A 57,671-nucleotide genomic window follows, 5' to 3' on the forward strand; every position below is an offset into this window, starting at 1 on the left:
CTTTTTCTTTTCCTGCTGATATTGTGAAAGATGAACTTGAATACCTGGTTAACAGCGGCAGAAAGTTTTGACAGAAGAGATCTGTCGTAAAAGAAGAACTTTCTGCATTCTTGAGGGACAGTAAAAAGGACATGTCGGTGCTCAATATTGAGAATATGTTTTTGAATATTTTCAGTCCATGTCCTAGAGTACTTGTAACCACAAGAAGGACAGAGCTTAGACTTACAAGTAATAGGGAACAGGTGTGTAACAGGACAGTGAGGACATTTGAACTTGACAAAACCTTTTGAAATATCCCTGCAGGCAAGAAATTTATCAAAGGAAAGTTTAATATGTTCAAGGTGACTGTCGCCAATATTATTTTTCTTGCAAAATTTTAAGGAATCTAGTAAAATATTGTTGTTACTGAAAATATATTTCAGTTTATTTTGTGTAATGTTTATCATAAATATATTATACAAAAAAATCAGCCGAATTTCTATTCGGCTTTTTTTATTTTCAGAAAAGTAAACTTATGCTTTTTAATGGGGTTTCAAATTTGAGAGTTTTATTATAGAAATCATATTATGAGCAAGAAGTTAAATAGTATGTAATTTAAAATTTGTTAAATATTTTCTATTAAGAGGACGGGAATAGTACTAGGTAGTTGCAAAATAAATTTGTTTATTTTATACATAAATTTTAGAGAGTATTTAATGGTTGTAAGGTGATAACTTTTGTTATAAAAATGGATAAATAGTATTTGTTTTCTTTATTTTGTACTTTATTTTTGATATACTGTAATAAATATATTGGAAGATGTTTGAAATTACGGGAGAAATAGTATGGATAGGATTATGGATATTTATGAAATTATGAGAAATGTTAGTAGGATATCTTTTAAAGCAAAGAGTTTGGAAGGGTCTTCGACAGGTTGGAATTATGTTGGCAAAGGGAATGTTGTGATTAGAGAAGAAGGAGATAGGTTGTATTTTATTGAAGAAATTATTCTGGATAATGATATTCGGTATAATGATAGAAAATTATGGAAGTTTAAGAAAGATTATATTGGATTTTATAGGTTTAGAAATGGGGATTATGAGAAGATATTTGAGTTTTTATTTTGTGATGGGGAATTTATGATGAAGAAAGAATATTTGTGCAGTCCTGATTTATATTATGGAGAAATGAAGATTTTGGATAATAAAATGTGTTTGATGATAAAAGTAAAGGGGGAAAAGAAGAATGAAGTTTTGGAATACACGTACTTAACATAAAAATTTAATATGAATTCAGGATTTTTGGAAAGTATTGAAACAGAGTGTATTTAGTATACTTGATACTAACCTTGATTTAAATAATTAATTTATTAAAAATATTTTTAACAAGAAATTAAAATGTAATTTTTGTTTGTTAAACTAATTATAGGATTAAAATTTAGAATTTAAATTAGGACATGTCTAAAAACTCTTAAAATAATGAATTTTTAACAAATTTTTCTAAAATTAGAAATAATAAATACTGATTTTATGGTGCTTTGTACAATTTCTAAAATCAAAAAAATATTAAAAATAATATAGATTTTAAGTTTTCAGACACAGCCTATTTTTAAATATTGAAATAAAGTAACTTATTTATACTAAACCCTATTTAAAAAATAGTAATAAAATTTTATAATAATTAGTTTGATAGCCTTGTAAAAAAAATCAAATCTAATTTTTAAGTATTCGTATAAGGGATTTTTATTCAAATTTTGAAAAACTGCTTATTATTAATAAATGTTTTTCATAATTTTATGTTTTTTCTTTTTATATGATATAAGCAAGGGAAATGAGTCGCTATTTCCCTTTATTTCACAATAATAATTATTTTAACATATTTAACTAGTAGCATATTAAAAAGGATGGCGAAAGTGCTATGTACTAATCCTGAAAAATAACCGCTGTCTTTTACAACAACGGTTATCTAAAAATTCTAACTGTCTTCTTTTGGGTTATATGTTTTTATATAATCTTTCATCATTTTTAATGCTATTGGTTTCTGACACCTTTTAACAAATTCTAAAGCTGTTAATCCCCATTTATCTTTTGTTAATAATTGTAATCCTGGTTGAGAAAAGATTAATTTATATAGTGGAATCATCTCGTTTTCATCAGTAAAATAATTAAAAATATTTTTAAAAACTACAATTTTGTACGGTTTGTATAATGCTGTTATGTCTGCTCCTTTTTCTAAAAAAATTTTGCATAATTCTGTTGTTCCAGTTATATCGTCTCCTCCACGTTGAAATAAGGGAAAAAACAAAGTGGTCCCTTCCTTTGTTATACTTTTAATATTAGCTCCTTTATTTATTAAAAATTTTGCTATTTTATAACGTGCTTCGTTATTATTATTTCTTAAGGCATCATATAAAACATTACTTTTCAAGACACTTTCTTTATCTTCATATCCTTTTTCAAATAATTCTAAAAAATCTTCGTATGTTCCTAATATTGCTGCAGCAGATACTGTTCTATATTCTGACATTTTCATCTCCTTTTTTAATTTTAATACTTCATTTTTACTTTTAAAAATATTTAAAATTTAAAGTTGTTTTTATTTTTATTCTAATATTCTTAATAATTACCTTTTAGCACTTCTACTAGCACACATCTATTTTCTATATTCTTTTCAGGATACTTGTCTATATTTTTTAATATATTTTTCTTTTCTTTTTCTGGTACTGAAATATATTTTGTTTTTGCTTCCTTATCAATTCCAAATGCTATCCCAAATAATTTTCTTTTTGTATAAAACCATTTTTTTCCAACTATTTCATAAGCATAATCTGTAGCTTCTCTTAATGAAGTAAAAAATTCATCTTGATTAGCAATTTCTCGCATTTTTTCGTTTTTGTCATCTATATAAAATTTTATTTGCCTTTCTTTAAAAATCTTATAATTTTTTTCATAATATTCTTTTCTATTTGCCATATAGCGATTATTTGGACAATCCGACACATTTATTCTTACTTTTTTTAAATGATTTTTATAAAATAGACCAATAGCAATTATAAAAGCAGATAACAATAATAATTTAAAAAACTTATTCATAGTTGCTCTCCTTTCTTTATTTTATTTGTATTTTCAAATTATATTTTGTATATTATTTATACAATTGGGTTTAGATTTTAATATAGCAAAATTTTTAGTAGAATTACTTTTTTTTAGAAGTTCTGTTTATAAAAGAGTTTAGATAGCTGTTATTTTTTCTTATATTATAAATCATTGTTCGAGAATAATTTCTTTTTTTCTTTACGTAAGAAAATCTGTCTATTTTATTTAATATTATGTAGCGTTTAATTAATTTTAGAATATTAAATAATTCTGTGAGTATTGGGAGCAGGAGTATTATAAAAATCAGCAAGTAGGATTTTGAAAAATAGGATACGAGGACGTTTATTATGTCGTAGCCTTTTTTTAGATTTTTGTCAAAAAATAGACTGAAGATAAAATCTCTTATTAGTAGCGTTTGAATCAAGGCTATTGGGAACATTAGCAGTTTTATTGTTCTGAGGATTGAAAAAACGGATTTTTTTATTGTTAGAGTATTTTTTTCATTTAGCATTAATTTGGATACTATTTTTTCTTTTTCTTCAAATGGAAAATTGTAGTATTCGTATTCTATCAAAATAAAAATTATTAAAAATGTGAACAAAAAATTATTTATAATTTTTTTGATATTTAAACTAGTTCCCATCACACCAAAATCACTAATTTTTTTACTTTCATCCCGTAATTCAAAATTATTGTTTAATATTAAAGTTTCACCAGTTTCCAGCTTAATTATTTTTCCATATACTTCTCCTTCAATAATTTTTTTATTTTTTAGTTTTATTTTTACGGTATCCCAGTTGAAATAAATTATCTTTCCTTTTAGCCATATTGTTTCATTTTTTTCATTTATAAAAGATAAATTTACATTGTTATTGTCGTCAATTACTGTGTCTGTGATATTTATATTTCCCTTTTGAGAATTTTCGTAAGTAAGAATTTTTAAATTTTTATCTACTTTCCATTTTGTTTTTCCATCTTTGTTTACAATTTCGAGAGTGCTGTTTTTTAACTCGTCTATTGAATTTATTTCTGCGTTTTTTATTAGAATGGATTTTTTATTTAATATTTCAAGTTCGTTTTTGTAAGAATTAAGGAAGTAGCCTACTCCAAAGAAAATTACAGCTATTAGAAGAATTTTTTTAATATTATAGTCGTAAAGATAGGCAGTAAAAATTTTCTTTTTTATAATAAATGTTATAAGCATTGACAAAAACGACAGTATTATTATAATAACAGCTGAAGCGTATATAAAGTAGTTGTAGCCTTTTAGATTTAAGGCAAGATTTAAAAATGAAATATAAAATAGGACTATGAGCAGAAACCTTAAAACATATCTGTTTACATTTATAATTTGTATTTTGCCATTTTTTATATTTTGAATTTTTTCTAATTGCTTATTTATTTTAGTTTTATTTGTATTTTTTAATTTTAGCTGATTGTTTAACAAGGTTGATTTTTTATTTAGTTCATTTAATAATTTTGGTTCATTTTCCAGTTCTTTTTTTCTTTTTTGTATAAAAAATTTTTTGAAAAATTCGATAATTTCGATCTTGCTTTTAAATAGTTCTTTCATAAAGTATGTTGCCTCCCTTGTTGATAAATTTTGTTTTGTTATTATAGCATTATTGTATTATTTTTTCTATATATTAATTATAGAATAGGGAAATGATGGAATTTTGACTGATTTTCTTGAAAAAAATTAGATTTATTGGGGAATTTGTGGTATTATAAATAAATAATAGGTTAAAAAATAAAATTTTTTAAAAGAGGAAATTTATAGATGACTGAGAGAGAGAAGGAAGTAAAAGAGAAGAGAATACAGGAATTGCTTGTAAAAAGGGAAGAATATGTGAATAATGGGGAAATTGAGAAGGAAATTAGGGTGTTGCGGGAACTAAAGGTGCTGTTTAGAAGGCTGTATGGAGGGGAAAGTGACGAGAGCGTAAAAGTGCTGACTGAATTGGGGAATGCCTTGAAATATGTTGGGAAATTTGAGGAGTCGATAAGGCTTTTAACCAAAGCGGAAAAAATTGTGTTAAAAAATTATGGAGAAAATACGATGGCTTTTGTGGCTTGCAATGCAAATTTGGCGGAAGTTTACAGAATTATGAAAAAATATGAAAAAGTTGAGGAGAAATATTTTAAGGCGATAAAGACTTATAAAAAAAATAATTTTAGGGATGGATATATATTTGCGGGGATATGTAATAATCTAGGGCTTTTTTTTGAAGAAACGGGGAGATACAGGGATTCGGTAAAGTGGCAGAAAAAGAGTCTGGAAATATTGGAAAATTTGGAAAATAGTGAGGTACAAGGAGCAATTATCCGAAGCAATATGGTAAATTCATATTTAAAAATTGACGAAAAAAAATTGGCAGAAAATTCTGTGAATATAGCTCTTACGACGTTACAAAGTGAGGTGGGTGAAAATAGTAATTTGTATTTTAATATTTTACATAATTTGGCAAATGTCTATTTTGAAAATAAAAGTTATAAAAAAGCAGCTGTATTGCTGGAAAGATGTGAAAAACTGTGTGAAACTGTTTTTGGAATTGAAAGTGAAATTTATCAAAGTATTTTGGAAAAAATTTTAATTGCAAAACAGAGAATTGCTAAAAATAGAATGGAGCAGTATGTCTGGAAAAATCAGGTTGTAAAAAAATTGAAAAATTAAAAAAATATATAAATTTTTATTTAATATGTACTCAAATTTCTTTCAAAATTTAACTTATAAAAAACTAGGATTTGAGTAGAATAGTTATAATTTTTGAATTTTATATACAATTTGATTTGAGAGGTAAGGTTACAAGTAAAAATAAAAAGGAAGTCGGATTTATGGATAAATTGGAGGATTTTTTGAAATATTCTGTGTTATTTTCTTATTATGGTGAACTTTTTCCAAAAAAGAAAAGGCAGTATCTGGAACTTTATCTGGAAGAAAATAGTTCTCTTTCAGAAATTGCGGAACAATGTGGAGTTACAAGACAGGCAGTTTTTGACAATATAAAAAAAGGTGTTCAGAAACTGGATGAGTATGAGAGTAAACTTGGAATATTTGAAAAAGAAAAGGAATTGAAGGGGAAACTTGAATATTTGAGAAAAAATTTCACTATGGAGAATCTGGAAAAAATAATAGAGGATTTTGATTATACAGAATAGTTTTATGATTCAAAAAAGTAAAAATAAAAAATAAGTTGCTATTGACAAATAAAAAAGTTGGGGTATAATGGTTATGTAAAGAATATGTGAAGTTATAAAATTGAGTTATTACTATTTGGATTAGACAAAACTGAAATGGCGGGAAATGCTTCTAAATAAATGTTTTCCCCCTTTGGTTTTGCCTTTTTTATTTAATAAGAAGGTGAAGGATGATTATTAGTAAATTGGAGAAAAAGGAGAATTTTACGAATAATGAGAGGGAAATAGCGGATTATGTTTTGAGGCATTTGGAGGAGATTCATTTGTTGTCGGCGGAGAGTTTGGCGAAAAAGGCGTTTGTAAGCAAGGCTACGGTTGTGAGATTTTGTAAGAAACTCGGAGTTGAGGGGTATAGGGATTTTCAGAGGAGTCTGGATAAGGAAGTTGGAGAAATGATAAAAATTCAGGGGTTGCTTAGTGAGGAGCCTGTAAATAGTGAAACAAGATATGATGAAATCATTTCAATTATTCCATCACTTTATGAGAGGGTTATAGCGGCTACAAAACTTAATCTGGATACGCCTGTTATGGAAAAGATTATTGAAAAATTGAGAAATACTAAGAAAATTGAGATTTATGGGACGGGAATTTCGTATATATTGGCAAAGCTGGCTTCGTTTAAGTTTATGACGCTTGGAATTGAGAGTGCGGCTTATGACGGACTTAATGAGCATTATATTATTTCTGCGGAAAAAGGGGAGAAGGATATAGCGCTTATTATTTCGCTTTCAGGGACTAATCTTTATATGATTAGAATTGCGGAATATTTGAAAAAAAGGAATGTATTTGTTGTAGGAATTGGGAATGGCTCGTCTGAGGAAATAAAAAAAGCGTGTTCAGAATATATTGAAATACATGCTCCAAATTATATTTTGAGTTTTGAGATGGTGTCGCTATTTACTGGGATTAATTATGTGCTGGACATATTTTTCACTTCGCTTTTAGTGTCGAATTACTACAAAAATATAAATACTTCACTGGAAGTCAGTAAAAATTATGAGACAAATGAACCGAAAGTATCAAAAAAATAATTACAATAGACATAATTTTGAAACAATGGGGAAAATTGATAAATGCTCTTGTTTTTGTAAGATTTTAGTGTTATATTTTTAATGTAAAGAAAATTATTAAAAATATTAAATACGAAAATTTTTTAGGAGGAGATAGAAATGGGATTTAGAAAAGACTTTTTATGGGGCGGAGCTACTGCTGCAAATCAGCTTGAAGGAGCTTATAATGAGGATGGAAGAGGACTTGCAAATGTAGATTTGTCGCCAGTTGGGGAAGATAGGTTTGCTGTAATTACTGGGGAGCGAAAGATGTTGGAATTTGACGATGAGTATTTTTATCCTGCTAAAGGAGCGATTGATTTTTATCATAGATACAAGGAAGATATTGCATTATTTGCAGAAATGGGATTTAAGACTTATAGAATGTCGATAGCATGGACTCGTATTTTCCCAAATGGAGATGAAGAAACTCCAAATGAAAAAGGACTTGAATTTTATGAAAATGTATTTAAGGAATGTAGAAAATACGGTATTGAGCCATTAGTTACAATAACTCACTTTGATTTTCCTATTCATTTAATCAAGGAATATGGCGGATGGAGAAACAGAAAAGTTATTGATTTCTATAAAAGATTGTGTACTGTAATTTTCACTAGATATAAAGGACTTGTAAAATACTGGCTTACATTTAATGAAATTAATATTTTATTACACGCACCATTTATGGGAGCAGGAATCGTTTTTGAAGAAGGGGAAAATAAAAATCAGGTTTTGTATACTGCGGCACATAACGAATTGGTGGCAAGTGCTTGGGCTACAAAAATTGGACATGAAATTGATCCTGAAAATAAAATTGGATGTATGCTTGCGGCCGGGAAGTTTTATCCACTTACTTCAAAACCTGAAGATGTCTGGGTTGCACTTGAGAAAGATAGGGAAAATTATTTTTTCATAGATGTGCAGGCTCGTGGATATTATCCTGCCTATGCTAAGAAATTTTTTGAAAGAGAAAATATAAATATTGGAATTACAAGTGAAGATGAGAAAATTTTGAGAGAAAATCCAGTTGATTTCGTAAGTTTTTCATATTACACAACTCGTTGTATTTCTGCAGAAGCTGATAAAATTGGAGAAGGAAACTTGCTAAAAACAATGAGAAATCCGTATATTGAAGTGACAGACTGGGGTTGGGGACTAGATCCATTAGGATTTAGAACGACAATAAATGAAATTTATGACAGATACCAAAAACCGTTATTTGTTGTGGAAAATGGTCTTGGAGCGGTAGATGTTCCAGATGCAGATGGATACGTGGAAGATGATTATAGAATTGACTATTTGAGAGATCATATAAAGGCAATGAAGGAAGCGGTTGAACTGGATGGAGTGGAACTTTTGGGATATACGACTTGGGGGCCTATCGACTTAGTAAGTGCGGGAACTGGAGAAATGAAAAAACGTTACGGATTTATCTATGTAGATAGAGATAACGATGGAAATGGAACATTGAAGAGAAGCAAGAAAAAATCATTTGACTGGTATAAAAAGGTTATCGCAAGCAATGGAGAAGATTTGGATTAAAAATGGAAAATATTTAATGAAATCTCAGATGATTAAAATTAGAGAGGTTATCCTAAAAACTGGGATAACTTCTTTTTTGCAAAAAAAAATAAATGAGGAGAAAAAATGAACAGAGCAGTAAGAGCTTATATACTTTTAATATTGCTTATTGTGATGGTGGGGATGGAACTGGCAATTTTGGTAAAGATGGATACAGGAGTTGGCCCTTGGGATGCAATGGCACTATCTTTTTCGTTTTTGACGGGAATAAAAATGGGAACAGTAGGGATGATATGTAATTTTTTGTGTATATTTGGGCAAATTATTTTATTAAAAAAGGAATTTAAAAAAATAAATTTTTTACAGATACCTATTTCCATGTTGCTGGGATATACAGTTAATTTCTTTGTATATATAGTTTTTTAAAATATGGCATTTGACAATTATATTCTAAGGATAACAATTACTGTCGTAATGCTGGTATTAATTTCCTTTACAATAGGGGCGATAGTGGTTCTGGGATTGCCAATATTTGCTTTGGAAGGTTTTTGTAGTGCGGTTCATATAAAAACTGGCATTCCGTTTGCAAAATTTAGACAATGGATGGATTTTTTCTGTGTTGGGGTTATAATAGTTTTGACACTTGTGTTTCCAATAAAATGGAGTTTACGTGAAGGAACGATAATTAGCATGCTTATATTTGGCCCTTTACTTGGAATATCAATGCCAAAAATTGAAAAATTCTATGAAAAATGGGATTTAGTTGATGGAAAGAGTGAGATTGAGAAGGAAATAGAAGGATCGGAATAGGAAATATAAATTTTATAAAAAATAATGGAGGAGATTAATTATGAAAATAAATCATGTAGCAATTTATGTAAAAGATTTAGAAAAAACAAGAGAATTTTATGAAAAGTATTTTGAAGCAAAAGCAAACGATAAATATCACAATAAAAATACTGGATTACAGACTTATTTTCTAAGTTTTCCAGATAATGAGATAAGACTGGAAATAATGGCACGTCCTGAACTTTCAGAAAGAAATAACAAAGTAATGAATGAAGGATTTATTCACCTTGCTTTTAGTGTTGGAAATAAGGAAAATGTTGATAAATTGACAAAAAGACTTGTAAATGATGGATTTAGATGTTTAAGTGGGCCTAGGACGACTGGAGATGGGTATTATGAGAGTGTTGTTGAGGATTGTGAGGGGAATTTGATTGAAATAACAGAATGATAAGATATTTGTTTGCAAATTGAGAAAAAAGATTTGGGGAGTATAATTACTAAGAAGGTACATAAAAATTTTCATATATTGAGGAGTGGTAATTATGTTTAAGAAATTAGAAAAAAATGGGTTTTATTATGGATTTCCAGTATTATTGATGACTACAAAGGATAAAGAAACAGGCAAAAGCAATGTAACTCCGTTATCATCTTCATTTGTACTTGGAAAATCAATAGTTGTGGGAATAGGATTTGGAAATAAAGGCTTTAAGAATATTGAAGATGGATTGGACGTAACTTTTAATGTTCCAGATGAAAACTTGTACGAAAGTGTGAAAAAGATTGAAAAATTTACAGGCGATACAGAAATATCAGAAGTAAAGCAAAATCTTGGATATACATATTGTGAAGATAAGTTTAAGATTGCAGGATTTACTGAATTAGCTGGTGAAATGGTAAATTCTGTGAGAATAAAGGAGTGTCCAATTCACATAGAGGCAAAAGTTACAGATATTCAAAAAAAAGACTGGTTTGCCATAGTAACCTGCGAAATACAGGGGACTTTTGTTGATGAAAAAATAATGAAGGATGATTCTCACATTGATACAAAGAAATGGAAACCATTAATTTATAAATTTAGGGAATATACTTCAACAGGCGATAGATTGGGATTAAATTTTAATTTTCAAGAAATTTAGAAAGTAAAATTTAGTATTCTGTCCTTTGTTTTTCTTAATATTGTTATTTTTTTCGTTTTATGATAAACTATACTCGAACTTTTTAAAATTAAATAATCTTTGGGGTTTGATTTTAAAGTGATTTTATTAGGTTTGTATAAATTTTAAGAAACATTTTCTGGGGGAAAAATGATGGGGGATAATAGAGAAATATTGGCTTTTAAGCAAAAGTTGGCTGAAGAGCAGGAAAAAGGGCATCGGGAAAGATTAAGACAGAGATTTTTGTCTGTGGGGGTAAAAGGCTTTCTGGATTATGAACTTTTGGAGCTTTTGCTGACGTATACGGTTATTAGGAAAAATTGCAGGGGGATTGCAAAAAGTCTGTTAAAAAAATATGGGGATTTGTACACGATTCTGCGGCAGTCTGAGAAAGAGTTGCAGAAAAATAAATATATGACGGAAAGAACGGTTGTATTTTTAAAACTTCTGTTTGAAATTATAGAAAATGGGCTTTATAAAAAAATACATAATAAAAGAATTAATATATCAAGTAACGTTAAATTGTTGAATTATTTGGAATATTCCCTTTTGAAAAGGGATGTTGAAGTGTTTAAAGTGCTATTCTTGAATACGCAGAATGAACTTCTCAAGGAAGAGGAGCTGTTTTATGGAACGATTGATAAAAGTACAGTTTATATTCGTGAATTAATAAAAAAAATATTGGAATATAATGCAAAGGGTGTAATTTTGGTGCATAATCATCCAGCAGGTTCGCTACAACCGTCAGAATCTGATATTACATTGACAAAAAAAGTAAAGGAAGTATTTGAAAATATGGAAATACGTCTGGTTGATCATTTAATAATAAGTGAAAAGGGATATTTTAGTTTTTTAGAAGGTGGAATTTTATGAAAATAATAAATATTAAATTTAGAAAAACAAAAAAAGTTTATCCATTTATGATAAACGATATGGAAGATTATAAAAAGGGGGATCACGTGCTTGTAGATACAATTCGTGGTGAACAGATTGGAATAGTTCTGGGACTTGCCTTAAATAAGGAGCAAGGCGAGCAGGATGACTTGAAAATCAGGGAAGTGAAAAGAAAATTGTCAAATAAGGAAATTGAAAAGTTGAAGGAACTGGACAAAAAGGCAGACGAAGCCTATTTTAAGTGTAAAAAAATAGTAAAATATCTGTTGCCAGAAATGAACCTTGTTATCGGAGAGTACACATTTGACGAAAGCAAGCTGATATTTTATTTTACAGCGAACAACAGGCTTGATTTTAGGGAACTTGTGAAGGAAGTAAACAGAACATTCAAGAAAAGAGTGGAATTTTATCAGATTAAAACAAATGATGAAGGACGGATATTGTCAGCATTTGGGAAATATGGACGGGAAATTTACTGGTAAAATTGAAATAATAAAGTGATATTTTAAATTAAAATTATAGTTTAGGAAATTTTTTTGAAAAAAGTAGTTGAAATATTGAATAAAATGTGCTATACTTATCAAGTAATAAATGATTTCGTGGTCGCATAGCTCAGTTGGGAGAGCACCTGCCTTACAAGCAGGGGGTCATTGGTTCGAGCCCAATTGTGACCACCATTTTTATGGAGGTGTAGCTCAGCTGGTTAGAGTGCTTGCCTGTCACGCAAGATGTCGCGAGTTCGAGTCTCGTCACTTCCGCCATTTGCCCAGATAGCTCAGTCGGTAGAGCAAGGGACTGAAAATCCCTGTGTCCGTGGTTCGATTCCGCGTCTGGGCACCATTATTATTGATTTTAAACAAATTTTTCATAATATTGCAAAATACAATTCATTAGAAATAGAGAATTGTATTTTTTTTTGAAATATTGTTTATATAATTATTAAGAATAGGAGTATTATTATGTGTAAAAAAGTTTTTATAGATACAAATATATTTATTGGTGAAAAATTTATGTTATCAAATGATAAATTTGAAAAGTTAAAAACATATATTGAAAACGATAAAATAATATTGTTAAATAATGAAATAACAGAAAGAGAATTAGAAGTTCATATAATCAAAGATGTAAAAGAAGTAATAAACAGTTATAATAAAGTATTAAGCAAAAGTCCTTTTTTAGAAATATTAAGCGAAACTCCGATTAAATTATCTTTAGAAGATGAAACATACATAATTTCTTTTCTTAAAACAGAATTGATAAAATTTTTTGATGATTCTATAAAATTATCTTTAGAAGATGTAGATATAAAATTAATATTAGAAGATCATTTTAACTTAAACTTACCATTTGAGAAGACAAAGCAAAATGAATTTAAGGATGCTTTTGTTGCACAAATAATAAAAAAATATCAAAAAAAGAATAACGAAAAAATTTATATTATTTCAAAAGACGACGGATTTAGGAAAACGTTTGACAATAATGATCAAAACTTTATAATTTTTGAAAATTTATCAAAATTTATAGAAGAAATAGAAATGGAAATGTTGAAAGAAAATGAAAAATTCTTAATAAATGAAATAAAAGATGGAGAAGCAAATGATAAAATTAAAGATTTTATAGATGATATTGGTTTAGAAATTGATTATGATTCCTCTGATTATGAAATTGATAATTATGAAATTATAGGAATTTATCCTGAGTTTATTAACTCTTGTGAAACAGAAAATATACAAATATATGAATTCAATGTAAAATTAGATATAGAAATAGAAATTACATATTTAGATGAAGATAGTTCTTATTATGACAAAGAAGATGGTGAGTATCTGTTTTCAAACTATATAACTGCTAAAGAAGAACATAATACAGAGTTTAAATTAGTAATTTTGTGTGATATAAAGGATTTGGAAAACAAGAGTATAGAAGAAGACTTTTTTTTAGATTATATAACAATTGACAACGAAAAGTCTGATAAACGAATTTATTTAGATGAATATACTTGTGAGGATAGGGAAATTATTAATGAAACAATTAATAATTCTTAAAATATGTTAAAGAATTGTGTAACCTTAGGATAAAAAATTAACAAGGAAATTGCTTTAATTTTTGAGATAATTCCTTTTTATGTATGTTTAAGAGAATAAATTTTAAATTATTGTATTGAAAAAAATACTGTTTCATATAACTATAAAATAATATTTAAAAAATATAAAATTGACAAAATACTATTTCAAGGTATAATAAATAATAAAATTAAGTAAATATTAAAATTAAAAATAAGAAGAGAATATATTGTAAATGTTTATAATCAATTAAGAAAATTTTTTATAGGGAGATGGTATTATGTCAAAAATAAGAAAAATTGTGATATTTTTGATGTTTGTTTTTTGTAGTTTAATAATGTTTTCCAGTGAAAATTTGCAGCTGGAAAAGGTTGTGATTTTTAGCAGACATGGGCTGCGTTCACCTTTAACGTCGCCAGGGAGCAGATTGTCGAAGGTAACTCCGTATGAATGGGAGAACTGGGACGTTCCTGCAAGTCATTTGACAAAAAAAGGTGCTATTCTGGAAACTTACTTTGGACAGTATATAAATGACTGGTTAATACAAAATGAAGTTATAAAAAGAGGAGAATGCCTGAGTCCTGATAATGCTCAAATTTATACAAATAGCCTGCAAAGAACAATTGCAACTGGGCAATCGCTTACAACTGGGATATTTCCAGGATGTGATATTAAAACAGAGCATAAAATGGAAATAGGGAAAATGGATCCTGTGTTTAATCCAGTAATTACAACTGATAATGCCAAATTTAAGGAAGAAGCATTAAAAGGGATGAATTTGAAGAAACAGAATCAGGAATTAAAAGGTTCGTATTCTCTATTAAGTGATGTAATTAACTATACGAAATCTGAAGAATGCTTAAAGGAAGGAAAATGTAAATTTTTTAATGAGGAAGGGACATTGAAAATTGAAAAGGATAAGGAACCAGGAGTAGATGGGCCGATAAAATTGGGAACACAGCTTGGTGATGCCCTGTTATTGCAATATTATGAAGGATATCCGCTGGATAAGATTGTTGGAAATAATATAAATACGAGGGAAAAATGGCAAAAGATAACTGATATAAAAAATGGATATGAAGATTTGTTATTTGCAACAGATAAAGTGGCTAAAAATGTGGCTGCACCATTGATAAAATATATTTATAACGATATAAATTCTTCAAATCACAAAGTAACAGTATTAGTGGGACATGATTCCAATATAGTTGCCATGCTTGCCGCTTTAGGTTTTAAAGATTATAAATTGGAAGAGCAAGTTGAAAAAACTCCAATTGGTGGAAAAGTATTCTTTGAAATTTGGAAAGATAAGAAAACAGGGGAAAGAAAAGTAAAAATTGAGTACATATATCAAACATTGAGCCAAATAAGAGAAACACAAAAATTGACAAGGGAAAATCCACCTAAACATAGAGTTTTAGAAATGAAAAATTGTAGAATTGATAAAGAAGGATATTGTCCGTATTCTAAATTTATGACAGAATTACGAAAATTTAATTAAAATTTGGAAATTATAAAAAAAGGGTTATTTCAGTTCAGGATAGCTCTTTTTATTTTTGTTAAAAATAAAAATTTTAGGTAAAAGCAAGTAAAATTCTAAGCTAATTAGAAGAATTGGATAAGTTGTTTGAAATGCTTAAAAATAGGGGAATGTGGGCAGAATAAACCTGAAAATTAAGTCAAATAGTTAGAATTTATAAGTTTTATTTTGAATGGTATTGGTATAAAAAAAATGACAAAATTGAAAAAATATAGTATAATGTATGATATTGTGTGAAAGGTTTGGTAAAATTTATAGATATACTTGAACTTTCTTTAAATTAGAGTAAAAATTGAATGGATTCTGGAGATTAATCTAGCTTTTGAAGTTTGGTTTTCAATGGGAATTTATTATTATAAAAATTGTAATTTAAGTTTGTTGGCTGTAGAATAGAATAGGGAACTAAAAATTTGTAGAAAGGGTGACGAAATGGATAAAAGAAAAATCGAGGGTATAATTTGGTTTGTTGTGGGATTTATACTGGCTTTATTATTGGCGAATAAATCCAGCATGTTAAATGATAATGTTGGGGAAAATGTTTTTTCGCTTATATTAAGTGGGATTACGTTGTTTTTCGGAAAAATGACATGGTTTATAGCGATAGCTTCAATGCTGTATGGAATAATAATATTTTTTTATGAGAAAATTGGAATTCATGTTACACAAGGGAAAATAGCTGCACTTATCGGATTATTTTTAAGCTGGTCAATGATTTTGATAAGAGGTTCCGTTGTTAAGGGAGCTCCACTGGCTAACACTTTTACTGAAGCTGGAAGAAAATTGTTGGAAATAGGGTTTAACCGTGAAAGTGGAGGAATACCTGGGGCGTTGCTGTCAATGCCATTTTACAGCATTTTGCATTTACAGATTATGTTGATAGGATTGATAGTTTTAGTAATAGTTTTCTTATGTTGGCTAGTTAAGGATATGATTGAGTTGGGCTATGAGCTTTTGAAGGAAGTTATGAAATATTACAAAAGTGACGATTATAAGGAAAAAAAGAGAAAACTGGCAGCCAAAAAATATGCCGAAAACTTAAAAAAAACAGATTATAAGCGATATCAGCGGGAGATGTTAAAGGCAAAAATCATACAGTCAAGAAGTGAAAAATTAAGTTTTGAAATTGCTAAAAAGCCTAAGGATAATTTTTTACAAAAGACGGAAGTTTATTCCAAAGAAGAATTGGTTGAAAAGGAAAAGGAATGGATTGAACTTTTTGAAGAAAAAGAAAAGGAAAAACAGAAAAATTCAACTAAACAGAAGGATAATGTGAAAGAACCGAAAATTAAATTGGAAAATGTTGTAGAACCACTGGAAAATACGAAAAATTCTGAAAATTCAGAAAATCAAAAGGAAAAAGTGTCTGATTCTGAAAAAGTTGAAGATAAAAAAGTAAAGGCTGAAGAAAATATAAAAAATGAGAAAAAAACTGAAATAGAAGAAATGGACAAGGAAGAAAAAGAAAATATAGAAGATAAAAGAGAACCTAAATTGGAAATTGTAACACCAGCAAGACAGGGGACGGTTGCTAATTCTGCACAAATGGATCCGAACTTTCAGGAGTTTCCAAAACTTGAGGCATTTGAGAATACGGAGGCTGTAAAAAAGGGATTTGAGGAAGAGCTGAAAAAAGTGAATGCTATGTTTGACAATAATCAGGGATATGATGATGTTGTGAAAAAATCAATTTCTGAAATTTTTAAATCAAAACCGATGGATTTGAAAAAGAAGGAGCAGATTGAAAAAAGTATAAGAGAAAATGTGAGCCATCTGGAAAATGTGCTAAAGGAATTTGGAGTGGAAGCGAAGGTTGTGAATTATGAATACGGGCCTACCATTACAAGATATGAGATTATTATTCCAAAAGGTGTGAAGGTAAGTAAAGTTACTGGACTTTCAGATGACATAGCAATGAATCTGGCGGCGGAAAGTATTCGTATAGAAGCACCGATTCCAGGGAAAAATACTATTGGGATTGAAACTCCGAATAAAATAAAGGAACCTGTTCATTTTTCAAATATTATAAAGAATAAGGAACTGGACAGCGGAGAATTAAAGGTAATATTAGGAAAAGACATTGTTGGACGGGATAAATTTATAGATATTGCGAAAATGCCACATTTACTGATTGCAGGACAGACAGGTTCAGGGAAGTCGGTTGCTGTAAATACACTGATTTCAACATTGATTTCTAAAAAGTCTGAAAATGAAGTGAAATTTATAATGGTGGATCCGAAAATGGTAGAACTTATGCCATATAACGACATTCCACATTTGCTTGTACCTGTAATTATAGATCCTCATCAAGCTGCAATAGCATTGAAATGGGCAGTGAATGAGATGGAAAACAGATACAAGAAACTTATGGAAAATGGCGTGAGAAATATAAAAGGTTACAACAATCTGAGTTATGTGGAAAAAATGCCATATATTGTCATAATAATTGATGAGTTGGCAGATCTTATGATGGTTGCATCTGGAAGTGTGGAAGAATCCATAGCGAGAATTGCACAAAAGGCAAGAGCCGTTGGAATACATCTGGTTGTAGCGACACAGCGTCCATCCACCGATGTTATCACAGGAATGATAAAAGCAAACTTGCCAAGTAGAATTTCATTTGCCTTAAGATCACAAGTTGACTCAAGAACGATACTCGATAGTGCGGGAGCTGAAAAGCTGCTAGGACAGGGGGATATGCTGCTTCTTGCTAACGGTTCCTCAAAATTACAGAGAATACAGGGGGCGTATATTTCAGATGAGGAAGTTAAAAATTTGACAGATACGCTAAAATCTGCTAAAAAAGTAAAATATAGAAATGAAATTTTAGAAGAAGTTGAAGATGAAACAATTGATATTGATCCATTTTTTGAAAATGCAGTAAATATTGTGAAACAGGAGGAGAAAGTATCTATTTCGATGCTACAACGTAAATTGAAGGTAGGATTTAACAGGGCTTCACGGATTTATGATCAGTTAAAGGAACATGGAATTATCAATTATGACAATCAGTTAATAGGAGATAATATTGATGAAATTGATTAAAAAATAAATAAATTTTACAATAATATTTGAGATTATGGAAATTCGATATTAAAGTTGCTTGAGTATATTTGAAAAAAATGGTAAAATAGATTTAATAATGAAAATAAAATAATTCAATAAAGCTACTTTAAAGTAAAAAATAAAATGAAGGAGATAGAATAGATGAAATTTTTTGATATTTTTAAGACAAACATAGCACCAAAAGCTACACGGGATATAGCTATTGATTTGGGAACGGCGAATACAGTCGTGTATGTAAAAGGCGAAGGAATTCAGGTAGATGAGCCAACTTATGTTGCAATCAATAAAAAAACTGAAGAATTGGAACATATTGGTGAAAAAGCCAAGGAAATCATTGGAAGAACAGCTAAGCACACTGAAATTATCCGTCCATTAAAAAATGGGGTAATTTCAAATTATGAAGTTACTGAAAGAATGCTTGAAGAATTTTTACATAGAATAAAAAAAGATAAATTTCAAAGTTCAAGAGTTATAATCTGTGTTCCAAGTGGAGTTACACAAGTGGAAAGAAGAGCTGTAATTGAAGTTGTAAAAGATGCAGGGGCAAAAGAGGTTTACCTGATTGAAGAACCGATAGCGGCTGCAATTGGTGTTGGAATTGACTTATTTGAACCGAAAGGGCATTTGATTGTCGATATAGGTGGAGGAACTACGGAAATTGCATTTATTGTATCTGGTGGGGCGGCATTGTCAAAATCAATTAAAATTGCTGGAGATCATTTGAATGAAGATATTATGGAATATGTAAAGGATGCACATAATCTGTTAATTGGTGAGAGAACAGCGGAAGAATTAAAAATGAATACGATAAGTCAGGATGATCCTGATTATGAGTATGAAATCAGAGGGCGTGAATTAGGTGTTGGATTACCAAAAAGTCTGAAAATAAAAGCATCTGAAATTGATGGAGCGATAAGAAGACATATTGATGCGATTATTGATGAAGTAAGACTTACAATAGAGGAAATTGAGCCTGAAGTAGCAGCAGATATTTATGAAACAGGAATTTTCCTATCTGGTGGTGGAGCTGGAATAAGAATCTTGAAAGAGAGAATAGAAGAAGAGCTATCATTACAGGTTACAGTTGGAGATGATGCGATTCATGCTGTAGTGACAGGAATTGCAGAAGTCTTGACAGATTTTAAGAAATATAAAAATGTCATTATTTCACCAATGTATGAATATTAATTGAATAATATAGAAATTTAGGGGAATTTTCTGAAGTTACAGGTAAAGGAGAATTCCCCTATTAACGCAAAATAACAAATTTATTAATAAAAATAAAATAATAAAGATAAATGGTAGAATATGGAAAATTTTGAAAATAAAGAACTTGAGGAAAAAGAAAAAATTGAAGAGGTAATTCAAACTCAAAATGAAAATAAGATTGCTGATATTGAAGAAAAAGTTGAAGCAATAATTTTTTTATCTAAAGAAATGATAACAGTTAAGGAACTGGCTCAGTTTTATAATATGGAAAATTTTGAGATGGAAGAAATATTGAATAATTTGAGGGAAAAACGAAAAAATACTGGAATAAATTTAAAAATTGAAAATGGAATTGCATGTCTAGTGTCAAACCCGCTTTTTGGTTTTGATGTAAAAAAATTTTTTAATCCAGAAATGAAATTAAAGAAACTATCCCGTTCAGCAATGGAAACATTGGCAATCATTGCATACAAAGGGCCTATAACAAAAGCTGAAATAGAGCAAATCCGAAGTGTCGGTGTGGATACAACCATGTCAAACCTGCTGGAAAGAAAACTAATTTATATTTCTGGACGGAAAAAGACGGCTGGAACACCGAATTTATACGAAGTGACAGATGATTTTTACAGTTATCTGAATATTCATGGGAAACAGGAATTGCCGGGAAGTGAGCAGTTTCAGAAAATTGAGATGCTTTATAAGGAAGATGAGAATGCAGAAAATGAAGAGTAAATTTGGATTTAATTGTAATGGTTCTTTTGATAAAGAGTTATTAAGCAAAATTTCGTTAGAATAAAAACAAATAAAAAAAGTAGTTAAATGAATAAATCTGAAATAAAAATTAAAAAATAAAGATATGAGGTAAATAGAATGAGATTAAATAAATTTATAGCTGAAACGGGATTTTGTTCACGTAGGAAGGCTGATGATCTAATAAATGAAGGAAGAGTTACAGTAAATAAGCATGAAGCAATTATCGGGATGGATGTGAAGCCTGAGGATGTTGTCAGAATTGACGGAGAAAGAGTAAGACTTAACACAAGATACGAATATTATATTCTGAATAAGCCAAAAAGAGTGCTTTGTTCAAATGAGGACAAATTCGGGCGTAAACTTGCAGTGGACTTTATAAAATCACGTGCCAGACTTTTTACTTACGGAAGGCTGGACTTTATGACGGAAGGGTTAATCATAATCAGTAATGATGGGGATATATACAATCACGTAATGCACCCACGAAAAAAATTATACAAAAGCTACATTGCAAAAGTGAGCCGTGAACTTGAAGATAAGGATATTGAAGCACTGCAGTATGGAGTTGTGATTGATGGAAAAAGGACTGCACCTGCGAAAGTTAAGAAAATTGACAAAAAGGAACTTAGAATTGCGATTTTTGAGGGAAGAAACAGACAGATAAGAAAAATGCTGGAAACATTGGGATACACGGTTAATTCATTGAAACGGATTAAAGTGGGAGAACTTACGCTTGGACATTTGCAAGTGGGAGAATATCGTGCCTTGAATGAAGATGAAATCAAATATCTGAAAAATTTATAAAATTTTCTGGCAGGAGGGAAAAAATTGGAAAGTAATAAAAAATCAATATTTTTAATAGATTTTGACATAACAATCAGCAAAAAGGACTCAACAGACGTCTTACTTGAAGCACACCAGCCTGAATTTAAAAAAGAACTGCGAAAAAGATACAGAGCCGGAGAGTTTTCCATAAGAGAATTTATAAAAAATGGGCTAGGTTCCCTAAATATAACAAAAGAGCAGTATATTAAGACTTTGCAGAAAAATGTGCCAATCGACGAAACTTTTATAAATTTTGCAAAAAGTGGAATTAAATTTAAAATTGTGAGTGCAGGTGCAAGGCTGAATGTGCAGGGAACTCTGTCAAAATATGGAATAAACTTGCCAGACAGCGAAGTTATCTCGAATGATTTAAAATTTAGTGGAACTGATAAAAATGAAATTACTGTAGAAAATCCATTTTTAGACAAGGAAGGCTATTACGGCGTTGACAAGAAAGAAGCTGTGGAAAGTTATCAGAAGCAGGGCTACACAACTTATTTTGTAGGCGATGGGCCCTCTGATTACAAGGCATTGGAAGTGGCTGATTTTGCTTTTGTGAGAAAAGGGACTAGGGCAGTTAAGTTTTGTGAAGAGAATGGAATTGAGTTTTTTGAATTTGGGGATTTTGACGAGATTTTGAAGTGGGTAGAAAATAATAAGAAATTTTAATTTAAGAAAAGAGTGCTTTTAAAATGAAAAAATTTAAAATAATAATAGAAGAACATGTTTCAGAAGAATTTGAAGTTGAAGCAGAAAATATCGAAGAAGCATTTAATATTGCAGAGAAAAAATATTATAGTGGAGAATTTGTACTTGAACCAGGAAATGTTTCATATAAACTTATGTCTGGAGAAACAGTTGACAGAAAAGAAAGTATAGAATGGATTGAATTTTAAATTATATAAGATTTTTGGAGTTTGGAATGAAACAATATGAAGCTGTTATTTTGACAATTGAAAGATTAGGTGGAGTTGCCACTTTAGGAGAATTAAACCACGAAGTTTTTAAAATTAAAGAGTGTGAATGGAAAACTAAAATACCATTTGCAAGTATTCGGAGAATAGTTCAGCAAAGAAAAGAAATTTATAAAATAAAACCAGGACTTTATGGATTAGAGCAATTTAGAAAAGAAAATGAGTTAAAAGGAATAATTCAAGAAGATGAAAAAAATAAAAATTCTGAAGAAATAAAAAACTTTAACCATTCATATTATCAAGGATTACTTGTAAATATGGGAAATTTAAAAAATTTGAAAACATTTATACCGAATCAAGATAAGAATAAAAAATTTATTGATAAAAAATTAAGTGAAATATCTTCACTTAATGAAATTCCAATGTTTACGTATAAAGAATTGGTAAAAAGAAGTTCGACGATTGACGTTATATGGTTTAATGAAAGAAAAATGCCACATTCTTTTTTTGAAGTTGAGCATTCTACCGATATACAAAATTCATTGTTGAAATTTTATGATTTACAAGATTTTTATACCAGAATGATTATTGTAGCAGATAAACGTCGGAAAAAAGAATTTGAAAATAAGATAGGATATACAGCATTTAATGAACTAAAAGCCAGAGTTAAATTTTTAGATTATGAAGAATTAGTTAAACAATATGAACAAACGATTGAAAGGTTATCATTCAATACTCTTTTATAAAGTGTGGAAGCTAACTGGAATTGAAAAATTAGGTTATAAAAAATAAAGATAATTGGGAATGGAGGAAAAATGTTAAGCAAAGAAGATGTTTTAAAAATAGCAGCACTTTCTAAATTGGAATTTTCAGAAAGTGAAATTGAAAAATTTAGGGTGGATTTGAATAAAATATTTGAGCATATGGAAGAGTTGAATGGGGTTGATACTACTGATGTGGAGCCGCTTTTTAATGTGCTGGACTTAAAAGATAAATTGAGAGAAGATAAAGTTAGGGATGCTGGAATTAAGAAGGAAATTTTAGAAAATTCGCCGAATAAGGACGAGGAATTTATAATTGTACCAAAAGTTGTTGGAGAAAATGCGGATAATTAGATTCTTTTAAGGAGAGAAAAATGTTGGGAAATGTAGATTTATTTGCAGATAAAATAAAATGTGATTATGAAAAAGTTAATGAAGATAGTGGAATAACAGAAGTTGTAAAAAGATATTTTGAGCTATTGGAAGAAGGTAAAAAAGAAGGTTTTATCCCTGTTTTTGTTGAGGTAAAAGATTATTTCAATGAAGAATTTCCTGAATTTGAGGAATACAAAAGAACAAGAGATGAAATTTTAGAAAATTATAAAAAAGTAGACTGTGCTCAGTGGTTTAAAGAAAGAAAACAGGAGTATATAGAAAATGAGTATCTGGATGAGGAATATGAATTTTCTGATGACAACGATTACTTAGATTATTTTAAAAATTTCAATGAAGATAAAACTTTATATTTAAATTCAATATTTGACATAGAAACTGGAAAAATAAGGGAAAATGTAGGATTATTTAAAGTTCCAGCAGATAAAGTTTATGAAATTCCAGGATGGTTTTTATTTGGTGGTTTTAATGAATGTCCTTTGCCAGAAGAAATCATAGTTATCAGTAAATATTGGTATGAAAAATATGATGCACGAATTGTTGCGATAACTGGTTCTGAAATGGAATTTTATTTGGAGAAATTCCCAAAAAAACAAAAAGAGGCTGAAGAATTAGCAATAGAGCAGTTTTTAGTTAGTGGGGATTTAGTTTTTCAAATTTATGATGGATTGGAGGAACTTTCAAAAGAGTTATACAAAGCTAAAAATTGGTATTTTTGGTGGGATTAGAAAAAAAGAAAGGTGAAAAAAATGAATTTATACAAAAAAACGGCTAGTGAACTGGCTGAAATGATAAAAAATAAAGAGATTACCTCAGAAGAAGTTACAAGAAATTTTTTAGATAGAATAAAAACAGTTGAAGATAGGGTTGGGGCTTTTTCTAATATTTTTGAGGAGAAGGCATTGGAACAGGCTCGAAAAATTGATGAAGAAAATAATGAAGAAGGAAGAAAAAATTATGAAAATACAGGACTTTTTGGAGTGCCTGTGGCGTTGAAGGATAATATTGTTTCAAAAGGGGATTTGACAACGGCGGCTTCGCAAATTTTGAAAAATTATGTGGGAGTTTATGATGCAACTGTTGTGAAAAAGTTGAAGGAAGCTGGAGTAGTGCTGGTTGGGAAGGCTAATATGGATGAATTTGCGATGGGGTCTTCAAATGAAAATTCTTCGATAAAATCAGTTTCTAACCCTTGGGATTTGGCAAGAGTGCCAGGAGGAAGCAGTGGGGGATCGGCTGCTGCGGTTGCGGCTGGTGAAGTGCCTGTGGCTTTGGGAACAGATACAGGGGGAAGTATTAGACAGCCTGCGAGCTTGACTGGAACTGTGGGAATAAAGCCAACTTATGGAAGAGTTTCGAGATATGGGCTTATGGCATTTGGTTCTTCGCTGGATCAGATTGGGGCTTTGGCAAAAAGTTCGCAAGATTTAGCAAGAGTTATGCAGATAATTTCTGGATATGATGAAAATGATCCGACAACTGCAGATGTGGAAGTGCCAGATTATGTATCTTTGCTTGAAAAAGATATAAAAGGATTAAAAATTGGGCTTCCAAAAGAATATTTTTCAGATGAACTGGATAAGTCGATAAAGGAAGTTGTGGATAAAACTGTGGAAACATTGAAAAAACTTGGAGCGGAAGTGAAGGAAGTATCGTTGCCTTACACAAAATACGCAATTTCCACTTATTATATAATTTCATCAGCTGAAGCAGCTTCAAACTTGTCAAGATATGACGGAGTGAGATATGGAGTTAGAAAAAGTGATGAAAATATTGAAGAAATGTATGTAAAATCACGAACAGAAGGTTTTGGAGATGAAGTAAAACGTAGAATTATGATTGGAAATTACGTGTTAAGTTCTGGATTTTATGATGCTTATTATAAAAAGGCTTCACAAGTTAGAAGATTAATAAGAGATGATTTTTTGCGAGTTCTTTCAGAAGTTGATTTAATTTTGACACCAGTTTCTCCAACAACAGCGTTTAAAAAAGGTGAAAAAGTTACTGATCCAGTTCAGATGTATTTGGGAGATATTTTTACTGTATCAATAAATATGGCTGGATTGCCTGCAATTTCGGTACCAGGTGGTTTTATAAATGGACTTCCTGTGGGAATACAGCTGATTGGAAATTACTTTAGAGAAGATTTGCTGTTCAATGTGACGAATAAATTTGAGAAGGAACGTGGAGAGATAGAATATCCTGAGTTGTAAAAAAATCTTGAAAAGGAATTTTGATAAAATAAATTTTATGAAAGAAAGGGAATAAATAAAAAATGAGTATGGAATATGAAACAGTCATCGGACTGGAAGTGCATTGTCAATTGAAAACGAATACGAAAGTATGGTGTTCTTGTGATGCGGATTATGATAATAAAGAGCCTAATACTGCGGTATGTCCTATTTGTACAGGGCAGCCAGGGGCTTTGCCGAAGTTGAATGAGAAAGTATTGGATTATGCGATAAAGGCGGCACTTGCACTTGGGTGTGAGATAAACAGGGAGAGTTATTTTGATAGAAAAAATTATTTTTATCCTGATTCGCCAAAAAATTATCAGATTACACAGTTTTTTAAGCCTTATGCTGAAAATGGAGTTTTGGAAATTACGACAAATAGTGGAAAAGAGGCAAGTGTCGGGATTGAGAGAATACAGATTGAGGAAGATACGGCGAAAAGTATTCATACGGCTTCTGAAACTTTACTGAATTATAACAGAGCCTCTGTGCCGTTAATTGAGATTATTTCAAAGCCTGAGATAAAAAATGCCGAGGAAGCGTATGCTTATTTGAATACATTGAAGGATAGGCTGAAATATACGAAAGTCAGTGATGTAAGTATGGAACTTGGATCACTTAGATGCGATGCTAATGTTTCTGTTAGAAAAAAGGGTGAAACAAAACTTGGGACTAGAACGGAAACTAAGAACTTAAACTCATTTAAGGCGGTTGTGAAGGCGATTGAGTATGAAACAAACAGACAAATTGAAGTGCTTGAAAGTGGAGGGCGTGTAGTTCAGGAAACAAGACTCTGGGATGAGGAAAATGCAGTTACAAAGCCGATGAGAAGTAAAGAGGAAGCAATGGATTACAGATATTTTCCAGAGCCTGACTTGCCAGCGATTATCATTACTGAATCAAGACTTTCAAATGTAAAGGATGAAATGCCTGAATTTGCAGATGAGAAGGCAAAAAGATTTATTAATGAGTATAAATTGAATGAAATGGAAGCGGCTACTCTTTCATCAGAGCAGGAACTGGCTGAATATTATGAGCAAGTTGTAAAAGTTTCAGATGATGCAAGACTTGCGGCAAACTGGGTATTGACAGAAATTTTACGTGTATTGAAGGAAAAAAATATTTCTATTGAGGAATTTTCTGTTGAGCCTGAAAATATTGGAAAATTAATTAAATTGATAAAAGCTAATACGATTAGTTCAAAAATTGCAAAAGATGTGTTTGAAATATTGCTTTCAGAAAATAAAGATCCTGAAATTATCGTAAAGGAAAAAGGGCTTGTGCAAATTACAGATAACAGCGAAATTGAAAAGATTGTAGAGCAGGTACTGGCTGAAAATCCTCAGTCTGTGGAAGATTACAAGGCTGGAAAAAGCAATGCACTAAAATATCTTATGGGACAGTCAATGAGGCTTTCTAAAGGTAAGGCCAATCCGCAAATGATTAATGAAATGATTTTAGCAAGACTTGAAGGTTAATATTGGTTAAATTAGGAGAGAAATGAAAAAGGGTAAGAAAAAAAGTAGTATTATTGACAGAGCAAAGTCAAATATGGAAGAAAATAGAAAAAAGCAGAAGTTACAAAAAATTTTTAAAAAGCTGTTTAAATATTTTAACACATTTAATGGACGGTTTGTATTGATATTTCTTTTTACAGTTATAGGATTTGCAGCGTTAATTGGAAGGGTTTACTATTTACAGACAAAAGGTGGGCAGAAGATAAGAGAAGATTCAGAAAAAAAGTATTCCTACAAAACCTATAAAAAGGCTAAAAGAGGTAAAATCTCCACGAGCGACGGGCAAGTTCTGGCATATGACAATGAGGACTATTTTGTTATACTTGATCCGACTTTGATTGATGAGGAAAATATTGATACACTGCTGGAAATGTTAAAAAGATATATCGAGTCCTTGGATATTCAAAAATATAAACTTGAATATCTGGAAAAAAAGAAGGCTGGCAGACAGTATTTAAAAATAGAAAATAAGATTTCCTACAGGACAAAAATCGAAATAGAATCAGAAATTGACAATGATAAAAATGAGGCAATAAAGCGTAAAAAGGAAAAATATAAAAGACGGTTTAAAGGGATAGTCTTTGAAACGGTTTTTACAAGAAATTATGTGCAAAATGATGCTTTTCAGGAAACACTTGGGTTTGTAAATAATGAAAATAAAGGTGTTTACGGGATTGAAAAATATTATGATAAACAGCTTGCAGGAGAAATGGGAGTTGAGCCACGGCTTAGAATACCAAAGCCATTTTTGGAAATTGTAAAAGTGAAAAATAAAAATGAAGCAAAAACAGCTGTTGAAGGAAATAATCTTGTACTTACACTTGACAGTGTTATGCAGTATAATCTTGATGAGGAACTTCAAAAGGCGTTTGTAGATAATAATGCGAGTGCAGCAATGGGAATTATGATAGAAGTGGAAACTGGAAAGATACTGGCAATGTCGTCGTATCCAAAGGCGGAAGACAAGGCGACTATAAAAAATAGGACAATCACTGATTTTTTTGAGCCAGGATCAATATTTAAGCCTATAACAGTTGCAATAGGGCTGGATTCAAAAACAATTAATGAAAATACAAAAATATATTCAGCAGGTTCAATAAAAGTATACGATACAATAGTAAGGGATCATGACAGTTCAACAATTGGGACTTTAGGTTTGGCAGATATAGTTGCACATTCTGGAAATGTAGCGATGGTAAAAATACAGAATGATATTAATAAAAATACTTTTTACCGTTATTTAGTAGATGTTGGATTAGGCGGAAAAACAGACATAGATACGTATTTTGAATCAATGCAGAAACTTCGTGAGTTTAAAACTTTGAAGGATGAAGTAAGAAGGGCTAATATAGCTTTTGGACAGGGGATTGCAGTAACACAGATTCAAATGATAATGGCATTAAATACAGTCATTAACAATGGTAAGTTAATGAAACCTTATCTGGTAGACAGGATAGAAGACACCAAAGGGAATATAGTGAAACAGAATAAGCCCGATATGATAAAAAAAGTATTTAGTGATGAAGCCTCAAGATTAAATAGAAAGTATATGGAAGCAAGTGTAAATCGTGGAACTGGTGGAGGGGCATATATACCAGGCTACCGTGTTGGTGGGAAAACAGGAACTGCTCAGAAAGCGGGAAAGGAAGGATATAAAAATAGCCATGTCAGTTCATTTTTTGCATTTTTTCCAGCAGATAAGCCTAAATACGCTATATTGATAACTATCAGTGAACCTAAAGGTGGAAAATATTATGGAGCAGAAGTTGCCTTGCCATCAGTAAGAAGAGTATTGGAAAAATTAATTGAGTATAAGAGAATACAGCCAAATGGAAAGGTTAAAACTCCTGATAAGAACATTATTGGGTTTGTGCAGCAGGAAAAGAAAAAGGATTTAGGGAAGATAAAGCAGGATTTTGAGAAAAATATTATGCCTGATTTAACTGGAATTAGTCTGAGAGAGTTTTTGTCAATTTATCCGCAAGGGAAGTTTGCTCAATATGAAATTACTGGAAGCGGGGCAGTTGTGTCGCAGTTTCCTGAAAAAGGGACTAAATTGGATAGACAGACGAAGATACAGATAATGCTGGAATAAGAATATTTTTTAATAAATTAATTGAGGGAGGAATTTTAAGGGGTAAAAATGTATTATTATGAAATTTATGTGGAGAATAATCAGGGGATATACACGTATAAATCGGAAGAGAAGTATGAAATTGGGCAATGGTGCATTGTTAATTTTATAAATAAGGATAAAATGGGGCTTATTGTAGCGACAGTCAATGAAAATCAGATTCAGTTTGATATTTCAAAAGTGAAAAAAATTAAGGATGTTGCCCCAGTTTTGTCTATTCCAAATGATATTATGCAGCTTATAAGGTGGATAAAAAATTATTACATAAGTGATTATTACAACGTAATAAAAGCAGTTTATCCAGGAGCATTGAAGTTAAATTATTCCAAAAAAGCCATTTTCCAAAGGGAATTTTCAGAAAATAATGAAACTTTGGAAATGGGCAAAATTGAGGAAATAAAAAAATTTAATGAATATATGAAAAAACGTCATGAAGTTACCGTTGCAACTTTGAAAAAGAATTTTTCCAGCGAAATTGTGGAAAAAGCTGTAAATGAAAAGGTTATTTCCATTGAAAAGAGAGTGATTTTAAATTCTAAAATTTCAAAAAAGGAAAAGGAAAAAAGTGAAATTGTAGAAAAGGAAATTGTTTTGAATGCTGAACAGCAGAAGGCTGTGGATACGATAAAAAATAGTGAAAAACAGATTTTTCTGTTAAAAGGGATAACTGGCTCAGGGAAGACGGAAATTTATATTAATTTGATAAAGGAAGCCTTGAAACAAGGGTTTGGGAGTATCTTTCTAGTGCCTGAAATTTCGCTTACAGTTCAGATGATACAAAGGCTTGAGGAGGAATTTCACAATGAAGTGGCTATTCTTCATAGTAAACTTATGGACAAGGAAAAGAGGGAAGAGTGGACTTTCATACGAAATGGCGAAAAAAAAATTGTGATTGGAGCAAGATCGGCGGTTTTTGCACCTGTTCAGAACTTGAAATATATTATTGTGGATGAGGAGCATGAAAATACGTATAAGCAGGAGAATAACCCACGTTATCACGTAAAAAATGTGGCGATAAAAAGGGCATTTTTGCAAAACGATAATTTGGAAGAAGCTGAAATTGTAAAAAGTGAAAAGATAAAAGTGATTCTAGGCTCGGCAACACCGTCTTTTGAAACGTATTATCAGGCACAGCAGGGAGATATTGAATTAATTGAGCTTACGAAACGGTACAAAAATGCGAAGTTGCCAAAATTTGAAATTGTGGATTTGAATGAAACAACAGAAAATTTTTCGGAAGAACTGCTGGATAAGATTTCGCAGACATTGCAAAAAAATGAGCAGGTTATCTTGATTTTGAATAGAAAGGCATTTTCAAACTTGCTGAAATGCAAGGATTGTGGAAATATTCCAACTTGTCCTAATTGTAGCATTTCCTTAAACTACTACAAATATGACAATCGCCTCAAATGCCATTACTGCGGCTATGAAAAACGTTTTGACAACACGTGTGATGAATGTGGCGGACATAAAATGAGACAAATTGGGGCTGGAACTGAAAAAATTGAGGAAGAACTGGCGGCGGCGTTTCCATCGGCAAGAATAGTGAGAGTGGACTCTGAAAGCATAAAGACAAAGCAAAATTATGAAAAAGCCTACAATGATTTTAAAAATCACAAATATGACATAATGCTCGGAACACAGATTATCGCAAAGGGACTGCATTTTTCAAACGTAACATTAGTTGGAATAATTAATGCTGATATAATCTTAAATTTTCCAGACTTTCGGGCCTCAGAAAAGACTTTTCAGTTGCTGACACAGGCTTCAGGGCGTGCAGGACGTGGAGAAAAGGATGGCGAAGTGATTATTCAGACTTTTAATGGCGAAAATGATGTAATAAAAAAAACAATTGAAAGTGATTATGAAGGATACTACAAAAATGAGATGATTATGCGAAAAATGTTGAATTATCCGCCTTTTGGACGAATTGTAATTTTGGTAATTTCGGCAACGGAGGAAAATCTGGTAACAGAAAAAGCTAAAATTTTACGTGAAGAAATTATAAGAAATGTAAATGCAGCTATGAATTTAACTCAAAATGATTTTATTTCAGATGCTTTCAAATCTCCGATTTACAAAATAAACGGAAGATACCGATACCAGATATTTTTTAAATTTGAAAGAGAAAATATCTTGAAAATCAAAAAAATTATAAAAAAATGTGTGGGCAAATTTCGGGAAAGAGAAAAAAAAGTTAGGGTTACGATTGATGTAGATCCTGTAAATATGATGTGATTTTTTGTTTTTAAAAAGGTTTAGTATACTTGGAGGTGGAATTTTTGGGATTCTGCTTCTTTTTTATGTAATAATTTTACAAACACCTTGAAAAATAATGATTTGACTGTTATAATTAAAGCAATAATATTTTTATTCTTGAAAGGGATAATATGGATAGAGATGAATTGGTGATTCCTAAGCACATTGCTATTATTATGGATGGAAATGGACGTTGGGCTAAGGAGCGTGGAAAGATTCGGCTGGAAGGGCATAGGGCTGGGGCTAACAGTCTTGAAAAGATATTGAAATATACTGGGAGTATTGGCGTGAAATACTTGACTGTGTATGCGTTTTCGACTGAAAATTGGAAGAGGCCTAAAAAGGAAGTAAATGGACTGATGGACTTGTTTGCAAAGTATTTGGATAAAGAGAAGAAAAATTTGAAAAAACAAGGCGTTAGATTGCTTGTTACAGGGGCAAAGGAAAATATTTCACAAAAATTATTAAAGAAAATTGAAGAAACTGAAAATTATCTGGCAGATTGTGATAAGATTATTTTTAATATAGCATTTAATTATGGCGGGCGCCGAGAAATTGTTGATGCCGTGAACAAGGTTTTGCAGACTAAGTTTATGGACAAATCAGGCAGAACAGCAGAAGGGCAGTTTGATAATGAAAATAACGGGCTGAATGTTACGGAAAAAGTGGTAAATGGGTTTGTAGATAAGAAGGAAAGTTTGGAAAATATGAAAATTACGGAAGAAGAGTTTTCCAAATTCATGTACCGTCCAGAAGTTCCAGATCCAGAGCTTGTGATTAGAACAAGTGGCGAGTTTAGGATAAGTAATTTTCTGCTTTGGGAAATTGCCTATTCGGAGTTTTACATAACAGATGTTTACTGGCCTGACTTTGATGAAAAAGAATTAGATAAAGCGATTTTATCCTTTAATAAAAGGGATAGAAGATACGGAGGACTGAATGTTAAGTAGATTATTTATTATTTTGTTATTTGTACCTTTCCTTTTATGGATATTTTTAAAGGGGAATGTGATGTTTCTAGTATTTACGCTTGTAATAACTGGAATGTCACTGTTTGAATTTTATAAAATGTTAAAGGATAGAGGCTTTGAGGTGGCGAGCAGAATTGGAATGGGGCTTGGGCTGTTTTTGCCAGTTGCAATATATTTTCAGGAAAATTCAAAAAATATTTTTTCATATTTCAAATTTGCCCTTTTCAAGCAGATTAACTTTGATATGGGCGGATTTATCGTATTTGCAATAATTCTTCTGTCTCTAAGGCAGGTTTTAAAGGTGAAAATTCAAAATGCAATGGCAGAAATTTCCTATACGTTGTTTGGAATTATTTATGTGTCATATTTATTTTCACACATTTTATTGATAAAATATGAATTTTTAAATGGGAATATTCTAGTTGTAATGACATTTATGCTAATCTGGGCATGCGATATTTCTGCCTACCTTGTTGGAATGGCCATCGGCGGAAAAATATTCAAACACAGGCTCGCACCGAAAATCAGCCCGAAAAAATCAATTGAAGGTGCAATAGCAGGGATTTTGGGAGTATTTTTAGTAATTTTATCATTTGACAAAATATATTTATTTATAGCAAATTTTGTATGCGGAATCTCATTTCTCTCAAAAAGCTGTTCTGTAAATTACGATTACGTTGCCATTGGCGGCTTAAAAGCCTTTATTCTTGCACTTGCAATAGGAATCTTTGCCGAACTGGGAGATCTGGTGGAATCAAAAATAAAAAGAGAACTGGGAGTAAAGGATTCTGGGAATTTGCTTTTGGGACACGGTGGATTTTTGGATAGATTTGACAGTGCATTATTTGTATTACCAATTGTGTATTATTTTATGAAATACGTAGCATATTTATAAAATCAAGTTATTGAATAGATAAAAAAATAAAACAGAAGAAGGAGAAAAAATAAAAATGAGCATAGATAGAAATAATGAAACAGAAGTAAAAAATGAAGTGGAAAGACAATTTAATATTTTGAGCCGTGGGTGTGATGAAATAATTAATGAGAATGAATTTAAGAAAAAGTTGGAAAAATCAATTTCAACTAATACTCCGCTACGGGTTAAATTGGGGATAGATCCGACAGGTTCGGAGCTGCATTTGGGACATGCTGTACCTTTGAGAAAATTGAAGCAGTTTCAAGATTTGGGGCATGAAGTGCTGTTTTTGATTGGAACTTTTACAGGGAGAATTGGGGATCCGACAGGAAAATCTGAAACTAGGAAGATGTTGTCGGAGGAGCAAGTAAGTGAGAATATCAAAACATACTTGGAACAAGTAAAATTGATATTGGACTTGGATAAAATAAAAGTTGTCTATAATGCTGACTGGCTGGAAAAATTATCGCTTTCGGATGCTTTAAATTTACTATCGCAGTTTACTGTGTCGCAAATGATTTCTAGAGAGGATTTTTCAAAAAGACTGGCTGAAAACAAACCAGTTTCGTTAATCGAGTTTATGTATCCAATTTTACAAGGATATGATTCGGTTGAACTGAAGGCTGATGTGGAATTGGGAGCAACAGAACAAAAATTTAATTTGCTAAGAGGAAGAGATTTACAGAAAAATTTTGGACAGGAGCAGCAAGTCTGTATGATAATGCCAATTCTAGTAGGGCTTGACGGAGTGGAAAAGATGTCTAAATCACTTGGAAACTACATTGGTGTAAAAGACACTCCTAATGATATGTTTGGTAAAGTTATGTCAATTTCAGATGAACTAATGGAAAATTATTATACAATGATAACAGATGTTCCTTTTGAGAAAATTGAAGAAATCAAAGCTCAAATCGCAGATGGAAGTTTACATCCAATGGAAGCAAAAAAGCAATTAGGAGCAGAAGTTGTAAAAATTTATTACGGTGAAGAAGCAGCTAAGGAAGCAAGAGGCTGGTTTGAAAATGTATTTAGTAAAAGAAATCTTGACGTAGATTTGCCAGAAGTGGAAGTTCCTTATGGAGAAATTAATGTAATTGACTTGCTTGTAAAAGAAGCAAAATTGCTTGGAGGAACAAGTGAAGCAAGAAGGCTAATTTCACAAGGTGGATTCAAAATAAATGACGAGGCGATAAAAGATATTAAGGCAAATGTAAATGTCGAAAGAGGAATGATTATTAGGGCTGGGAAAAAGAAAATTGTGAAAGTGAAATAGTAAATTTTAAAATAAAAAATCTCTATTTAGGAATTATTTTTCTTATGTAGAGTTTTTTTTTAATAAATATTAATACTAAATCCCGTTTAGAAATAGGAATAAATTTTTATAATAAGGTTGTTTAATAGCAAATTCGTAATTATTCAATTAAATTATTTTTTAGATATTTTGATTAATAAATATTTTTTCATATTACTATGTTTTTTCTTTTTTATTTTCGTAGGATTGCTCATTGCCGCAAAACCTTATCTTGCAGTAAAGGTTTATCCTGATAATCAAAATATTTGGCAAGATTGCTACGCAATAACCTATGGCTAGTCTACGACATTTTACTGCACTGACAAAAAACTCGCTATGCTCAAACAGTTTTGCCAGCACAGAAAAATGCTCCGACGGATTATTTATGCTAGACTATGTTTGAAAAATGAAAAAAATATATGTAAACTCATTTAAAATTGAACTACTAAAATTATACAAATTTTGTATTTTTAAAAATTTGTAGTATAATCTAACAATAGCAAAACATAAATTTTTTGTTATTAATAGTTAATTCTTTTATTTTTATATTTTTTCTTTTTTTACAAAGCAAAGGGGAATAGTCGCCATGCCCTTTTATTTCGCAATATTAGTTGTTTCAATTTCTTCAAATTATAACATCTGAAGATTTTGGCGAAAGTGCTATGCACTAATCCCCGCTTGTCTAAGCATTTTTATTTGATTATAACAAATAATTTTATTAAAAAAAAAGATAGCTATATAAATAAAAAAATAATTATTCATAAAATTAGTTTTTAAATAAATAGAAAATGAGGGAAGATGAGAAATATGGAAATATACGGTATTGGGACAGATATTATTGAAATATCCCGAATTGAAAAAGCGATTAATCAGACAAGCCTTTTTAAAAGGAAAGTTTATACGGAAAAAGAAATTGAGCATATTGAAAAAAAGAAACATCCATATGCTAGTTATGCAGGGAGATTTGCTGCAAAAGAAGCAGTTTCCAAGGCGTTTGGGACTGGGGTATATGGGTTTTCGCTAAGTGATATTGAGATTTTGAATGATGAGATGGGGAAACCTTATGTAACGCTTTATAATGCGATAAAGGAGAAGGCACAGGGGCTTACAATACAGATTAGTATTTCACATAGCAGAGAATATGCGGTTAGTACGGTAATTATTTATAAAAAATAAAAAAGAAAGGTGTGAAAAAAGATGTTTTGGAGAAAAGATTTTAATATTGGGATAGAGAAAAGTAGATTTTTTGCGTTGATGATTATGCTTTTTGGTATATTTTGGATAAGTCAGATTGGTTATTCTGATGGAAATAGTCAGTCAAAGAAAGTAAAAATTGAGTACTTTGGTAGAAAAGACTGTAAAAATTGTGCAAATTTGGAGAAATTTTTGAAGGAATTATCTACTAAAAGGGATGATTTTGAATATGTGGAGCATAAAATTGACGAGAGCAAGGAGGAAAAGACATTTTTTGATGAAACTACATCGAAGTTAAAACTTGTGAAGGGGACTCCGATTATTTACATTGACGGACACATTATTCAAGGGTTTAATACAGCGGATACAACTGGGAAAGAAATTGAAAGTTTGATAAATTCTGGAAAGACAAAGGATAAAATTTTGATTTTAAAGGAATATGTGGAAAGTGGACAGACTGGAAATGTGAGCAGTAATGGTGCAGTTTGTACGGGAGATACAGTATGTGAGGTGCCGGGACTTACGAAAGGTGCTGAAAATCAGGTGCTTGTGAATATTCCGATTATTAATAAGACTGTTGATTTGACAAATTATTCGTTACTTACAATGTCAATAATTTTGGGAACAATTGATGGATTCAATCCTTGTGCTATGTGGGTTCTGGTGTTATTTTTAACGGCTTTGATTGCCGTTGGAAATAAAGTGAAAATGTTTCGTGTGGCAGGGTTGTTTATTTTTGCTGAAGCTGCGATGTACTTTTTTATTTTAAATGCGTGGATTTATGCTTGGGATTTTGTGGGACTTGACAAATGGGTAACTCCACTTGTTGGAATCGTTGGAATTATTGGTGGAATTTTCTTTATTAGAAATTACTTGAAAAAGGGCGATACGCTGGAATGTGAAGTTACAGATTTTGAACAGAGGGCAAAGATTTCTAAAAAGATAAAGGATATTGCCAACAAGCCATTTACATTACTGACAGCACTTGCAATAATTGGTTTGGCACTTTCGGTAAATGTAATAGAATTTGCCTGTTCAGTAGGAATTCCTCAAACATACACAAAAATCCTGCAAATAAACGAAGTTCCATTCTGGACAAGACAATTTTACACATTTATCTACATAATTGGCTACATGATAGATGACATAATAGTTTTCGGCTTTGCCTTAATGAGTGTAAACAAACTGCAATTAACTACAAAATATTCTAAATGGGTAAATCTGTTTGGTGGAATTTTGATGATAATTTTGGGATTCATAATGTTGATTAAGCCTAGTTTATTGATAATGTAGATAGAAAAATCAATAATTTGGTTTAAAAAATGTGAAAAATTTGTTATAATGTAAAAAGGTGAATTGACAAAATAAAAAAACAAACTTTATAAAATAAATAATAGGAGATGAGAAAATGAAAAAAAATAATAGTAAAAAAATGTTATTTATTGCTGGAATGATGATAATATCAGCAGTTGCATACGGGAAAGATGTGTTTGCAAATTATGGAACAAATTTTGGGAAAGTTAGGTTGTCGAAACTTAGCTCTCCGAATATGGAAGATGTGAAAAAAATTAATTCCAATACTTATGAATTGACAGGAAGCGGAGAATACAGAATTATGGAAGAAGGGGGAAGAAGACTTGTTGTTAATTTGAGCAATGGAACGTTGAATGGGAAGTATGATGAATTTTATGCAAATGGGAATAGATTTACGATAGGAAATTATAGAAATGGAAAAAAGGAAGGGGAATGGACAGTTTACACTGAAAATGGAAAAGTATGGAAAAAATATCAATACAAAGATGATCAGTTAAATGGGCGTTATTCTTCATATTACGGAAAAACAGGAGCTCAGGAAACAGTTGGAAATTATGAAAATGGGAAAATGACAGGAACTTGGACTGAATATTATGAAAATGGTTCAAGAAAATCACAGGGAAATTATTCAAATGGACATAAAAATGGGTTATTTTCTGAATGGAATGCAAATGGAGGTAAAAAATCTGAAATTAATTACGAAAATGATGAAATAAACGGGAAAATGAATGTTTATTACGAAAATGGAAGACTTTTGTATGAAGCAAATATGAATGGAGAAACAGGGACTGTAAAAGGATATTATACAAACGGAAGCCTTGTATTTGACGGAAGTATCAGAGGTAGAAGAAGAACAGGAACTTGGACTTATTATGATAAGGCAGGAAATCCTAGAAAAGTAAATTATTAGAAAGTTTATTGGAGTGAAAAAGGAGGGGAGAATTGTCGTATTCAGCAAATTTAAAAAGGGAAATCTTTAATTTGGAAAATTCTGATAAAGATGCTGTTTATGCAGAACTTTTTGGAATTTTTATTGCAAAGAATGTAATTACGGAAAATGGAATTTATTTTAGTACCGAAAATGTGTCGCTTGCTAAAAGAATTTATTCAAATTTACGGACAGTAACAAATATTCCAATCCAGCTAAAATATGTTATCAGCAAACGTCTGGGAATACATAAGCTCTATGAAGTGATACTTTTTCCAACTCAGCACAACCAGCAGGAATACAAATTATTTTTAAAAAAAATATACTTTCACAAAAATTTTGCTGTTGTGGAAGATGAAAAACAGTTAGCTGGCATAATTAGAGGATTTTTCCTTAGCTGTGGATATATAAAGTCTCCAGAAAAGGCGTATGCGATGGATTTTTTTGTGGATACTGAAGATTCTGCCACTTATTTGTATTACTTGTTTAAACAGATGGGGAAAAAGGTTTTTCAGACTGAGAAAAAAAATAAAAGCCTTGTTTATTTACGAAATTCAGAGGATATTCTGGATATAATTTTTTTGATTGGCGGAATAAATTCGTTTTTTGAATTCGAGGAGGTTACGATAAATAAGGAAATTCGGAATAAAATTAATAGAAATATGAACTGGGAAATTGCAAATGAAACAAAAAAATTGTCAGCTTCTGAAAAGCAGATTAATATGATAAAGGTGATTGATGAAAAAATGGGGCTTTCAGAATTAACCGATGTGCTGAGTGAAACGGCAAAACTGCGGCTGGAAAATCAGGAAATGTCTCTACAGGAACTGGCAGACTTAATGGAAATTTCCAAATCTGGAATAAAAAACCGGTTTAGACGGCTGGAAACAATTTATAAAGGACTGGTAGAAAATTAATTAAGAAAGTTAAGCTGAGGAAAAATTAATGAAATTATTGTCGATTATATATGGATTTATCGTGTTTTTACGAAATAAACTTTATGATTTGAATATTTTTAAAGAAAAAAAGGTTGATGGAGTGGAAATAATTTGCATTGGAAATATTGTGGCAGGTGGAACTGGGAAAACACCAGCTGTGCAGTATTTTGTGCAAAAATATTTAGAAAAAAATAAGAAAGTTGGAATTCTGAGTCGAGGCTACAAGGGAAAACGGGAAACTGATTTACTGCTTGTACGAGATGAAAAAAAGATTTATGCTACTTCAAAGGAATCAGGAGATGAAGCCTATTTGCATGCCTTAAATTTTCAAATTCCTGTCGTAGTCTGTAAAAATCGTTACGAAGGTGCAACTTTTTTAAAAGAAAAATGCGATGTGGAAACAATTATTATGGATGACGGCTTTCAGCATAGAAAACTGAAAAAAGATAAAAATATAATTCTAATTGACGCAACAAATCCTTTTGGGATGGACAATTACTTGCCAAAGGGACGATTGCGGGAGTCACTTGACGCTTTGAAACGGGCTGATGAAATTATTATTACAAAAAGTAACTATGCTTCGAAAGAAGAAATTGCGAAAATTAAGGAAAGACTGGCAAAATATGAAAAACCAATTTCTATTGCCACTTTTGAAGAAAGTTATTTTTACAAATTAAATTTTGAAAATAGGAAAAAGTTTGGTAAAATAAATAATGAAAACAAAATAGGAAATGAAAAATTTCTATTGGAAACTATTAAAAATAAAAATGTACTAATTTTTTCTTCAATAGCAAATCCAGCTGTATTTTATCAAACAATAAAAAAATTAAACCCAAGCAATATTGATGAAATAAAATTTACAGATCATCACGTTTACGCAAATGAAGAAATTTTGGAAATAAAGGAAAAAGCAAAAAACTATGATTATGTTTTGACAACAGAAAAGGATATTGTGAAAATTGATAAAAATATAGAAAATTTAATGATTTTGAAAATGGAATTTAAAATTGTTGAGAAAATGAAATAGAGTTATTTTTTATAAAGTGCAAATAAAACTAAAGCAGGAGGGAGGAATTAAATTTTGACTGAAAATAAAAAGCTGGAAAGTGAAAACGTATTTTTAAATACAGAAAATTTTTCACAATTTATTCTAAAATATAAAAATAATTTTGAAAAACGAAAATATTTTCAGCTTGACAAAAATTTTAAGATAACAGCTAAAGAACCATCATTTATACTAGAATTGGGATACATTTATTTTAGTGAAAACGAAAAAAATGAAAATATAAAACAAATCATAAATGAACAATTTTTGGAAACGTTTAAAGAAAAAGACAAAAAAATAGAACGGTTAAGTAAGGTTGAACTTCCAAAATTAATAGACGGATTTAGAAGAAGCATTTTTAACAAAGAAAAAATTTATGCTGTAAAATTGGGAAATGAACTGCTGTATCGGGATAAAAATAAATTTTTTGAGATTTTATACAACTATTCATTAATTTCAGCAGATACAAATAAACTTGTAAAAACTTTTTTTGCAGAAAAAATGATAGAAAAAATTGAAGCTGAAAACGGTTCGAAATTTAGCGAAATTCGTGATAAAATAGATGAGATAATAAAAAATATCATAAATTATTTCACAAAATCTGATTCAGCTTTCCTAAATTTTGAAAATGTGGAAAACTTAATCTTTTTTGTGGAAAATCAAGCTGATGAACTTTATAAAAAAATTTATGTGGAAAATTACGATAAAATTGTGGAAAAGTATAATATTCAAAATGTAAAAAAAATAGAATTTAGTAAAAATTATGATTTTGAAAATTTAAGTGGAAGTAAAAAAATATTATATAAATATATATAAAAAGAAAGGAAATAAAAAAATTATGTTGGAAATGAGATACATAAGGGAAAATGCCGATAAAGTCAGAGAATATTTAAAAAATAGAAATAGTGACTTTGATTTGGATTCATTGCTGAAATTTGATGAGGATAGAAGGAGTTTGCTTCAGGAAGTGGAAATGCTGAAGAAGGAGAGAAATGAGTCAAGTGCATTAATTGGAAAATATAAACAGGAAGGGAAGGATCCTGCTGAATTGCTTGCGAGAATGCAGACTGTCAGTGCCAAAATTAAGGAACTTGATCAAAAAGTGGCTGAAATTGATGAGAAACAGTTAGAGCTTGCTTATACGATTCCAAACAAATTAAGTGATACGACTCCAGTTGGAAAAGATGAAGATGATAATGTGGAAGTTAGAAAATGGGGAACTCCAAGAGAATTCGACTTTGAAATAAAATCTCATGATGAACTGGGAGTAGAACTTGGGATTTTGGATTTTGAAAGAGGGGCAAAACTTAGTGGTTCGAGGTTTACAGTTTATAAAAATGCAGCGGCAAGACTGGAAAGAGCATTAATTGCATTTATGATTGATGTTCATACTGGGGAACATGGATTTGAGGAAATTTTTACACCGCAGTTGGTAAAAAGAGAAATGATGGTGGGAACAGGGCAGCTTCCAAAATTTGCCGATGATGCCTATAAAATCGACGGTGAAGAGATGTACTTGATTCCAACGGCAGAAGTTACACTTACAAATTTACATAATAGCGAAATTCTGGATGAAGAGGAACTGCCTAAATATTACTGCGGATATACAGCTTGTTTCAGAAAGGAAGCAGGTTCTGGAGGACGTGACTTAAAAGGGCTTATAAGACAGCACCAGTTTAATAAAGTGGAAATGGTAAAAATTGTAAAACCCGAAACTTCTTATGATGAACTTGAAAAAATGGTAAACTGTGCGGAGAAAATATTGCAGAAATTAGAGCTGCCATATAGAGTTCTGGCACTTTGCAGTGGAGATTTAGGATTTAGTGCGGCAAAAACTTATGATTTGGAAGTTTGGGTGCCAAGTCAAGGGAAATACAGGGAAATTTCTTCCTGCTCAAATACAGAGGACTTTCAGGCTAGACGTGCAATGATTAAATACAGGGAAAAAGAAACAGGAAAGAGCCATTTTGTACATACTCTGAATGGATCAGGGCTGGCAGTGGGAAGAACATTGCTTGCCATCATGGAAAATTATCAGCAGGATGACGGAACTATAAAAGTTCCAGAAGTGTTAGTACCTTATATGGGTGGAATGACAGTTATAAAATAACAAAATCGCTATAACCGTAATTATCATATTAATCTGGTTTTTTCCTAGACTGTCAAAAACTGCTCAAGAATTAAGTTCGATAAAAATAGGTTATTTTAAGAATTTTGGGTATTTTGAAAATAATTTTGTTATTAAATGACTGAATGGAGAGGATATGGAAAAATTTGTAAAATTTTTTATAATTATGATGATTATTGTAGGTATAGCAGGAGTTCTTGAATTTAGTGGGTATTTGTACCATAATGAGATTCTGGCACAGCTGGCAGGCTATAAGACACAGGGACTTGATATTTCACATCATCAGGAAAAAGTGAACTGGACTCTTGTAGATAAAAAATATAAATTTATTATTTTGAAGGCAACAGAAGGGCAGAATTTTCTTGATACGGATTTTTTATATAACTGGAATAATTCCAGACTGAATGGTTTTGTAGTTGGAGCATATCATTTTTTTACAATGACAAGCAGTGGAGAGGCACAAGCTGATTTTTATATAAGCAAAGTTCCTGATTCCGACAAGACATTACCTCCAATTATTGATTTGGAAATATCTACAAAAAAATATAAAAAGACGGAAGTAATAAAGCATTTGAGAGATATGGTTAAAAAACTTGAAAAACATTATAGGAAAAGAGTAATCTTTTATGTGAACTACAAAACTTATAACGCATATATAAAAGGTGAATTTCTGAAAAATAGAATTTGGATTACAGACTACAAATATTTTCCTAAAATAGAAGAAGCTGACAGATGGATAATCTGGCAAGTATCAAAGCGTGGGAGAATAGAGGGGATTCCAGGATTTACAGATAAAAATGTACTTAGAAAAGGAATGACGGTAGAAGAGCTGATAAATCAAAGTAAAATAAACTAAATAAAATATATTTAAAAATCAAAATATGACTATTTAGTTACACTAATTATAAGTATTTGAGAATATATTTAAAAAAATATTTTATTTTTAATTATTATTTTTTGTTTTCTATTGATTTTTATACAAAAATTTGGTAACATATAATTAAAGAAGTTAATCTAATTAATAAATATTAGGAGGCGTAAAATGAAATATCATTTTAAAGATTTAGGATTAAGCAACACTAAAGAAATGTTTGCTAAAGCAAATAAAGAAGGTTATGCAGTACCTGCTTTTAACTTTAACAACATGGAACAATTACAAGGAATTATCGAAGCATGTGTTGAAGAAGGATCACCAGTAATTCTTCAAGTATCAACAGGTGCAAGAAAATATATTGGTAAAGAAATGTTGCCTTGGCTTGCAAAAGCTGCAACAGCTTATGTAGAAGCATCTGGATCAGACATTCCAGTAGCATTGCACTTGGATCATGGTCCAAATTTTGCTGAAGCAAAAGACTGTATCGAATACGGATTCTCTTCAGTAATGTATGATGGATCTCATCACCCATATGATGCAAATGTTGCAGAAGCAAAACAAGTTGCTGATTTCGCTCACCAACACGATGTAACAGTTGAAGCTGAATTAGGAGTTTTAGCTGGAATCGAAGACGATGTGGTAGCAGCAGAACACGTTTATACTCAACCTGATGAAGTTGAAGACTTCGTATCAAAAACAGGAGTTGATTCATTAGCAATCGCAATTGGAACTTCTCACGGAGCTCACAAATTCAAACCAGGGGACGATCCTAAATTAAGATTGGATATCTTGGCAGAAATCGAAAAAAGAATACCTGGATTCCCAATCGTATTACATGGTTCATCAGCTGTACCAAAACAATTTGTAGAAATGATTAACCAATATGGTGGAAAAATTGCTGACGCAATTGGTATCCCTGATTCAGAATTAAGAAAAGCCGCTAAATCAGCAGTAGCTAAAATTAACGTAGATACTGATGGAAGATTAGCTTTCACAGCAGGAATCAGAGAAGTATTCGCTAAAAAACCAGGAGAATTTGATCCTAGAAAATATGTAGGGCCTGCAAAAGACTACATGAAAGAATACTACAAAGATAAAATCAGAAACGTATTTGGATCAAACGGAGCTTATAAAGCTGGAGCTGCAAGATAATAACAAATAAAAAATGAAAATTAAATTTGGACTATCTCAAGTTTATCCTAAAACTTGGGATATTCCTTTTGAGTTTTACATAAATAAAATTTGTTTAAAAGAGGTGAAAATTTTTTTTTTCCTCTTTTTTTGTGGAAAAACAACAAAATAAATTTTTAAAAATTTGTGAAATGAAATATTGTTAATAAATATTTTTTCTTTTTTTAAAGCAAAGGGGAACAGTCGCCATCCCCTTTGCAAACCCGGCTTGTCTAAGAATTTTTTTGAAATGAAATTGATTGTTTGAGCTTTTTCAAAATTTTTAGACTGTAATTAATTTAAGAAATTATAATAATATTTGTTAAAAAGCGAGTTTCAATTTCATTTCAAAAAAATCACGACATTTTTAGTTTAATTAAAACAATTAATTTAACTAAAACAAAAAATAAGCAAAATTTCGTTAGAAGAAAAATAGCTGTCTGAGCTTTTGGAATAGACTTTACATAAAACAAAGTTATATAAATTGAGATAATCTATATTCAAAAGTGAGTTCTATTTTTCTTTTATAAGAAAGTTTTGCGTAAAGCGTGGGTGCAGGGAGATGGCGATTGATCTCCCTGCTTAAAATAAACTTGAACATAAATAAACTTGAGAAAAAACAGTTATTAATCATAATATATTAAAATTAAAAAAAGAGATTTAAAAAGAATAGTTTAAAAAATAATAACTTACTAAATTAAGTGATATTTTATAAAATTGCCAAAAATATTTAAAATTGAATAAATAGGAATAGAAAATAGGAGGAAAAATGGACAGACAGAATAATACGACAAAATATATATTTGTTACAGGTGGAGTTGTTTCATCACTTGGAAAAGGGATTGTAGCTTCTTCTTTAGGGAGATTACTTAAAGAGAGAGGCTATAAGGTTACAATTCAAAAGTTTGATCCATATATAAATGTGGATCCAGGAACTATGAGTCCTTATCAGCATGGAGAAGTTTTTGTTACAGAGGACGGAGCAGAAACTGACTTGGATTTGGGGCATTATGAGAGATTTATCAATGAGAATCTGACAAAGTATAATAATTTGACTACTGGGAAAATTATGTCGAAGATTATTGCGAAAGAGCGTCATGGAGAATTCTTGGGAGGAACTGTGCAAACTGTGCCTCACATGACAGATGAAATTAAGTACAATGTTATAAAAGCGGCTGAGGAAAATAATTCGGATATTGTAATTACTGAGATTGGCGGGACAATTGGGGATATTGAAAGTGATCCGTTTATCGAGGCAATTCGTCAGTTGAAAAGAGAAGTTGGCAGAGAGAACATTGCCTATATTCACGTAACGTTATTGCCTTATTTGAAAGCTGCTGGAGAATTGAAAACAAAACCTACACAGCACAGTGTAAAAATGCTTCAAGGACTTGGAATCTCGCCAGATGTGATTGTAGTGAGAAGTGAACATCCTGTTGATGAAAATATTAAGAAAAAAATCTCACTTTTCTGTGATATTGATGAAGAGGCGGTTATTGAATCACTTGACGCAAAAAGCCTTTATGAAATACCACTAACTATGGAAAAATTGGGACTTGCCGATGTAATTTGTAAACATTTTAAAATAAAAAATGAAAAACCGTTATTAACAGAATGGACTAAAATGGTGGAAAAATTCAAAAATCCTAAAAGACTTGTAAAAGTGGCAATTGTTGGGAAATATATTGAATTAAAGGATGCTTATATCAGTATTCACGAATCAATCGAGCATGCTGGATTTAATCTTGATACAAAAGTTGAGATTGACTATTTTAAGGCTGGTGAATTTGATGTGAAAAAACTAGCTGATTATGATGGAATTTTAGTGCCGGGAGGATTTGGTGACAGAGGAGTGGATGGAAAAGTTGAAGCGATTAAATTTGCAAGAGAAAACAATATTCCATTTTTTGGAATCTGTCTTGGAATGCAAATGGCTTGTGTGGAATTTGCAAGAAACGTGCTTGGCTACAAAGGTGCAACTTCAACAGAATTTGAAAAGGACACTCCATATCCGATCATAAGCCTGATGGAAGAACAAAAAGGGCTAAAAGACATGGGAGGAACAATGCGTCTTGGAGCATATCCATGTGTGTTAAAAGACGATAGTTTAGCTGCAAGTGTTTACGGAAGAACTGAAATTGCTGAAAGACATAGACATAGATACGAATTTAATAATGCTTATAGAGAAGAATTTGAAAAAAATGGAATGGATATTGTAGGATTATCTCCAGATGGAAATTATGTGGAAGTAATTGAAATAAAAGATCATCCATATTTTATAGCATCACAATATCATCCAGAATTCAAAAGCCGTCCAAATCGTCCACATCCATTGTTCACAGGATGGATAAAAGCGGCATTAAAAAAACGAAGTGAAAAATAATGAATAAGTATTGATTGAAAAATAATTTAAGCAGGAGAACTTTATTAATTAGGAGTTTTTCTGCTTTTTTTGTAAATTAAAAAAAGACAATCTTAAAAATAAGAAAGTCTTTTTATTTTTTAGTTTAATAAAACATATTTTCTATAACAAATCTATAAAAAACAATATTTTTATTTCACTTAATTACTACAATTTATTAGTCTCTGATAGTTGCTAATAATTCTCCTAAAACTTCAACTGCTTGATCAGCGTCAGGCCCTTCAGCGTGAACTGTAACTTGCGAACCATTTTTGATTCCAATTGATAATAGTTTCAATAAAGATTTTCCGTTTACTTTTTTCCCTTCATTTTCAACTTCTACTGTACTTTCGAATTCTTTTGCTTTAGCAACAAATACTCCACCTGGTCTTGTATGTAATCCTGTAGGATTTGTCATAGTAACTGTTTTACTTGCCATTTATTTATCCTCCTTAATTATATCTCTACTTTAATTTTACAACAGTTTTTGGTATTTGTCAATAAGGGGGAAAAACATTTTTTCTGTTGGTAAATCAAACAATATTTTTTATTTTCAAAAAGTTTATTGAACTTCGATTAATAGAGAATGAAAGTTTGTGTAAATTACATTTCCTGGCTTACTGTTTTTAATTTTTTTTACAAATTTTCTTTCGCAGTAGTCAACAGTGACTTTATCGCCTTTTTTTGCTTTAGAATGTTCACAGGCTAGGTTTGCTGCGTGTAGAAGCACATCATTTGGAAGTTCCTGATTATTTCGTAAAATAAGTACGTGGCTTCCAGGAATGTCCTTTATGTGCATCCAGATGTCATTGGGCTGTCCTTTGAAAAAGGATATTTCCTCATTTTCCTTATTATTTCTTCCAACGAAAATTTGAAAGCCATTATAGTTAAATGATAGTAATTCACGTTTTTTCGGTTTGTTCAATTTGATTTTATTTTTCGATTTATTTCCGTTATTTGCTAAATTCAGTTCATTTTCAATTTCTTCAATTCCAATAAAATCATTTTCCTTTTCGATAAACATTTTTATTTCTTCAAAATATCTTATTTCATTCTGAATGTCTAAAAATCTTGAATTTAAGGCTGAAATAGTCCGTTTTCCTTTATTATACTTATTGTAATAAAAATTCAAATTATCATTTGGAGATAAAAGCGGATCCAGATTTATCATAACTTCCTGATTGTTATAAAAATCAAAAACTGTAACTTTTTTCATTCCATATTTTATCTGGTGCATATTTGCTGCCAAAATATCCCCAATATTTTTATAATTTTCAAAATTTTCATTTTTTTTCAAATCAACTTTTATATTTTTCTCAATTTTTTTGAATTTTTTTATTTGAGAATCAACATATTTTAGCAGGTTTTTCTTTTTCTCACTAATAACATTTGAAGTAATAGTCGTTTTAAAATAGGCATTTAAGCCATCATTTAAGGTTTCAAAATATTTTCTTCCATTTTTATTTTCACTTTCTAAATTTTTATTTTCCTTTTGACTAAATTCAGAAAATTCATTGTAGGTTAGCACTTTCTGGATTTTTCCACGATTTAAGATTTCGTACATTACTGGTTTGTAGCTGGATAAATATTTTTTGAAAGTATCATAATCCTGCGAACATTCCAGTGCAAAGGCACGCCCCACACCTTCAATTTTTTCCATAAAAGTTTCTGTTTCAAATGGAAAATTTTCAGCTTCCAGATATATAGGCGAAATCTTTTTTTCCTCAAATGGCAACGTATATTTCGCACCAGTCATAATAACACGGTTCCCAACATCAATCGAAGTAAAATAAAGTGCAGACAAAATTTTATCTTTGCTAGTCAGAAAAATATTGCTTGCTTTTCCCATAATCTCGATAATCAATGTATATTTTTCCACATCTCCAAACTGATTTAACTTCTCAAAGTCAAAATAGACAATCCTGTCAAAGCCTTCTTGCCTAATATTTATCAAAATTGAATTTTGCAGATGTTTTTTTAATGATAATAAAAATTTTGACTGAAAATCAGTATTTGGATCTTTTTCATCCTTTAAGTAAAAAATCGTTGAATTGTCCTTTACTTGAAAAATCAAATTATTTTTTCCAAAAAAGAGTGAAAATGAAACTCTGTCATATTGAAAAATCTTTGTCAACTTATACCGTAATATTTTTTCTTTTATTTCTTTTATCAAAAATGAAATCCCAATTCCATCTAAATAAAGCATATTTCACTCCCTTTCTACAACTTTTAAAGCGTATTTTTCCTAACCATAATATTTTCTGCATCCTCAATATTTAAAACTTTTTCATCCCCATCAACTATCAAAGTTATTAAATATTTATCGATATTTAAAATTTTTATAAGTGATTTTATCATAACGCCTTTTTCGTTTAAGTATTTTCTAATTGCGGTACTTCCTTTGATTGAAGAAACTTGGACTAAATCATCTTTTTCAAAATTTAAGATTGATTCAGGCTGAATGTCCTTTTTAACTTTATCCAGATTTTTTACGATTGTTTCAAAAACTTCGATAAATGTGTCCAGTTTTTTTTGTGGAATATCGTCTGTTATTTTTTCAAGAATGTTTGAGTGAAAATTTCCGTGATAGTTTAATGCAACTTTTCCTTTTTGGGTTAGTTTTACAAAAACTTTGCGTCTGTCGATATCCGACCGGGAGCGTTCCAGAAATTGCTTGTCAGTTAGCTTGTTTACGGCGACTGAGGCTGTTCCCATTGTAATGCCCAGTTTGTCAGATAATTCATTCATTGTGATTTCGCTTTCTCCGATAGCTTCAATAATGTGAAGTTCAGATGTAGTCAAACATTTAATTACCTGATTTAAATTTATTTCTTCAATTTTGTAATATGTTTTATAAAATTTGTCTAATAGATTTTCAATTTTTTCATACATTTTAATTTTTCCTTTCTTACTTTATTTATTTTTTCATACTTTTACATTCAATCCCTTTTAATATCGAATAGATAAACTAAATAACTTTAGGATTTGAGTAATGTAGATATAATTTTTTGAGTTCAATTTAAGATACTATTATATTATTTTAGGGAATCTATTTTTTCCTTATAATTTCCGCTAAAAATGTAAGAACCTGCAACAAGAACATTTGCTCCAGCCTCTTTTACCAGCTTAGCAGTTTTGTCATTTATTCCGCCATCCACTTCAATATCAATGTTTTTGTTAATTTTTCGCAAATCTTTTATTTTCTGAATCATTTCAGGAATGAATTTCTGCCCGCCAAAACCGGGATTCACAGTCATAATTAGAACCATATCAATGTTATCCAGGTCATATTTTATAACATCCAGCGGAGTAGAAGGATTTAATGCGACTCCTACTTTTTTTTCAAAAGATTTTATTAGCTGAATCGTTCTGTTCAAGTGCTTTGTAGCTTCAGCATGGACTGTGATTATGTCTGAAAATTCGGCAAAATCTTTTATTAAATAGTTTGGCTCGTTTACCATTAGATGTACATCAAACACAAGGTTGCTATGTTTTCGTAAAGATGAAATGACAGGGGCTCCAAAGCTGATATTTGGGACAAAATTTCCATCCATAACATCTAAATGCAAATATTCTGCTCCAAGTTTTTCTACTTCTGTGATTTCTTCCTTCAATTTACTAAAGTCTGCAGCAAGCAGTGAAGGTGCTATTATAATTTTTTTATTCATAAAAAATCAACTCTTTTCTTTAATTAAATATATTAAATATTCTAAAATTAAGCGTCAGGTTTAGGTATATTTTAAAAACCGTATATTTTCAAGCGAGTATAAATAAAAATCATATCGTTCTTTTGAAATGTTGCCATTTTCCACATTTTCCTTTATTGCACAATTTGGCTCATTTACGTGAATACAGTCCCGAAATTTACAATCGGGAATAAATTCCAGAAATTCTGGGAATAATTTTTCCAGTTCCTTTTTTTCTTCCAGTTTTGGAAAATCAAGCGTTGAAAATCCCGGTGTGTCTATTATGTATGAATGTGGAGCTGACATAAAGAATCGGCTTTCTATTGTAGTGTGTCGCCCCTTTTTAGTTTTTTCACTAATATCGTTTGTAGTCAATATCTCTTCACCAATCAAAGTGTTAATAAGTGTAGATTTTCCAGCTCCCGATGGCCCCGAAATTACAACGGACTTTTCGTTTATATATTGCTTTAATTCTGCAAGTCCAGTATTTGTTTGTGTAGAAATTGGAAAAATGGAAATTATATCTCTAAAAATTTTGCTAAATTTAGTTAAAAATTCTTCTAATTCTTCTTCTGAAACCAAATCAATCTTGGATAAGATTAATACAACTGGAATATTTTGAGAATTTGCGTTTAAAAGCATTTTCTGAAAATTTGTAAAATCAAAATTTGGGCTTTTTATTGCAAATAGAATACCGATAAAATCAATATTTGCAATAAGTGGACGATACAAAAAGTTCTTCCTTTTTTCAATTTTTTCAATAACTCTTTCCTTTGCGTCAAATTCCACGCAGTCCCCAATAATACAGTTCATTTTGTCATTTTTTACTTTTAATGTTCCACGTAATTTACATTCATAAATATTTTCTTCGCTTAAATTCTTGGAATTTTCATCCAAAACATAATAAAATCCTTTTATTTTTCTAATAACTTTTCCTTTAATAAAAATATTTGGGAGAAATTTTAAAATAAAAATTCAAAATAACTCCCATCTCCTTTCTAAATTTTTTTCTATTTTAGCTATTCGCCACCATTATCTCCACCGCTGGAATCATTATTATTTCCGCCACCTTGTGTGTTGTTACGTGGAGGAGATTGTGTATTTCCATTATTCTTCTGTTCAGAACCTTGCTGATCTATTTTGTTAATTGTGTTATCAATGATTTTCTCAATTTCCTGATTATCTATTTCTTCTTGAGACTGGTTGATAATTTCCTCAGTTGATTTTTCACGTTTTTTCGGAGCAGCTCCAGTATTTAACACAATTGATACCTTCTGTCCTCTCTGAATCTTCGTTCCAGCCGCAGGATCTGTAGAAATAATAGTATTTACAGGCAATGTTGGATCGCTTGTACGTGAAATATTTCCAATGTCAAGCCCAATCTGTTTTAACAACTCTCTTGCATCATTCAAGTCAAGCCCTGTTATATTCGGCATAACTGACGGATCTACCATTTGCTGTGAAGAAACCAGTATTGAAATTTTTTGGTTAATCTCAAGTTTTGTACCCGGTTTTGGATAAACTCCTAAAATTGTGTTATATTTTTGGTTAGACGGATAATAGTCAATCGTTTCAATCTGAATATTTTGCCCTTTTAACCGAGATCTTGCTTCAAGTAGCTCCAATCCAATAATATTAGGGACTTTTACATCTTCCCCATTATTTACCCAGATTCTTATAACTCTGTTTACCTTTACTTCCTTGCCTGGACGTGGATCCTGATTATAAACCGTATCCAGCGGTACTTTTTCTGTCTTGGAATTAATAACTTTGACTTTTAACCCAGCTTTTTTCAAATATTTTACAGCATCCTTCTTGTCAAGATTCATAACATCAGGAATAACTGTAAGCCTAGTGTTAAAAAAATGACGTTCAAAAACATCTTTTCCAAATCTTATTAATGCCACTAAACAAAGCAGTACAATAATAGTTCTAAAAAATTTTCCATAATTAAATTTATATCTTGTGGCCATTTTTCACCTCGTTATTTTTATTGTTAATTCTTTACTTTATATAATATCATAAATATTGAAAAAATGATATAAATTTATTTTTTCAACACACAGCAGATATTTTATTTATACTAAACCCCATTTAAATAACAAATTTATTACAAACTTTTTTAATAAAAAATAAAAAAGTTGAATGATTATGAATTAGCTATTGAACAACCCTATTATAAAAATTTATTCCCATTTTTAAACGGGGTTTTAGTATAAATTAAAAAGACTGTAATTGTAAAACTGGTTACTCTTTCTTCAGTAAGAGAAGAAAAAATATAATAAATGACAATTATCTATTAAAATTTTTGAAATAAAAATAAAAACCCTCATTTACTTTTAATATATGTATGTTATACTTATATAAAAGGTAGAAAATTTTAAAAATAATAAATAAAAATTATGGAGGGAAAGATGAAAAAGATAGTAATTGCACTTTTTTCACTTATGAGTATTCTTTCATTTGGTGTGAATGAGAATATTGTGAGAAAAATTAGTGTTACGGGGAATGCAGAGAGGGAAGTTATGCCAGATTTAGCGAAGATTAATTTTAAGATTGAGAAGAAGGGGAGTAACTTGAGTCAGACAACTAATGAGGTTAATAAGAAGATTGAGAAGTTCAAGAGCGAATTGAGGGCTAGGAGAATATCGCTTGAGAATTTGGAAACAAAGGCGTTTTACAATAGGAAAGGAAGCGAATATCAAGATGATGAAGATATTCTGGATGTGAAAACTGTTCCAAATAAGACTGTCAAAAAGACTGATAAAAAGCCGACTTCTTATGATGTGACAATGTTAATGCTGGTAAAAAATACAGATTTTAACAAAATTTCAGCATTGATTGACTTGGAAGATGGAAATAATTTGCAAAGTATTCAGAAAAATTTTGATGAAAATACATTTGCATTTAATATAAGTGAAAATGGGGTAACGGTTGATCAGGCCTTGAATAAAGTATTTAATAAACTTAATATTTCCAGAAGAAAATTGACAGCGGCAGGAATTCCTGAAAGCGATATTGTTTTGAGCGATTATACAATACGGGAAAATTATACAGAAAATAAGAGTACAAAAAAAGATGTTTATTATGTTACAAATGAGTTTGTACTTACAACAAAAAATATAAAGGAACTTAACACAATAATTTCAATTGCTGATGACAATGGGATAAATATAAACGGTTCAATTAATTTTGATTTGTCAGATAAGGACAGAATTGAGTCAGAAATGTACAAAGATGCCTATAATCAGACAAAACAGAAGGCGGAAAGCATTTTACGTTCCAGCAAGATGAAACTGGGAACACCGATTATTGTGAGCGAAGATGTGGAATTTCAGCAAAAAATGATTGACAGAATTGATCAGGACTGGGAAGTGAAATATGAAGCGGCAGCGGCTCCTATTGCACTTGAAACTTCGGATAGGCTTTATAATAGTAAAAGTTATGTTAAAGAAACTAGAAGTAGAAACTCAAGAGTTGACTATACTCCAAAACCGCTAAAACTTGTGCAAAATATATCAGTTATGTATGAAATGAAATAACAAAAATAGTATAACTTTATATTTAGATAATTATAAATTCACTAAAAGTAGCATCTTAATTTTTATAGAAAATTAAATTTTAGAAAGGAATTTTAAAATGAAAAAAATAATAGCGTTACTTATAATGATTTTTTCGGTAATATCATTTGCAGACGGCGAAGTTACTGGAAAAAGAATACAGGTTAGAGGGGTTTCAAAGAAGGAAATTATGCCAAATTCGGCAAAAATTGCTCTTACGATTCAAACTGAGAATGAAAGTCTGGATAAGGCAAGTGGGGAAAATTCACAAATTTTGGAAAGATATAAGAGATTGCTTGCTCAGACTGGGACAAAATACAACAAGATTAATTCGACAGGATATTCCACTTATGAAACATATAACTGGGATACGGTAATTGAAAACAAAGGGAAAAAAGAATATAAAACAAAACTTTCAGTAGAAGTTGACAGAATTTCTCTTGATACATTAAAAAATTTTATGAGTGTTCTTGCGGCTGAAAAAATTTATTCCTTGAACAGAAGTAAAAATGGCACATATATTTTCACTGTTGAATCTCAGGATGCAACAAATAAACAGGCATATCAGAATGCAATGTCAAAATTTAATGATATTCAGCAAAAATTGAGCAAAGCAGGAATTCCCGCAAGTACAGTAAAAATCTCAGGATATGACAATAAGGAAGTAAGCCTTGAAAAAAGAACAAGCAACAAAAAAAATATCCAAGTCGTTTTACATCAAATAGAAGTTGAAACAAGAGATTTGAAAAATCTTGGAAACATCATAAATGTAGCAAGCACATTAGGAATTGGTACAACTGGACAAATCGAATACGACATTGACAATAAGCAGCAGCTGGAAAATGAACTTTACGAAAATGCCTACAAGGAAGCCTTGAAAAAAGCCCAAGTTATCTTAGGAAAAACAGATTTAAACCTAAAAAATCCTGTTACAATCACAGATAAATCATACGGAGTTATCCAGCCTTATTACGATTACAACTACAATTACTACAACGAAGCCAGTTACGCAACTAATTTAGTGCAAGTGAAAAAAAGCGACAGAGAACTTCTCGATGAATCCGCAAGAAGAAACATCGTAATTTCTCCAAAAAAATTAAATATTTCAAAAACTGTCTACATCGAATTTGAAATGAACTAAAAATATAATTTAAGAAAACTGCTGTATTTATATAATATGGTAGTTTTTATTTTCTTAAAAATCAACGAAAAATTAAAAAGAAATAATTTTTAAATTAATATACAGTTGTAATTCAAATAAGGTTATAGTTTTTTTCAAATCGGTATTGACTTTAAAAAAAAATACTGTATAATTAACATTATTGTTTAAAAAATTGTGAATTGTAATTTGTTTTAGGAGGAATTTTTTTATGAAAAAGTATCATGATGATGCTGTTAAGTTATTAGAACTTGTCGGTGGAAAAGAAAATGTTGTGGCAGTTACTCACTGTGCGACTAGAATGAGATTTTCTCTTGCAGATGAGAAAAAAGCAAATCCAAAAGAGATAGGACAGCTTGACTCTGTTAAAGGAACATTTACAAATGCGGGACAGTTTCAGGTAATTGTAGGAAATGATGTTGGAGATTTCTATAAAGAATTTATAAATGTTTCAGGTATTCAAGCAGCTTCAAAAGAAGATGTAAAAAAAGCAGCTATGGAAAAACAACCATTACTACAAAGAATGGTTGCACATCTGGCAGAAATTTTCGTTCCATTAATTCCAGCATTGGTAGCTGGAGGGCTTATGCTTGGGCTAACAAATTTCTTAGGGGCAGAGTTACCGTTTTTACATAATAAGTCACTAAATCAACTATATCCTTTAGCAGCTAATTTATCTAAATTTATAAATTGGATAGGGGTAGCTGTATTTGGAATGTTGCCAGTTTTGGTTTCGTGGTCAACAGTTCGTAAATTTAAAGGTAACGAGGCACTAGGAATTGTATTGGGGCTTATGCTAGTTTTAGCAGGAACAATGTTAAATGCTTATACTTATGGGGATATTGTAGCAAAAGGGCATAATATAAGAGAAATGTTGATTAACGGATCTGCAGAATATGGAATAAAAGCAGGAGAATATGTTATTGATTTAGGATTTTATAAGATTTTAATGATAGGATATCAAGCACAGGTATTACCAGCAATGTTTGCAGGAATTGCAATGTGTTATATAGAGAAATTCTTTAATAAACGAACTCCAGAAGTTTTAAAATTAGTTTGGGTGCCATTTATAACATTAGTTGTAACTGGTTTCTTGACTATATTATTTATAGGTCCTTTTGCAAGAATGATTGGAGAAGGATTAACTGGATTGTTTAAATTCTTATTCCAAACACCAGGATTAAAATATTTTGGAGCAATAATATTTGGAGCAACTTATGCACCTCTTGTTATTACAGGATTGCATCATACATTCATGGCAATAGATTTTCAGTTGCAGGCAACTTTGGGAGGAACATTTATTTGGCCATTAATTGCCCTATCTAATATTGCTCAGTCAGGAGCAGTATTTGCAACTTACTTTATTTATAAAAAAGATAAGAAGCAAGAATCAGTTTCATTATCTTCAACAGTATCAGCTTGTTTTGGAATTACTGAACCAGCATTATTTGGAGCAAACTTGAAATTCATGTATCCATTTTATGCAGCATTGTGTGGTTCAGTTCTAGCGGCTTTAATTTCAACAGGATTTGGAGTATTATCAAATGGAATTGGTGTAGGAGGACTAGCGTTAGCATTTCTGTCAATTAAATTTACTAATGGAGGAATTTATCAATTAGGTTTTTGGATTGCTTCGATTGTAGCGTTTGTAGTTCCATTTGTTTTAACGTTCTTATTTTCAAAAACAAAATTAAATAAGGAAAACAAATAAGTGTATTTACAAATTATAAAAATAGCAGGTTTTTTAACTCCTGCTTTTTTTTAAAATACAAAAAATAAGGAGAGTGACGGATTATGAAAAAAAAACTAGTAATAATTTTGTTTATTATGCTAATTACTGGAGTAATTGGAAATGGTGCGACACGTGGTAATAGAAAGAGAGTTAGCAGAAAGAAAATTGGTAATGTGAAAGTGAGTGAAAAAACTGTGGATTTATCAAATTATAATAGAGTAAAGAAGGTCAGCATTTTTGTACAAGGTTTTGAGAGCGGGCCCGCTGTGAGCAAAGTTATTTTAGAAATGGGTGATTATAGAATTACGAATCTTGATAAAAATGATTGGAAAATAAAAACAAATGGATTTGAGCGAAAAGTAATGGATGTGTATGTTTCGGATAAGAAAGGAGAGAAAGCTTTTGATACTGGGATTGTTACACTTGAATTAGAAAATAAGTTTAACTCTGATACCTTGAAGTATGAAGGTTCGCCTTTTGCTTATAACAGACAGAAATTTTTTAATGAATGGGTAAAAGAATATGTTGTGGAAATCGAGGGAAAAGTCAATGTTGATGGAAAGAGTTATTTGGTTAGTAAAAAAGAGGATGTGATCAATAACAGAATTTCGACAGATACGGAACTGTTTAATTATAGAAGTTCATTTAGTGGAAATTACAAAAATCCGATTACAAAAAAAATGGAAAATTTGAAACTGGAAATGGCGGCTTATGAGCCTGAAAACTTTAAAGTGGGAGCAAAAAAGCCTTTAATCGTTTGGCTTCATGGACAAGGGGAAGGTGGAACGGATCCTGATATTGATATTTTGGGAACAGAAACTTGGCACTTGCGAAAGAGGAAATTCAGAAATATTTTACTGCAGGAGGAACTGATACAAAAGGAGCATTTGTTCTAGCTGTTCAGTCGCCAATTTACTGGATGGATGAGGGTGATGGAACTAATGGAAATGGAAGTGGAAATTCGAGATACACTCAAATTTTGATGGATAGATACAATCAAGGAATATGTAAAACATAATC

At 30.7% G+C, this 57,671-nt stretch carries 53 protein-coding genes, 3 tRNA genes and 1 pseudogene; 46 read left to right on the plus strand and 11 right to left on the minus strand.

The features are described 5' to 3' along the window. Positions 1-446 (minus strand): transposase zinc-binding domain-containing protein (locus tag K324_RS15490; protein ID WP_211231549.1); only part of this gene is annotated, 446 nt, incomplete at its 3' end. A gap of 378 nt (positions 447-824) precedes the next feature. Here K324_RS15490 and K324_RS0106285 point away from each other — a divergent pair. Continuing rightward, a complete protein-coding gene (locus tag K324_RS0106285) occupies positions 825-1,256 on the plus strand; it encodes a DUF6314 family protein (protein ID WP_026748415.1) in 432 nt (143 codons plus the stop codon). 697 nt (positions 1,257-1,953) lie between these two features. Here the strand turns inward: K324_RS0106285 and K324_RS0106290 are convergent. From K324_RS0106290 to K324_RS0106300, 3 genes are all read right to left on the minus strand, one after another. After that, positions 1,954-2,505 carry an ankyrin repeat domain-containing protein gene (locus tag K324_RS0106290; RefSeq protein WP_026748416.1) on the minus strand — a complete coding sequence of 184 codons (552 nt, stop codon included), beginning with the start codon at positions 2,503-2,505 and terminating at the stop codon, positions 1,954-1,956. Between the two features lie 89 nt (positions 2,506-2,594). Next, positions 2,595-3,071, minus strand: a complete 477-nt coding sequence (locus K324_RS0106295) for a hypothetical protein (RefSeq protein ID WP_026748417.1) — start codon at positions 3,069-3,071, stop codon at positions 2,595-2,597. A gap of 103 nt (positions 3,072-3,174) precedes the next feature. Then, a complete protein-coding gene (locus tag K324_RS0106300) occupies positions 3,175-4,647 on the minus strand; it encodes an MFS transporter (RefSeq protein ID WP_026748418.1) in 1,473 nt (490 codons plus the stop codon). Positions 4,648-4,854: 207 nt separating this feature from the next. Between K324_RS0106300 and K324_RS0106305 the strand changes: the two genes are divergently transcribed. From K324_RS0106305 to tyrS, 30 genes and pseudogenes are all read left to right on the plus strand, one after another. Beyond that, complete coding sequence (locus tag K324_RS0106305; protein ID WP_026748419.1) at positions 4,855-5,748, plus strand: tetratricopeptide repeat protein; 894 nt, start codon at positions 4,855-4,857, stop codon at positions 5,746-5,748. 161 nt (positions 5,749-5,909) lie between these two features. Further along, positions 5,910-6,233: a YlxM family DNA-binding protein gene (gene ylxM / locus K324_RS0106310; protein ID WP_026748420.1), complete on the plus strand. Its 324-nt coding sequence runs from the start codon at positions 5,910-5,912 to the stop codon at positions 6,231-6,233. Between the two features lie 209 nt (positions 6,234-6,442). Continuing rightward, positions 6,443-7,303: a MurR/RpiR family transcriptional regulator gene (locus K324_RS0106315; RefSeq protein ID WP_026748421.1), complete on the plus strand. Its 861-nt coding sequence runs from the start codon at positions 6,443-6,445 to the stop codon at positions 7,301-7,303. Between the two features lie 138 nt (positions 7,304-7,441). Then, entirely contained in the window at positions 7,442-8,863 is a 1,422-nt protein-coding gene (locus K324_RS0106320) for a 6-phospho-beta-glucosidase (protein WP_026748422.1), read from the plus strand. Positions 8,864-8,968: 105 nt separating this feature from the next. Further along, positions 8,969-9,652: pseudogene (locus tag K324_RS16650) on the plus strand (YczE/YyaS/YitT family protein). 40 nt (positions 9,653-9,692) lie between these two features. Then, positions 9,693-10,079: a VOC family protein gene (locus K324_RS0106335; protein WP_026748423.1), complete on the plus strand. Its 387-nt coding sequence runs from the start codon at positions 9,693-9,695 to the stop codon at positions 10,077-10,079. 94 nt (positions 10,080-10,173) lie between these two features. Beyond that, positions 10,174-10,767, plus strand: coding sequence for a flavin reductase family protein (locus tag K324_RS0106340; RefSeq protein WP_026748424.1), 594 nt, complete (start codon positions 10,174-10,176; stop codon positions 10,765-10,767). A gap of 168 nt (positions 10,768-10,935) precedes the next feature. After that, a complete protein-coding gene (gene radC / locus K324_RS0106345) occupies positions 10,936-11,658 on the plus strand; it encodes a RadC family protein (RefSeq protein ID WP_036095263.1) in 723 nt (240 codons plus the stop codon). Then, positions 11,655-12,161, plus strand: coding sequence for a PSP1 family protein (ricT, locus tag K324_RS0106350; RefSeq protein ID WP_026748426.1), 507 nt, complete (start codon positions 11,655-11,657; stop codon positions 12,159-12,161). The genes radC and ricT overlap by 4 nt, the downstream gene beginning before the upstream one ends. A gap of 119 nt (positions 12,162-12,280) precedes the next feature. Continuing rightward, positions 12,281-12,356 (plus strand) — tRNA-Val (locus K324_RS0106355). A 7-nt stretch (positions 12,357-12,363) separates the two neighbouring features. Further along, a tRNA-Asp gene (locus K324_RS0106360) sits at positions 12,364-12,440 on the plus strand. 3 nt (positions 12,441-12,443) lie between these two features. Next, positions 12,444-12,519: transfer RNA gene (locus K324_RS0106365), tRNA-Phe, on the plus strand. Positions 12,520-12,638: 119 nt separating this feature from the next. Continuing rightward, positions 12,639-13,724: a PIN domain-containing protein gene (locus K324_RS0106370; RefSeq protein ID WP_026748427.1), complete on the plus strand. Its 1,086-nt coding sequence runs from the start codon at positions 12,639-12,641 to the stop codon at positions 13,722-13,724. Between the two features lie 298 nt (positions 13,725-14,022). After that, positions 14,023-15,243: a bifunctional glucose-1-phosphatase/inositol phosphatase gene (gene agp / locus K324_RS0106375; RefSeq protein ID WP_084533575.1), complete on the plus strand. Its 1,221-nt coding sequence runs from the start codon at positions 14,023-14,025 to the stop codon at positions 15,241-15,243. 468 nt (positions 15,244-15,711) lie between these two features. Further along, the gene (locus K324_RS0106380) at positions 15,712-18,324 is read left to right on the plus strand and encodes a DNA translocase FtsK (protein WP_026748429.1); all 2,613 of its coding nucleotides are present in this window, start codon (positions 15,712-15,714) and stop codon (positions 18,322-18,324) included. Between the two features lie 162 nt (positions 18,325-18,486). Further along, complete coding sequence (mreB, locus tag K324_RS0106385) at positions 18,487-19,533, plus strand: rod shape-determining protein (RefSeq protein ID WP_036095264.1); 1,047 nt, start codon at positions 18,487-18,489, stop codon at positions 19,531-19,533. Positions 19,534-19,653: 120 nt separating this feature from the next. Beyond that, positions 19,654-20,286: an SMC-Scp complex subunit ScpB gene (gene scpB / locus K324_RS0106390; protein ID WP_026748431.1), complete on the plus strand. Its 633-nt coding sequence runs from the start codon at positions 19,654-19,656 to the stop codon at positions 20,284-20,286. 138 nt (positions 20,287-20,424) lie between these two features. Continuing rightward, positions 20,425-21,111, plus strand: a complete 687-nt coding sequence (locus K324_RS0106400; protein WP_026748432.1) for a pseudouridine synthase — start codon at positions 20,425-20,427, stop codon at positions 21,109-21,111. A gap of 24 nt (positions 21,112-21,135) precedes the next feature. Next, entirely contained in the window at positions 21,136-21,801 is a 666-nt protein-coding gene (locus tag K324_RS0106405; RefSeq protein ID WP_026748433.1) for an HAD-IB family phosphatase, read from the plus strand. A 23-nt stretch (positions 21,802-21,824) separates the two neighbouring features. After that, complete coding sequence (locus tag K324_RS0106410; RefSeq protein ID WP_026748434.1) at positions 21,825-22,028, plus strand: DpnD/PcfM family protein; 204 nt, start codon at positions 21,825-21,827, stop codon at positions 22,026-22,028. Positions 22,029-22,054: 26 nt separating this feature from the next. Further along, positions 22,055-22,792, plus strand: coding sequence for a hypothetical protein (locus K324_RS0106415; RefSeq protein ID WP_026748435.1), 738 nt, complete (start codon positions 22,055-22,057; stop codon positions 22,790-22,792). A 69-nt stretch (positions 22,793-22,861) separates the two neighbouring features. Beyond that, complete coding sequence (gene gatC / locus K324_RS0106420; RefSeq protein WP_006805047.1) at positions 22,862-23,161, plus strand: Asp-tRNA(Asn)/Glu-tRNA(Gln) amidotransferase subunit GatC; 300 nt, start codon at positions 22,862-22,864, stop codon at positions 23,159-23,161. A 20-nt stretch (positions 23,162-23,181) separates the two neighbouring features. After that, the gene (locus K324_RS0106425) at positions 23,182-23,928 is read left to right on the plus strand and encodes a DUF4253 domain-containing protein (protein WP_026748436.1); all 747 of its coding nucleotides are present in this window, start codon (positions 23,182-23,184) and stop codon (positions 23,926-23,928) included. Between the two features lie 21 nt (positions 23,929-23,949). Continuing rightward, positions 23,950-25,413: an Asp-tRNA(Asn)/Glu-tRNA(Gln) amidotransferase subunit GatA gene (gatA, locus tag K324_RS0106430; protein WP_026748437.1), complete on the plus strand. Its 1,464-nt coding sequence runs from the start codon at positions 23,950-23,952 to the stop codon at positions 25,411-25,413. Between the two features lie 62 nt (positions 25,414-25,475). After that, positions 25,476-26,912, plus strand: a complete 1,437-nt coding sequence (gene gatB / locus K324_RS0106435; protein WP_026748438.1) for an Asp-tRNA(Asn)/Glu-tRNA(Gln) amidotransferase subunit GatB — start codon at positions 25,476-25,478, stop codon at positions 26,910-26,912. A gap of 22 nt (positions 26,913-26,934) precedes the next feature. Then, complete coding sequence (locus K324_RS0106440; protein ID WP_026748439.1) at positions 26,935-29,046, plus strand: penicillin-binding transpeptidase domain-containing protein; 2,112 nt, start codon at positions 26,935-26,937, stop codon at positions 29,044-29,046. Between the two features lie 48 nt (positions 29,047-29,094). Continuing rightward, complete coding sequence (priA, locus tag K324_RS0106445) at positions 29,095-31,323, plus strand: replication restart helicase PriA (protein ID WP_026748440.1); 2,229 nt, start codon at positions 29,095-29,097, stop codon at positions 31,321-31,323. Between the two features lie 152 nt (positions 31,324-31,475). After that, a complete protein-coding gene (gene uppS / locus K324_RS0106450; protein WP_026748441.1) occupies positions 31,476-32,294 on the plus strand; it encodes a polyprenyl diphosphate synthase in 819 nt (272 codons plus the stop codon). Further along, complete coding sequence (locus K324_RS0106455; RefSeq protein ID WP_026748442.1) at positions 32,284-33,210, plus strand: phosphatidate cytidylyltransferase; 927 nt, start codon at positions 32,284-32,286, stop codon at positions 33,208-33,210. Before uppS ends, K324_RS0106455 begins: the two co-directional genes overlap by 11 nt. Positions 33,211-33,265: 55 nt before the next feature. Then, positions 33,266-34,504, plus strand: a complete 1,239-nt coding sequence (tyrS, locus tag K324_RS0106460) for a tyrosine--tRNA ligase (RefSeq protein WP_026748443.1) — start codon at positions 33,266-33,268, stop codon at positions 34,502-34,504. A gap of 195 nt (positions 34,505-34,699) precedes the next feature. On the opposite strand, the gene K324_RS15985 is transcribed toward tyrS, so the two are convergent. Next, positions 34,700-34,882: a hypothetical protein gene (locus K324_RS15985; protein ID WP_084533577.1), complete on the minus strand. Its 183-nt coding sequence runs from the start codon at positions 34,880-34,882 to the stop codon at positions 34,700-34,702. A gap of 447 nt (positions 34,883-35,329) precedes the next feature. Here K324_RS15985 and acpS point away from each other — a divergent pair, with 447 nt between their 5' ends. From acpS to pyrG, 10 genes are all read left to right on the plus strand, one after another. Beyond that, positions 35,330-35,698, plus strand: coding sequence for a holo-ACP synthase (gene acpS, locus K324_RS0106465; RefSeq protein WP_026748444.1), 369 nt, complete (start codon positions 35,330-35,332; stop codon positions 35,696-35,698). Positions 35,699-35,719: 21 nt separating this feature from the next. Next, a complete protein-coding gene (locus K324_RS0106470) occupies positions 35,720-37,009 on the plus strand; it encodes a glutaredoxin family protein (RefSeq protein WP_026748445.1) in 1,290 nt (429 codons plus the stop codon). Between the two features lie 115 nt (positions 37,010-37,124). Continuing rightward, a complete protein-coding gene (locus K324_RS0106475) occupies positions 37,125-37,940 on the plus strand; it encodes a toxin-antitoxin system YwqK family antitoxin (RefSeq protein WP_026748446.1) in 816 nt (271 codons plus the stop codon). 32 nt (positions 37,941-37,972) lie between these two features. After that, the gene (whiA, locus tag K324_RS0106480; RefSeq protein WP_026748447.1) at positions 37,973-38,875 is read left to right on the plus strand and encodes a DNA-binding protein WhiA; all 903 of its coding nucleotides are present in this window, start codon (positions 37,973-37,975) and stop codon (positions 38,873-38,875) included. Positions 38,876-38,903: 28 nt separating this feature from the next. Continuing rightward, a complete protein-coding gene (lpxK, locus tag K324_RS0106485; protein ID WP_026748448.1) occupies positions 38,904-39,923 on the plus strand; it encodes a tetraacyldisaccharide 4'-kinase in 1,020 nt (339 codons plus the stop codon). A 54-nt stretch (positions 39,924-39,977) separates the two neighbouring features. Next, positions 39,978-40,757: a hypothetical protein gene (locus K324_RS0106490; RefSeq protein WP_026748449.1), complete on the plus strand. Its 780-nt coding sequence runs from the start codon at positions 39,978-39,980 to the stop codon at positions 40,755-40,757. A gap of 22 nt (positions 40,758-40,779) precedes the next feature. Next, complete coding sequence (gene serS, locus K324_RS0106495) at positions 40,780-42,051, plus strand: serine--tRNA ligase (RefSeq protein WP_026748450.1); 1,272 nt, start codon at positions 40,780-40,782, stop codon at positions 42,049-42,051. A 154-nt stretch (positions 42,052-42,205) separates the two neighbouring features. Then, on the plus strand, positions 42,206-42,925 hold the full coding sequence (locus tag K324_RS0106500) for a GH25 family lysozyme (RefSeq protein ID WP_026748451.1): 720 nt from the start codon (positions 42,206-42,208) through the stop codon (positions 42,923-42,925). Positions 42,926-43,111: 186 nt separating this feature from the next. Continuing rightward, the gene (locus K324_RS0106505; protein ID WP_026748452.1) at positions 43,112-44,095 is read left to right on the plus strand and encodes a class II fructose-bisphosphate aldolase; all 984 of its coding nucleotides are present in this window, start codon (positions 43,112-43,114) and stop codon (positions 44,093-44,095) included. Positions 44,096-44,882: 787 nt separating this feature from the next. Further along, on the plus strand, positions 44,883-46,496 hold the full coding sequence (gene pyrG, locus K324_RS0106510; RefSeq protein ID WP_026748453.1) for a CTP synthase: 1,614 nt from the start codon (positions 44,883-44,885) through the stop codon (positions 46,494-46,496). A gap of 196 nt (positions 46,497-46,692) precedes the next feature. On the opposite strand, the gene K324_RS0106515 is transcribed toward pyrG, so the two are convergent. The 6 genes from K324_RS0106515 to K324_RS0106540 all read right to left on the minus strand — a co-directional run bounded on the left by K324_RS0106515 (position 46,693) and on the right by K324_RS0106540 (position 52,173). Beyond that, a complete protein-coding gene (locus tag K324_RS0106515; protein WP_026748454.1) occupies positions 46,693-46,953 on the minus strand; it encodes an HPr family phosphocarrier protein in 261 nt (86 codons plus the stop codon). A 123-nt stretch (positions 46,954-47,076) separates the two neighbouring features. Beyond that, a complete protein-coding gene (locus tag K324_RS0106520) occupies positions 47,077-48,720 on the minus strand; it encodes an Rqc2 family fibronectin-binding protein (RefSeq protein WP_026748455.1) in 1,644 nt (547 codons plus the stop codon). 23 nt (positions 48,721-48,743) lie between these two features. Beyond that, positions 48,744-49,406: a MarR family winged helix-turn-helix transcriptional regulator gene (locus K324_RS0106525; protein ID WP_026748456.1), complete on the minus strand. Its 663-nt coding sequence runs from the start codon at positions 49,404-49,406 to the stop codon at positions 48,744-48,746. 143 nt (positions 49,407-49,549) lie between these two features. Then, positions 49,550-50,182, minus strand: a complete 633-nt coding sequence (gene rpe, locus K324_RS0106530; RefSeq protein ID WP_026748457.1) for a ribulose-phosphate 3-epimerase — start codon at positions 50,180-50,182, stop codon at positions 49,550-49,552. Positions 50,183-50,242: 60 nt separating this feature from the next. Continuing rightward, positions 50,243-51,097 (minus strand): ribosome small subunit-dependent GTPase A, encoded by an 855-nt coding sequence (gene rsgA / locus K324_RS0106535; RefSeq protein ID WP_248615367.1) that lies wholly within the window; start codon positions 51,095-51,097, stop codon positions 50,243-50,245. A 122-nt stretch (positions 51,098-51,219) separates the two neighbouring features. Next, complete coding sequence (locus tag K324_RS0106540) at positions 51,220-52,173, minus strand: PASTA domain-containing protein (protein WP_026748459.1); 954 nt, start codon at positions 52,171-52,173, stop codon at positions 51,220-51,222. Positions 52,174-52,614: 441 nt separating this feature from the next. On the opposite strand from K324_RS0106540, the gene K324_RS0106545 reads away from it, so the two are divergent. From K324_RS0106545 to K324_RS16380, 5 genes are all read left to right on the plus strand, one after another. Then, positions 52,615-53,742 (plus strand): SIMPL domain-containing protein, encoded by a 1,128-nt coding sequence (locus K324_RS0106545; RefSeq protein WP_026748460.1) that lies wholly within the window; start codon positions 52,615-52,617, stop codon positions 53,740-53,742. 97 nt (positions 53,743-53,839) lie between these two features. Next, entirely contained in the window at positions 53,840-54,901 is a 1,062-nt protein-coding gene (locus tag K324_RS0106550; RefSeq protein ID WP_026748461.1) for an SIMPL domain-containing protein, read from the plus strand. 229 nt (positions 54,902-55,130) lie between these two features. Beyond that, on the plus strand, positions 55,131-56,630 hold the full coding sequence (gene treB / locus K324_RS0106555; protein ID WP_026748462.1) for a PTS trehalose transporter subunit IIBC: 1,500 nt from the start codon (positions 55,131-55,133) through the stop codon (positions 56,628-56,630). 83 nt (positions 56,631-56,713) lie between these two features. Beyond that, positions 56,714-57,547 carry a hypothetical protein gene (locus K324_RS16375; protein ID WP_248615368.1) on the plus strand — a complete coding sequence of 278 codons (834 nt, stop codon included), beginning with the start codon at positions 56,714-56,716 and terminating at the stop codon, positions 57,545-57,547. Then, a complete protein-coding gene (locus K324_RS16380) occupies positions 57,472-57,669 on the plus strand; it encodes a hypothetical protein (protein WP_232056111.1) in 198 nt (65 codons plus the stop codon). The genes K324_RS16375 and K324_RS16380 overlap by 76 nt, the downstream gene beginning before the upstream one ends. Positions 57,670-57,671: the final 2 nt, after the last annotated feature.

Origin of the sequence: Leptotrichia trevisanii DSM 22070 (assembly GCF_000482505.1) — a bacterium.
Lineage (GTDB): Bacteria > Fusobacteriota > Fusobacteriia > Fusobacteriales > Leptotrichiaceae > Leptotrichia > Leptotrichia trevisanii.

What these genes read in the sequence shown, in the direction of transcription:
- K324_RS0106285 (WP_026748415.1), top strand. Translation starts at nt 825, where the DNA reads ATGGATAGGATTATGGATATTTATGAAATTATGAGAAATGTTAGTAGG.
- K324_RS0106290 (WP_026748416.1), bottom strand. Translation starts at nt 2,505, where the DNA reads ATGTCAGAATATAGAACAGTATCTGCTGCAGCAATATTAGGAACATAC.
- K324_RS0106295 (WP_026748417.1), bottom strand. Translation starts at nt 3,071, where the DNA reads ATGAATAAGTTTTTTAAATTATTATTGTTATCTGCTTTTATAATTGCT.
- K324_RS0106300 (WP_026748418.1), bottom strand. Translation starts at nt 4,647, where the DNA reads ATGAAAGAACTATTTAAAAGCAAGATCGAAATTATCGAATTTTTCAAA.
- K324_RS0106305 (WP_026748419.1), top strand. Translation starts at nt 4,855, where the DNA reads ATGACTGAGAGAGAGAAGGAAGTAAAAGAGAAGAGAATACAGGAATTG.
- ylxM (WP_026748420.1), top strand. Translation starts at nt 5,910, where the DNA reads ATGGATAAATTGGAGGATTTTTTGAAATATTCTGTGTTATTTTCTTAT.
- K324_RS0106315 (WP_026748421.1), top strand. Translation starts at nt 6,443, where the DNA reads ATGATTATTAGTAAATTGGAGAAAAAGGAGAATTTTACGAATAATGAG.
- K324_RS0106320 (WP_026748422.1), top strand. Translation starts at nt 7,442, where the DNA reads ATGGGATTTAGAAAAGACTTTTTATGGGGCGGAGCTACTGCTGCAAAT.
- K324_RS0106335 (WP_026748423.1), top strand. Translation starts at nt 9,693, where the DNA reads ATGAAAATAAATCATGTAGCAATTTATGTAAAAGATTTAGAAAAAACA.
- K324_RS0106340 (WP_026748424.1), top strand. Translation starts at nt 10,174, where the DNA reads ATGTTTAAGAAATTAGAAAAAAATGGGTTTTATTATGGATTTCCAGTA.
- radC (WP_036095263.1), top strand. Translation starts at nt 10,936, where the DNA reads ATGATGGGGGATAATAGAGAAATATTGGCTTTTAAGCAAAAGTTGGCT.
- ricT (WP_026748426.1), top strand. Translation starts at nt 11,655, where the DNA reads ATGAAAATAATAAATATTAAATTTAGAAAAACAAAAAAAGTTTATCCA.
- K324_RS0106370 (WP_026748427.1), top strand. Translation starts at nt 12,639, where the DNA reads ATGTGTAAAAAAGTTTTTATAGATACAAATATATTTATTGGTGAAAAA.
- agp (WP_084533575.1), top strand. Translation starts at nt 14,023, where the DNA reads ATGTCAAAAATAAGAAAAATTGTGATATTTTTGATGTTTGTTTTTTGT.
- K324_RS0106380 (WP_026748429.1), top strand. Translation starts at nt 15,712, where the DNA reads ATGGATAAAAGAAAAATCGAGGGTATAATTTGGTTTGTTGTGGGATTT.
- mreB (WP_036095264.1), top strand. Translation starts at nt 18,487, where the DNA reads ATGAAATTTTTTGATATTTTTAAGACAAACATAGCACCAAAAGCTACA.
- scpB (WP_026748431.1), top strand. Translation starts at nt 19,654, where the DNA reads ATGGAAAATTTTGAAAATAAAGAACTTGAGGAAAAAGAAAAAATTGAA.
- K324_RS0106400 (WP_026748432.1), top strand. Translation starts at nt 20,425, where the DNA reads ATGAGATTAAATAAATTTATAGCTGAAACGGGATTTTGTTCACGTAGG.
- K324_RS0106410 (WP_026748434.1), top strand. Translation starts at nt 21,825, where the DNA reads ATGAAAAAATTTAAAATAATAATAGAAGAACATGTTTCAGAAGAATTT.
- K324_RS0106415 (WP_026748435.1), top strand. Translation starts at nt 22,055, where the DNA reads ATGAAACAATATGAAGCTGTTATTTTGACAATTGAAAGATTAGGTGGA.
- gatC (WP_006805047.1), top strand. Translation starts at nt 22,862, where the DNA reads ATGTTAAGCAAAGAAGATGTTTTAAAAATAGCAGCACTTTCTAAATTG.
- K324_RS0106425 (WP_026748436.1), top strand. Translation starts at nt 23,182, where the DNA reads ATGTTGGGAAATGTAGATTTATTTGCAGATAAAATAAAATGTGATTAT.
- gatA (WP_026748437.1), top strand. Translation starts at nt 23,950, where the DNA reads ATGAATTTATACAAAAAAACGGCTAGTGAACTGGCTGAAATGATAAAA.
- gatB (WP_026748438.1), top strand. Translation starts at nt 25,476, where the DNA reads ATGAGTATGGAATATGAAACAGTCATCGGACTGGAAGTGCATTGTCAA.
- K324_RS0106440 (WP_026748439.1), top strand. Translation starts at nt 26,935, where the DNA reads ATGAAAAAGGGTAAGAAAAAAAGTAGTATTATTGACAGAGCAAAGTCA.
- priA (WP_026748440.1), top strand. Translation starts at nt 29,095, where the DNA reads ATGTATTATTATGAAATTTATGTGGAGAATAATCAGGGGATATACACG.
- uppS (WP_026748441.1), top strand. Translation starts at nt 31,476, where the DNA reads ATGGATAGAGATGAATTGGTGATTCCTAAGCACATTGCTATTATTATG.
- K324_RS0106455 (WP_026748442.1), top strand. Translation starts at nt 32,284, where the DNA reads ATGTTAAGTAGATTATTTATTATTTTGTTATTTGTACCTTTCCTTTTA.
- tyrS (WP_026748443.1), top strand. Translation starts at nt 33,266, where the DNA reads ATGAGCATAGATAGAAATAATGAAACAGAAGTAAAAAATGAAGTGGAA.
- acpS (WP_026748444.1), top strand. Translation starts at nt 35,330, where the DNA reads ATGGAAATATACGGTATTGGGACAGATATTATTGAAATATCCCGAATT.
- K324_RS0106470 (WP_026748445.1), top strand. Translation starts at nt 35,720, where the DNA reads ATGTTTTGGAGAAAAGATTTTAATATTGGGATAGAGAAAAGTAGATTT.
- K324_RS0106475 (WP_026748446.1), top strand. Translation starts at nt 37,125, where the DNA reads ATGAAAAAAAATAATAGTAAAAAAATGTTATTTATTGCTGGAATGATG.
- lpxK (WP_026748448.1), top strand. Translation starts at nt 38,904, where the DNA reads ATGAAATTATTGTCGATTATATATGGATTTATCGTGTTTTTACGAAAT.
- serS (WP_026748450.1), top strand. Translation starts at nt 40,780, where the DNA reads ATGTTGGAAATGAGATACATAAGGGAAAATGCCGATAAAGTCAGAGAA.
- K324_RS0106500 (WP_026748451.1), top strand. Translation starts at nt 42,206, where the DNA reads ATGGAAAAATTTGTAAAATTTTTTATAATTATGATGATTATTGTAGGT.
- K324_RS0106505 (WP_026748452.1), top strand. Translation starts at nt 43,112, where the DNA reads ATGAAATATCATTTTAAAGATTTAGGATTAAGCAACACTAAAGAAATG.
- pyrG (WP_026748453.1), top strand. Translation starts at nt 44,883, where the DNA reads ATGGACAGACAGAATAATACGACAAAATATATATTTGTTACAGGTGGA.
- K324_RS0106515 (WP_026748454.1), bottom strand. Translation starts at nt 46,953, where the DNA reads ATGGCAAGTAAAACAGTTACTATGACAAATCCTACAGGATTACATACA.
- K324_RS0106520 (WP_026748455.1), bottom strand. Translation starts at nt 48,720, where the DNA reads ATGCTTTATTTAGATGGAATTGGGATTTCATTTTTGATAAAAGAAATA.
- K324_RS0106525 (WP_026748456.1), bottom strand. Translation starts at nt 49,406, where the DNA reads ATGTATGAAAAAATTGAAAATCTATTAGACAAATTTTATAAAACATAT.
- rpe (WP_026748457.1), bottom strand. Translation starts at nt 50,182, where the DNA reads ATGAATAAAAAAATTATAATAGCACCTTCACTGCTTGCTGCAGACTTT.
- K324_RS0106540 (WP_026748459.1), bottom strand. Translation starts at nt 52,173, where the DNA reads ATGGCCACAAGATATAAATTTAATTATGGAAAATTTTTTAGAACTATT.
- K324_RS0106545 (WP_026748460.1), top strand. Translation starts at nt 52,615, where the DNA reads ATGAAAAAGATAGTAATTGCACTTTTTTCACTTATGAGTATTCTTTCA.
- K324_RS0106550 (WP_026748461.1), top strand. Translation starts at nt 53,840, where the DNA reads ATGAAAAAAATAATAGCGTTACTTATAATGATTTTTTCGGTAATATCA.
- treB (WP_026748462.1), top strand. Translation starts at nt 55,131, where the DNA reads ATGAAAAAGTATCATGATGATGCTGTTAAGTTATTAGAACTTGTCGGT.
- K324_RS16375 (WP_248615368.1), top strand. Translation starts at nt 56,714, where the DNA reads ATGAAAAAAAAACTAGTAATAATTTTGTTTATTATGCTAATTACTGGA.